This is a genomic window from Serratia sp. BIGb0163, from assembly GCF_024809935.1.
Taxonomy (GTDB): domain Bacteria; phylum Pseudomonadota; class Gammaproteobacteria; order Enterobacterales; family Enterobacteriaceae; genus Serratia; species Serratia quinivorans.
Map to the genome: position 1 here is coordinate 56,021 of NZ_JANUDZ010000011.1, position 56,810 is coordinate 112,830.

Below are 56,810 nucleotides of genomic sequence, written 5' to 3' on the forward strand. Positions count from 1 at the left end.
GTCTGCTGCTCCGGCGTCAGCGTATAAATCGCCGAGCGATACTGGGTACCGACGTCGCCGCCCTGACGCATGCCCTGCGCCGGATCGTGGTTCTCCCAGAATACCTGCAGCAACTGTTTGTAGCTGATGATTTTCGGATCGAATACCACTCGTACCACTTCCGTGTGGCCCGTTTGGCCGCTGCATACTTCGCGGTAGGTCGGGTTTGGCGTATAGCCACCGCTGTAGCCTGCTGCGGTGCTGTAAACCCCTTGCTGCTGCCAGAACAGGCGTTCCACTCCCCAGAAACACCCCATGGCGAAGATCGCTACTTCCAGGCCGTCCGGCACTTGGGTCATTGAGTGATCGGTGACCACGTTAAGCGTGGCAACCGGCATGGGAGTGGTGCGGCCAGGTAATGCGTTTACCTGGTCGACAGTTTGTGTTTTATCAAAAAATGGCACCACGGTTGACTCCTGTTGTCACAGTAAGAATTGGCCCAAGAGGCGGCAGTTAAGTTGTATCTAACCGCAACTTTGCCCACAATAAGCTACATATTGAGATTATGTATCAGATTAACGCAGTATCTAGAGCGCCAAAAGATAAGAATGCGCCAGTTCACTGCGGCAGTAAAACCGTAACATGCAGCGTCTGGAAAAATGCTGAAAAGGGCCGCCGTCCTGATAGCGCGGAGTAGGCCCTGGCCCCAGAGCGAGTGTTATTACAGGAAAGTAAAATAAATTAAGGAGAACACGTGCCACGATACCGTGCCCTGTGCTTTGTGTGTGCGCTGCTCGCCACGCCTGCGGCCTATTCGGCGAATGTGCGGCTGCAGGTTGAAGGACTTAGTGGGGAATTGGAAAAAAACGTCCGGGTGCGTTTGTCGTCTATCACGCCGGAGGAGGTCAGTACAGATGGCCGTTTTCGCGCACGTGTGGATGAAGCCGTCCGTCAGGGGCTGAGAGCACTTGGCTATTATCAGCCCACCATCGACTTTACGCTGGATGACCGGCCAGGGCTGGCTCGTCCGGTGCTGCACGCCAAGGTTAATCCGGGCGAGCCGGTGCGGATTGCCGGCGCCAATATCGTGCTGGAAGGCGGCGCGAAAACCGATGACGACTATCTGGCGTTAGTCAAAAAAGGCAAGCCGACGATAGGCGAGATCCTCAATCACGGCAAATACGACAGTTTTAAAGGTTCGCTGACCGGCCTGGCACTGCGTAAAGGCTATTTCGATGCCGATTTGACCAAGAGCCAGCTCGGCGTGGCCGAAGAGCTGCACAAGGCCTATTGGGACATCGACTTCAACAGCGGGCAGCGTTATCGCTTTGGCCAGGTGAAGTTTACCGGCTCGCAAATTCGTGAAGACTATCTGCAAAATCTGGTGCCCTTTCATCAGGGGGATTATTACAGTTCGGAAGACCTGGCCGAACTGAACCGCCGTTTATCCGCCACTAACTGGTTTAACTCGGTGGTGGTGTCCCCTGATTTCAAAGATGCCAAAGAGAACAAGATTTTGCCGTTAGATGCGTTGGTATCGCCGCGCACGCGTAACACCATCGAAACCGGGGTCGGTTATTCCACCGACGTCGGTCCCCGGATCAAAGGCACCTGGAAAAAACCCTGGCTTAACGACCGAGGTCACAGCCTGGAAACCAGCGCCAGCGTTTCGGCCCCGGAACAGCAGCTCGATTTGACCTATAAAATCCCGTTATTGAAGAATCCACTGGAGCAGTACTATCTGCTGCAGGGCGGTTTCAAGAACGTCGATCTCAACGATACCAAGTCCGTCACTTCAAAAGCGGTGGTTTCCCGCAACTGGGATCTTTCCAGCGGCTGGCAGCGGGCATTGAACCTGACCTGGCGTCTTGACCACTTTACTCAGGGTAACGTCACCAACACCACCATGCTGCTGTATCCCGGCGTTAGCGTTAACCGCACCCGTTCGCGCGGCGGCCTGATGCCCACCTGGGGTGACAGCCAGCGCTATTCTATCGATGTGTCCGACAGCACCTGGGGATCAGACGTAGACTTTGCGCTGATGCAGGCGCAGAACGTCTGGATCCGCACCCTGGCCGACAAGCACCGTTTTGTCGCGCGTGGGCAGGTGGGCTGGATTGAAACCAACGACTTTGAGAGAGTGCCGCCAGACCTGCGATTCTTCGCCGGTGGCGATCGCAGCATTCGTGGTTACAAGTACAAGGGCATTTCACCCCGCGACGACGACGGTAAGCTGACCGGTGCATCCAAAATGCTGACCGGTTCGCTGGAGTATCAATACAACGTGACCGGCAAATGGTGGGGCGCGGTGTTTGTCGATTCAGGCGAAGCGGTGAACGATATCAAGCAGAGCGACTTTAAGACCGGTGCCGGCTTCGGCGTGCGCTGGCAGTCACCGGTTGGCCCGGTGAAGCTGGATATCGCCGCCCCGGTTGGGGATAAAGACACCCACGGGGTGCAGTTCTATATTGGTTTGGGGCCTGAACTATGAGCCTGATAAAAAAGATTTGCCTGGGTTTCCTGATTGTCCTGCTATTGCTGATCGGCGGCGTTGCGTACCTGCTCGGGACCACCAGTGGTTTGCATTTGGTTATCAACAGTGCGGCACGCTGGGTGCCGGGGCTGGATATTGCCAGCGTCACCGGCGGCTGGCGTGACCTGACGCTGAAAGGCGTGAAATACCAGATGCCCGGCGTGACGGTAAATGCCGGGCAGTTCCATCTGTCGCTGGATCTGGCCTGTTTTAAAAACAGTTCGCTGTGCGTCAACGCCCTGACTGCGCAGGATGTGGACGTGGTGGTGAAAACCAAAGAAATGACGCCGTCCGCGCCGGTGGCAGAGACCAGCGAGCCGACCACCAACCTGAGCACGCCGTACCCCATCACTTTACGCATGCTGGCGCTGAACAACGTTAAGGTCAGCGTCGACGATACGGCCATTTCTCTTGGCGAGTTCCGTACTGGCGCACAGTGGCAGGAACGTGCTCTGACCCTGCTGCCAACCAAAATCAGCGGCTTGTTGATAGCTCTGCCGAAAACGCCGCAGAACCCACTGCCGGAGGCGGTGCAACCGGTGGTTGAGGTAGCGAAAAAGGTAGAGGAAAAAGCCAATCAGGGCGCGAAGCCGGCTCCTCAGCCGGAAGAGAAGCCGCTGGGCGAAACGCTGAAAGAACTGTTCGCCAAGCCACTGCTGCCGGATCTGCCGGACATTCGCCTGCCGCTGGATATCACCGTTAAGGAGATCAGCGGCGAACAGCTGCGGTTGACCGGTGATACCGACGTGCTGATCACCAGCCTGCTGCTGCAGGCCAGTACTCTGGATCAGCATATCCAGCTGGACAATTTCGACGTCAAATCCCCGCAGGGCACGCTGTCGGCCCAGGGGCAAGCTACGCTGACCGGCAGTTGGCCGGTGGAAATGGTGGCCAACAGCACGTTGAACATCGATCCATTGAAAGGCGAAAAGGTTAAGCTGAACATTGGCGGTGGGCTGCGTGAAGAACTCAAGGTAGCGCTCAACCTGTCCGGTCCGGTCGGCGCGCAGCTTGATCTGCAAACCCAACTGGCCGAAGCCGGTTTACCGCTGGCGCTGACGCTGCAAAGTAAACAGCTGAAATGGCCGTTGAGCGGCGAGGCGCAATACCAGATCAACGATTTCCGCCTGCGCTTTAACGGCAAGGCAACCGACTATGCGTTGTCGACCCGCGCCAATATCAAAGGCCAGGACTTGCCCCCGGCGGTACTGACGCTGGACGGTAAAGGTAACGTTGAACAGTTCAAACTGGATCGCCTGCGGTTGGCGGCCTTGCAGGGCAATACCGATCTGACCGCGCTGGTGGACTGGAGCAAGGCCATCAGCTGGAATTCACAGCTAACGCTGAGCGGCATCAATACCGCCAAACAGTGGCCGGAATGGCCGGCGAAGTTGGACGGCAAAATCACCACCCGCGGTAGTCTGCACGGCGGCAGTTGGCAATTGCAGGTGCCGGTGCTGCAGCTCGACGGTAACGTGAAGCAAAACAAGGTCACCGCGCGCGGTACGCTCAGCGGCAACGCTGCCGGCCAATGGAAAATTCCGGGTATCGATCTGACTCTGGGTCGTAACCAACTGAACGTCAAAGGCCAACTGGACGAGAAGAGCTGGAACCTGGATGCGAACATCGACGCGCCGCGCCTCGACGGCGCTTTGCCGGGACTGGGCGGTACGGCGAAAGGTTTGCTTAAGCTACGCGGCAACCTGCAGGCACCTCAGTTGCTGGCGGACCTGACCGCGTCTGGCCTGCAGTGGCAGGCGCTGCGTATCAACCGGGTCAAAATTGACGGTGACGTGCGTTCCAGCGACCAGATCCAGGGGCAACTGGCGGTGCGCGTCGAACAGCTCAAGCAAGATGCGTTGGACATCAACCTGCTGACTTTGGATGCCAAAGGCAGTGAGAAACAGCATCAGCTGCAACTGAAAATTGACGGCAAACCGGTCTCTGGCCAGTTGGCGCTGCAGGGCAGTTTCGATCGCGAGCAGCAACGCTGGCGCGGCAACCTGAACAATACGCGCTTCGATACTCCGGTGGGGGAATGGCGGTTAAGTCGCGCCATCGCACTCGATTATCTGAATACCGCACAGAAAATCAGTATCGGGCCACACTGCTGGCAGAACCCGAATGCCGAACTCTGCGTGCCGAAAACCATCGAGGCCGGGCAGAGCGGTCAGGCCAGCGTGGTGCTGAACCGCTTTGATCTGGCGATGATCAAGCCTTTCCTCGGCCCGGAGACGTCACTGAGCGGCGTGTTCAGCGGGCGGGCGGACGTCAGCTGGAAACCGGGCGGTGCGTTGCCGGAGGCGAAAGTCTCGCTGGTGGGCAACGGCGTGAAGGTGGTACAGCAGGTGCAGGGTAATGCGCTGCCGATCGCCTTTGACAAGCTGAATCTCAACGCCGGGCTGACCAATGGCCGTGCGCAGGCCGACTGGTTGATTAAGCTGACCAATAATGGTCAGTTTGACGGTAACGTACAGGTTGTCGATCCGCAGGTGCGCCGCAATATCAGCGGTAACGTCAACATTACCAATATTTCACTGGCGATGATTAACCCGGCGTTGATGCAGGGGGAAAAAGCCGCGGGCATGCTGAATGCCAACCTGCGTCTGGGCGGTAACGCGCAGAAACCTTTGGTGTATGGCCGTATGGCATTGGACAAGGTCGATATTGACGGTCACTGGATGCCGTTCGACATGACCGAAGGCCGGTTGGCGATGAACTTTGACGGCATGACCTCGACGCTGGAAGGCTTGGTCAGCACCACCCACGGTCAGCTTAATCTGTCCGGTGACGCTGACTGGCGTGATATCAACGCCTGGCGTGCACGCATTGCCGCCAAGGGCGATAAATTGCGGGTGACGGTGCCGCCGATGATCCGCATCGACGTGTCACCTGATCTGGTCTTTGAAGCCACGCCGCAGCTGTTCTCACTTAATGGTTCGGTAGATATTCCGTGGGCGCGTATTACGGTACAGGAACTGCCGGAAAGCGCGGTGGGCGTCTCTTCCGACGAAGTGATGCTGGATGAGCAGCTTAAACCGATACAGCCGAAAACGGCGGGGATCCCGATCAACAGCAACCTGATGATCCACGTTGGCAACGATGTGCGATTGGATGCCTTTGGTCTGAAAGCGCGGTTGAAGGGCGATCTGAAAGTGGTGCAGGATAAGAATGGCCTGGGCCTGAACGGTCAGATTGACATCCCTTCCGGTCGCTTCCATGCTTATGGTCAGGATTTGATCGTTCGCAAGGGCCAGTTGATGTTCTCGGGGCCGCCGGATCAGCCGTTGCTGAATCTTGAGGCGATCCGTAATCCGGACTCGACCGAAGATGACGTTACCGCTGGGGTACGCGTCACCGGGTTGGCGGATGCACCCAAGCTGGAAGTGTTCTCGGATCCGGCCAAATCCCAGCAGGAAGCGCTGTCTTATCTGTTGCGCGGTCAGGGATTGGGCAGTTCCGGAGCTGATGGCAACGCAATGACCTCAATGTTAATTGGGATGGGGGTTGCACAAAGTGGTCAACTTGTGGGTAAAATCGGCGAGGCATTTGGCGTAAGCAATTTGGCCCTGGATACTCAGGGGGTTGGCGACAGTTCCCAGGTTGTCGTCAGCGGTTATGTTCTCCCAGGCTTACAAGTAAAATATGGGGTGGGCATTTTCGACTCATTGGCCACACTGACGTTGCGTTACCGCCTGATGCCTAAATTGTATCTTGAAGCGGTGTCTGGTCTCGACCAGGCATTAGATTTGCTCTATCAGTTTGAGTTTTAGCGATGCGAATAATTGTCTACGGCAGTTTACGACGCAAACAGGGAAACAGCCATTGGATGACTAACGCCCAATGGTTAGGCGAGCATGAGCTCGAAGGCTATCAGATTTATAATCTGGGCCATTACCCGGCGGCGATCCCTGGAGAGGGCACGGTACATTGTGAGGTGTACCGCATCAACTCATCGATTTTGGCTGAGCTGGACGAACTGAAAAGCAACACCAAGGACTATAAGCGCGAGCTGATTCAGACGCCTTATGGAAGTGCGTGGATCTACCTGTATAAACACAGTGTGGACGGTTACCCGCGGATTAACAGCGGTGACTGGCTGAAGCGTCTCGACGAAAAGTAAAAAAAACACCGCTCACTGAGCGGTGTTTTTTTATCGGACGGCGGTCAGGAATTACTTCTTGGCAGCACGTTCGAAAGAGGCAATGATTTCAGCTTTGGCAGCGGCAGCGTCTGCCCAGCCTTCCACTTTCACCCATTTGCCCTTCTCCAGATCTTTGTAGTGCTCGAAGAAATGAGAGATCTGTGCTTTCAGCAGTTCCGGCAGGTCGTTCACATCTTTGATGTGATCGTACTCTTTGCTCAGTTTGCTGTGCGGAACGGCAACCAGTTTCGCATCTTCACCGGCTTCGTCGGTCATCTTCAGTACGCCCACCGGACGGCAGCGGATCACTGAACCAGGCTGCAGCGGGTATGGCGTTGGTACCAGCACGTCAACCGGATCACCGTCCAGAGACAGGGTGTGGTTGATGTAACCGTAGTTGCACGGATAGAACATCGCGGTGGACATGAAACGGTCAACAAACAGCGCGCCGGTGTCCTTGTCGATTTCATATTTGATCGGATCGGCATTGGCCGGGATTTCGATAACTACGTAGATGTCTTCTGGCAGGTCTTTGCCAGCAGGGACGTTAAGCAAGCTCATGTCGGTTTCCTTTAATCAAACCAGAAATGGAGTGGCGGCTATTATAGCGGACTCTTTTGCGATTTCCTGCCCTTTTCATCACCCAAGCCCCGGCAGACAGTCATCCACTGAATTTCCAGATTAATCCTCCAGCGACGTTAAGTTTTCCCCGAGGTTGCCGATAACTTCATCAAATAATAATGAGTCGGCGAAGTCTGGCTCCGCGTTTTACCTCCTCTACGTTAGAACTCACTATTTCTGAAGCCGGGAAGAACTCATGCTAAAAAAGATTACGGTCAAGGCCGGGCTGATTGCCTTGCTGAGCCTGATGACGCTGCTGTTGATTATGGTCAGCACCATCGGCGTCAACGCCATTAACGAAGGGTCGCGATCGTTGCACACCCTCAACCAGATTTTAGGGGAAGAACTGGGGTCGCTGGCCAGTAGCTCCAACCTGACGCTACGCGCCAGAACGGCCGCCTCCTTGGCGGTGCGCCAGCGTGAAATCGGCCAGATCGAGGTATCCGACGCCACTGTGGGGCGCATCTATGATTACCTTGCACAGTCGAAACAGGAAATGGCGCGCTTTGTCAGCGTCGGCACCGTCACCGAACGTGGGCGTGAACTGTCCAGTCGCTTGCAAAACAGTTACCGCGCCTATCTGGAACAGGGCGTCAGACCGATGGCCGACGCCATCAAGGCCGGCAAGGTTGATGACTATTACGACATCCAGGAAACCAAAATCTCTGCCCTGAGCATCGCTTTCGAAAAGGACCTCAGCGACTTCCGCAGTTTTGCCATGAAGATCGGCCAGCAGCGGGTGAATGAAGCGGAAAGCAATGCCAGCACCAAGATTACCCTGATCCTGATCGCCGGCCTGCTCAGCGTGTTGCTGGCGGTATTGGCCTGGTTCGCGCTGCGGGTGATCATTCTGCGCCCACTCGATGAGTCCATCGCCCAGTTGGAACATATCGCCGGCGGCGACCTGACGCACGACATCACCGGCGAAGGGGAAACCGAAATGGGTCGTCTGATCCGTGCGATGCAGCGGATGCAGCAGGCGCTGGTCAGTTCGGTCAGCAAGGTTCGTGATGCCAGCAGCCAAATTGACACCGGCTCACGCGAGCTGGCCGCCGGCAACCTGCATTTGGCGCAGCGCACCGAAGAGTCGGCCGCTTCGCTGGAGGAAACCGCTGCCAGCATGGAACAGCTGACCTCGACGGTGAAAATGAACGCCGAGAATTGCGAGCAGGCCAATCAACTGGCGCTCAGCGTCTCTGATATTGCCAATCAGGGCAGTGAGGTCGTCAGCCAGGTGATGGACAAGATGCAGGCCATTACCGATAGCTCGCGGCGTATCGCCGATATTATCAGCGTGATGGACGGTATTTCCTTCCAGACCAATATTCTGGCGCTGAATGCGGCGGTAGAAGCGGCACGCGCGGGTGAGCAAGGGCGCGGTTTTGCCGTGGTGGCGGGTGAAGTACGCAGCCTGGCTCAGCGCAGCGCACAATCGGCCAAGGAGATAAAAGGGTTGATCGAAGCTTCGCAAAATCGGGTACAGGAAGGCGAGCAGATGGCCGAGTCAGCGGCGAAAACCATGAATGGTATAACCGGTGAGGTAGGGCGTGTGACGGCGTTGATGCGGGAAATTTCTGCGGCAACGCGTGAGCAAAGCAGCGGTATTGAACAGGTTAATCTGGCGGTGGCGCAGATGGATCAGGTGGCGCAGCAAAATGCGGCATTGGTCGAGGAGTCAGCGGCGGCAACGCGCTCGCTGGAGGATCAGGCCCAGTTGTTGGCCCAGAGTATGGCGGCGTTCAAACTATAATGCAGGGGGGCGACAGGCGCCCCCCACATAGAACCGGTTATTCGTCCGGGTTCTCGGCGATAAAGCGCTCGGCGTCTTCCACCATGGATTTGGTGCCGACGAAGAACGGTGCACGCTGGTGCAGTTTCACCGGGGTAATGTCCAGAATACGGTTTTTACCGTCGCTGGCTTTACCGCCGGCCTGTTCCGCCAGGAACGCCATCGGGTTGCATTCATACAGCAGGCGCAGCTTGCCTTGCGGGTGGCTGGCGGTGCTTGGATAAATATAGATGCCGCCTTTGAGCAGGTTGCGGTGGAAGTCGGCAACCAGCGAACCGATGTAGCGTGAGGTATAAGGGCGCTGAGTGGCTTCATCCTGTTCCTGACAATATTTGATGTATTTCTTCACACCGCGCGGGAACTTGATGTAGTTACCTTCGTTGATGGAATACATATTGCCGGTAGCCGGGAAGCGAACTTTCTCATGGGAGAGGCAGAACACGCCCAGAGAAGGATCGTAGGTAAAGGCATGCACGCCATAACCGGTGGTGTACACCAGCATGGTGGATGAACCATAAACCACATAGCCGGCGGCGACCTGAGCGCTGCCTGGCTGCAGGAAGTCTTCTTCGGTCACGGGAATGCCGACCGGGGTAATGCGACGATAGATAGAGAAAATCGTACCGACCGAGACGTTGACATCGATGTTGGACGAACCGTCCAACGGATCCATCAGCACCACGTACTTGGCATTTTCAGCCCGCTCGCCGTCGAATATCACGATTTCATCTTCTTCTTCAGAAGCGATACCCGCAACTTCACCGCGCGCTTTCAATGCTGCTTTCAGCTTTTCGTTAGCGTACAGGTCCAGTTTCATCTGAACTTCACCCTGTACATTGGAAACGCCGCTGGTGCCGAGAATATCAACCAGACCCGCTTTGTTGATATCGCGGTGGATGATTTTGGCGCCCAGTTTAATTGCAGAAAGTAACGCTGTCAGCTCGCCGGTGGCGTGAGAGAAGTCGTGCTGTTTCTCGACGATAAATTCGCCTAACGTTTTCATGACACAATCCCTGAATCTACGGATGGGTAGCGGTTTGTTAACAAACCGCCAACGTATTCGCGAGCAGTGTAGCCCAAAGATGAACGCTATTCATAGGCAAATCCATTTCTTCTGGACGATTCTGAGCGTTAGAATGTGCCAACATTCGACGTACTCTATGAGAAAACTATGCGCATTCACATTCTTGGGATCTGTGGCACCTTTATGGGCGGGCTGGCGGTGCTGGCTCGTTCGCTAGGGCATGAGGTGACCGGCTCTGACGCTAATGTCTATCCGCCGATGAGCACGCTGTTGGAGAAAGAAGGGATCGCACTGATCCAGGGTTACGATCCGGCTCAGTTGGATCCTGCGCCGGATCTGGTGATCATCGGTAACGCCATGACGCGCGGTAATCCGTGTGTTGAAGCAGTACTGGAGCAGGGTATCCCTTACGTTTCCGGCCCACAGTGGCTGCATGATTATGTGCTGCGCGATCGCTGGGTACTGGCCGTTGCCGGGACACACGGCAAGACCACCACCGCCGGCATGGCAACCTGGATCCTGGAAGCCTGCGGCTACCAGCCGGGCTTTGTTATCGGTGGCGTGCCGGGCAACTTTGACGTTTCTGCTCGCCTGGGGGGCAGCCCGTTCTTTGTCATCGAAGCCGACGAATATGACTGTGCGTTCTTCGACAAGCGTTCCAAGTTTGTGCATTACAGCCCGCGCACGCTTATCCTGAACAATCTGGAGTTTGATCACGCCGACATCTTCGACGATCTGAAAGCGATCCAGAAACAGTTCCACCATCTGGTGCGTTTGGTGCCAGGCAAGGGCAAAATTATTTTGCCTGATAACGACAGCCACCTGAAACAGGTGATGGCGATGGGCTGCTGGAGCGAGCAGGAGCTGGTTGGGGAAGAAGGCGCATGGCGTGCACAGAAGCTGACGCCGGACGCCAGCCATTATGCGGTTTTCCTTAATGGTGAGCAGGTGGGCGAAGTTAAGTGGTCGCTGGTGGGTGAACACAACATGCATAACGGTTTGATGGCCATTGCCGCCACGCGCCATGTGGGTGTGTTGCCTGAAGATGCCTGCCGCGCGCTCGGCGATTTTATCAATGCCCGCCGTCGTCTGGAGCTGCGTGGTGAAGCCAATGGCGTCACGGTATATGACGACTTTGCCCATCATCCAACGGCAATTCTGGCGACCCTGGCTGCGTTGCGTAGCAAGGTGGGTGGCACTGCCCGCATTCTGGCGGTGCTTGAGCCGCGCTCCAACACCATGAAAATGGGCATCAGCAAGAACGATCTGGCCCCGTCGCTGGGTCGTGCCGATGAAGTCTTCCTGTTCCAGCCGCACCATATCCCCTGGCAGGTGGCGGAAGTGGCGGAAGCCTGCGTACAGCCGGCCCACTGGAGCGCCGATCTGGATACGCTGGTGGATATGATCGTGAAAACGGCTCAGCCGGGCGACCATATTCTGGTGATGAGTAACGGCGGCTTTGGGGGTATTCACGATCGGCTGCTGGAGGCTTTGGCCAACAAACCCGATCCGAAAGCCACCTATTGATTTTGATGACAAAGTTGTCTTTGAACCCGAGATACTCGGGCCTAGCGCACCGAGGGGCCATTATGGGACACATCCATGTGTCCCACCCTGCGGGCCGACTGGAAGTCGTTCCAATTTGCTCCCGGAAAATTGGTCGGCGGACAAGCCGCTACGACCCCATCGGCACGCTCTCCCTAATATCGGGCTTTGCCAGCGTCTAAGGGCCGATAGCGGCCCTTTTTTACGCCCAGAAAAAAGCCCTCGCGAGCGAGGGCAACGGGGTTCGTCGGATAGGACGACGAATTTCTTCAGAGAATCAAAGCTTACGACAGAACTCGGCAGTGGCAGTGACGAGGGTAATCAGTTCGGTAAGCCTGTCCTCTGAATTGTTATTTATAGATTTCGGCGGTCGCGTGCCAGTTGCCATTTTCGTAGGCTTCGATCACGCGGTAGGCTTTAGCACCTTGTTTGTCGGCCTTGTCAGACAGCGCCTGACGAATATCGGAAGGTGCGCCGGTAATGCCGCTGGCGGTAATGGTACCGACAGACTGAAGATTGGTCGCCTGGTCATTTGTGATTAACGTAGCGGCAGAAGCCCCGAAGGAAACAACTGACAGCAGGCTAAGTGCGACGAGGGTAGTTTTCATGCTCATGATATTAAGTCCTGTTGTGATAACCGCCTGGAAGGGCTTTTTCAGCGTTTTTATACTTGAAGGCCGTTATCGGGGTACTGGGTTCCAGAGTTTTATTGCCCGTTGCCGGGTAACGCCTTGTACTTATTTGTAAATTTCTGCGGTCGCGTGGAAGTTGCCTTCGTTGCGCGCTTCGATCACACGGTAAGCGGTTGCCCCTTTGGCATCGGCTTTTTCAGACAGTGCCTGACGGATGTCTGAAGGTGCACCGGCAACACCGCTGACGGTGATAGTGCCTGCAGACTGCATATTTGCAGCCTGATTTGCATCAACAGATTGTGCTGCAAATGCGCCGAAAGAAAGCATGGATAGAACGCTCATGGTTGCGATGGTAGCTTTAATTTTCATTTTCTCACCTTATCGTATTCTTTTATCAGTTCCTGTGAACTGTGATTTACGTCACGGAAATGAGTATACATCTAGTAACGCGAAAAATTAATAGTTAGCTAACAGTTTCTTGTGAAACTTTATTATGGTGTTGCTTATTTTTAATAACCATATGGAATAAAAAACGCTTATAAAACGATCTTTCAATGTTAAATTTATGTAATTTCAATAAGGTAAGTGCTTTTGACCAAAAGTGCGGAAGATCACAGCAGCTATCACTAGTTACGTACCAATGTCATTGAAATGTGCTGCAGCGCGACAGGAATCTGGTTTTAAACGTGGCAAGGAATGAAGGAAAGGTAAGGATAGGGTTAAAGAAGCGCTAACAAAACGCGACGGTTAGCCGCATTTTGTTAGCGCACTACATCATAACTCTTGTTCGAACAGCGACAGGATGGCTTCGTATAACTGACGAGCGGTAAAGCTGCTGGCCGGGGTTACGAAAATAGTGTCGTCACCGGCGATGGTGCCGAGAATACCTTCTGATTTACCCAGCGAGTCCAGCAGGCGGGCAATTAACTGCGCGGCGCCGGGGCTGGTGTGGATCACCACTACGGCGTCGTTATGATCGACGTCCAGCACCAGGTTCTTCAGCGGGCTGGTAGTGGTAGGCACGCCGAGCTCGGCTGGAAGGCAATACACCATTTCCATTTTGGCATTACGCGTACGCACCGCGCCGAACTTGGTCAGCATGCGCGATACTTTGGATTGGTTGATGTTTTCGAAGCCTTCTTCTTGCAGCGCCAAAACGATCTCGCCTTGAGAACTGAATTTTTCTTCTTTCAATAACGCTTTAAACGCTTTGATCAGATCTTCCTGCTTTGCGGGATTACGCATTTTGCACCGTGGAATGTTGACAGTAGAAGTGATTATTATGCATATAAATGAATTTTTATGCAATAAAATGGCGTCCGGAAAAAATAATAATGGCCGGACAATGGGGAAAGGGCGGCATTTTAACAAAATCCGTATCCCATGAATATGCCCTTTCCATGACCGAAGGATCCGTCCGTGGTGGTAAAGAAAATGTTATTAAAATGATGTTGTTCTGATGTTATGTAAGGGTGTAATGTAACCGCCGGTTAACTTGCTCGTGAATAACCTCGCAGTATTTTTGATTAGTGTGCGCTATGCCCTTAATGCATAAGCGATTTAATCTAAGATAAGCGCGACATCGGTCGATTTATTGCGCCAGTTCTCAAACAGACTGTTAAGAGATTGTTTTTAAAGGTGTAATAATTTAAGGTCCGTACCCAACATATTCACGGCGCTTTATATATTTAAGATAATAAAGGAGTATAGGATGAAAGTTGCAGTTCTCGGTGCTGCTGGCGGTATCGGCCAGGCCCTCGCCCTTCTACTCAAAACCCAGCTTCCTTCAGGTTCTGAACTCTCTCTCTACGACATTGCCCCCGTTACCCCAGGCGTTGCCGTCGACTTAAGCCACATCCCAACCGCAGTTAAAATCAAAGGCTTCAGTGGCGAAGACGCTACTCCAGCTCTGCACGGTGCAGACGTGGTACTGATCTCTGCCGGCGTTGCACGTAAACCAGGCATGGATCGTTCAGATCTGTTTAACGTGAACGCGGGCATTGTGCGTAATCTGATCCAGCAAGTGGCAACAACCTGCCCGAAAGCCTGCATCGGCATTATTACCAACCCGGTTAACACCACCGTGGCTATCGCAGCAGAAGTGCTGAAGAAAGCCGGCGTGTATGACAAAAACAAACTGTTTGGCGTGACCTCGCTGGACATTATCCGTTCCAACACCTTCGTGGCCGAGCTGAAAGGCAAGCAGCCGGAAGAGTTGAACGTACCGGTTATCGGTGGGCACTCTGGCGTGACTATCTTGCCGTTGTTGTCACAGATCCCGGGCGTAAGCTTCACTGACCAGGAAGTTGCCGATCTGACCAAGCGTATCCAGAATGCGGGTACTGAAGTGGTTGAAGCTAAAGCCGGCGGCGGGTCTGCAACTCTGTCAATGGGTCAGGCGGCGGCGCGTTTCGGCTTGTCTCTGGTTCGTGCGCTGCAGGGCGAAAAAGGCGTGGTGGAGTGTGCTTACGTGGAAGGCGATGGCAAATATGCCCGCTTCTTCGCACAGCCTCTGGTGCTGGGTAAGAACGGCGTTGAAGAACGCAAGGACATCGGTACTCTGAGCGCATTCGAGCAGAAAGCGCTGGACGATATGCTGGATGTTCTGCACAAAGATATCGAACTGGGCGAAAAGTTTATCAATAACTGATCATTCAGTGGTGCATGAGTATGCATAGGCCGCCGGACAGCGTACCGGCGGTTTTTTTATGCCTGTAGCTATGTGCGGATGCGGGCTTTTCGATCCAGCAGGTGATGGGTATGTGGGTCGAAATAGCGGCTTGGCCAAATCTCTGCAGGATGGATGTTAAGTGCTTCAGCAATTAACCATTCCCCTTTTGGCCAGGGGCGCGACAGCGCGTTTGCCAGTGTTGATGAGCTAAGTCCCGCCTTGCGCGAAACCGCCGCCAGTGTTGTCCCCTTCTTACGTAGAGCCGCAATGATATCCGCCGGATGCCAGTCCTTGTTCCTTGAGTTCATGTTTGCATTCCTTTTTTGATTAGCGAAAGTTCTGTTAGTGGTATAACTAACAGGTCAAGATTAATCGTTTGAACAACATGAAGCGCTTATACGGAAACTAGGATACCACTAAATTTCTTAAAAAATATCCCATAAATTTCCCAAAAAAAGATATTTGCCGACTTTGCCCAGAGAACATGGCTATGAAAAAAGAGTGGTTTGCCGCCAAGGAACTGACAGGCGTGGCAGGATTACCTTCCTCACCACAGGGAATAAATTTGATGGCACGTCGGGAAGGCTGGAACAGCCGTCGGCGCAAGGGCGTGCAGGGGAAAGCGCTGGAATACCATATTGACAGCCTGCCTGCGGGAACGCGCAATTTGCTGGTTTTGAAAGAAGAGCCTGCCAGCTATCAGGTTGAACGCAAAGATCCGCTAGTCGTGTGGATTGAGTACTACTATCACCTGACAGAGTGCGAACGTGAGAAGGTATTGGCGTTCTTGGTACGAGAAGGGATCGGTAGCTTGCTGGCACGTATTTCAGCAGATAAATGATCAGACCCGCAGTGCGGGTCTGTGGAAACAATAATATTCTTATAGTTTCTTAAAAATCGCGTTGGACCGCAAGATGCGCTAATCCTTCCAGCGCGGAGCGATGTGGCGATTCGGGTAGAACCTGCAAGGCGGCAATGGCCTTGTCAGCCTCTTCCTCAGCCCGTTGGCGGGTATACTCCAGTGAGCCGCATTGCTGCATGGCTTGCAACACCGGTTCCAGCAAATGACGGCCGTTACCCTGTTCAATCGCCCCGCGGATCATGGCTTTCTGCTCGCCTTCGCTGTTATGCATGGCGTGCAGTAGCGGCAATGTCGGCTTCCCTTCATTGAGATCGTCACCGGTATTTTTGCCCAGTGTACTGCCGTCGGCACTGTAATCGAGCAGATCGTCGATCAACTGGAAAGCGGTGCCGAGATAGCGACCGTAATCCTGCAGCGCTTTTTCTTCAGCAACGCTTGCGTCTGACAGGATCGCCGAAGATTGCGCCGCCGCTTCAAACAGACGTGCGGTTTTGCTGTAGATCACCCGCATGTAGCTTTCTTCGGTAATGTCAGGATCGTTGACGTTCATTAACTGCAGAACTTCACCTTCGGCAATCACGTTGACCGCCTCAGACATCAGTGCCAACACGCGCAGCGATTCCAGACTGGTCATCATCTGGAAAGCACGCGTATAGATGAAGTCGCCGACCAGGACGCTGGCGGCATTGCCGAAGGCGGCATTGGCGGTGGCCTTGCCGCGGCGCATATCTGATTCATCCACCACGTCATCATGCAGTAGAGTTGCGGTGTGAATGAATTCAATCAGCGCGGCAACGGTAATGTGTTTATCACCCTGATAATGCAAAGCCCGCGCCGCCAGAACGGCGATCATCGGGCGGATGCGTTTACCGCCACCACTGATAATGTAATAGCCAAGCTGATTGATGAGCGTGACATCGGAATTCAGCTGTTCGAGAATTGTTGCGTTCACGGCCGCCATATCTTGCGCGGTTAACTCGGTAATTTGCTCTAGGTTCATTGTATTTTTTTCAGCTGTGTTTCTCTTCACCGCGTTGAGATCGCTGCTCACATCGGTACATGGCGGTAACTGTCCCTCTGATTGTACTTGAAAAACGGCCCAGATAAACGCCATGAAAGAAACTGTGCTTTTTTTCTTCTTTTTTCTGCTTCTGGTCTTATTCTGCTCTTGTCATACGCTGGATTATTGCGTAGAATTCGCGCCCTATTGTGAATATTTATAGCGCGCTCTGTACTGAACAGTTGGGCACGCGGAAAGCGGAGTTTTATATGTACGCGGTTTTCCAAAGTGGTGGTAAACAACACCGAGTAAGCGAAGGTCAAACCATTCGCTTGGAAAAGCTGGACATCGCAACTGGTGAAGCAGTTGAGTTTGACCAGATTCTGATGATCGCTAATGGCGAAGATATCAAAATCGGCGTTCCTTACGTCGATGGCGGTAAGATCAAAGCTGAAGTCGTTGCTCACGGTCGTGGCGAGAAAATTAAGATCGTTAAGTTTCGTCGTCGTAAGCACCATCGTAAGCAGCAGGGCCACCGTCAGTGGTTCACTGACGTTAAAATCACCGGCATCAGCGCTTAAGTTAGGGGAGCAGATTAATGGCACACAAAAAGGCTGGCGGCTCGACTCGTAACGGTCGCGATTCAGAAGCTAAACGTCTGGGCGTAAAACGCTTTGGCGGCGAAGCAGTACTGGCAGGCAGCATCATCGTTCGTCAGCGCGGCACTAAATTCCACGCTGGTACCAACGTGGGTTGCGGCAAAGACCACACTCTGTTTGCTTTGAAAGACGGTAAAGTCAAATTCGAAGTTAAAGGCCCGAGCAATCGTAAATTTATCAGCATCGAAGCTGAATAATTTTTCGAGCCTTACTAAATAGATGTAAGCCCCGCAATTCGTTGCGGGGCTTTTTACATTTATGGGCTGCTTATGCATCGGCCCGTCAGCGCTGGCAAAGGTAAGATGGAAACAAAACAGCAGGTCGGAATTGGCATTTCTCTGGCGGTGACTACGGCAGTTTGCTGGGGTGCATTGCCGATTGCGATGAAAGAAGTGCTGGTAGTGATGGATCCGTTTACCATCGTTTGGTATCGATTTACCATGGCTGCACTTGGGTTGGGGCTTATTTTGGCCGTGCGCGGCAAGTTGCCGCCGGTGACCCTGTTCCGTCAACCGCGCTGGTTGTTGATTCTGGCCATCGCCACCGCAGGCCTGCTGGGGAATTTTATTTTCTTCAGCTCTTCGCTGCAGTATCTCAGCCCGACAGCATCACAGGTGATCGGCCAGTTATCGCCGGTCGGCATGATGTTTGCCAGCGTGCTGATTTTAAAAGAGCGGATGCGCATCACTCAGGTGATTGGCGCGCTGATGCTGATCTGCGGGTTGCTGTTGTTTTTCAACGTCAGCCTGATTGAGATTTTCACCCGCCTGACAGATTACACCCTTGGGGTGCTGCTGGGTGTGTGTGCGGCAATGGTCTGGGTCACTTATGGCGTTGCGCAGAAAGTGTTGCTGCGTCGATTAGCCTCGCCGCAAATTCTGGTAATGTTGTACACTTTATGTGCAGTGGCGTTATTTCCTCTGGCCAGGCCGGAGGGGATTTTCCAGCTCAGCGGCTGGCAATTAGCCTGTTTGCTGTTCTGTGGTGCCAACACGTTGATTGGTTATGGTGCGCTGGCTGAAGCAATGGCGCGCTGGCAGGCGGCACAGGTGAGTGCGTTAGTTACGCTGACACCGCTGTTTACCCTGCTTTTTTCAGATTTATTGGCGCTGGCCTGGCCACACGTATTCGCCGCCCCGACCTTAAATGTCGTCGGCTATGTCGGTGCTTTCGTAGTGGTAGCGGGCGCCATGTTTTCCGCAATTGGTCACCGTTGGTGGCCGCGACGGGCAGAACCCCGCCTGGTTGCTCCTTTGAAGCAGCCCGGTGAATGATTTACGGAGACGGTAAATGAAGTTTGTAGATGAAGCAGCGATCTTGGTCGTTGCAGGTGACGGTGGTAATGGTTGCGTCAGCTTCCGTCGCGAAAAATATATCCCGAACGGCGGGCCTGATGGCGGTGACGGCGGCGATGGCGGCGACGTCTATCTGTTGGCGGACGAAAACCTCAACACGCTGATCGACTACCGCTTTGAGAAATCTTTCCGCGCCGAACGTGGCCAGAATGGTCAGAGCCGTGACTGTACCGGTAAGCGTGGCAAAGATATTACCATCAAGGTTCCGGTCGGTACTCGCGTGCAGGATCAGGGCACCGGCGAAATCCTCGGCGACATGACCCGTCACGAGCAGCGTCTGATGGTGGCGAAGGGCGGTTGGCACGGTTTGGGCAACACCCGTTTTAAATCATCCGTTAACCGTGCTCCGCGCCAGAAAACGCTGGGCACCGCCGGTGAAGCTCGTGACATCCTGCTGGAGCTGCTGCTGCTGGCGGATGTGGGTATGCTGGGCCTGCCGAACGCCGGCAAGTCGACCTTTATCCGTGCAGTCTCTGCTGCAAAGCCAAAAGTTGCCGACTATCCGTTTACCACTCTGGTGCCAAGCCTGGGTGTGGTACGTATGGATCACGAGCAAAGCTTCGTGGTTGCCGATATTCCGGGGCTGATCGAAGGTGCCTCCGACGGCGCTGGCCTGGGTATTCGCTTCCTGAAGCATCTGGAGCGCTGCCGCGTGCTGTTGCACCTGGTGGATATCGCCCCGATCGATGAATCTGATCCGGTAGAAAACGCCAAAGTCATCATCAACGAGTTGAATCAGTACAGCGAGAATCTGTCGCAGAAGCCACGCTGGCTGGTTTTCAACAAGATTGATGTGATTGGTGAAGAAGAAGCTGCCGAACGTGCCAAGGCGATTGCAGAGGGCATGGGCTGGGAAGGTAAGTACTACATGATCTCCGCCGTCAATCGTGAAGGCGTCAATGCGCTGTGCTGGGATGTGATGAAGTTTATCAATACCCAACCGAAAGCCATGGCCATCGAAGAAAGCGCGCCGGAGAAAGTCGAGTTCATGTGGGATGATTATCACCGTGAACAGATCGCTGAAGTGGAAGCTGAAGCGGATGACGACTGGGATGACGACTGGGATGAAGAGGACGACGAAGGCGTCGAAATCATTTACCAGAAGTAATCTTGTGAAGAGAGGGGCTCAGTTAACACTGGGCCCTTTTTTTATTTCAGGACGTTTTCCGGGAGCCAGCATCGTGCATCGAGCCCGCTGGTATCCTGACGGTTTTGCAACGTTAAACGCCCCTGATGCAGCTGCACAATACGAGTTACGATATTCAATCCCAACCCACTGCCGCCATAGCGTTGATCCATGCGGCGGAAGGCCTGCGTGAGTTCACCCGCTATTTTCTCTTTGACGCCCGGACCTTCATCGATCACCTGTAGCCGGTAACCGCGTTCCTGCGCAGAAAGTTGTACCTGGATCCTGCTACCCTCAGGGCTATAACGATGGGCATTCTCCACCAGGTTACGCAGCAGCAGACGTAACAGTACCGGGTCACCATGTACCGGGGCGGTGGTCGGAAGCTGCCATTGCAAACTTTGCCCGCGTTGTGTGGCCAACTCCTCGAGTTCTTCCCGCAGCGGTTGGATCACATCGCTCACCCAATCGAAGCGTTGATAATGGCCACTGGCAAAATCTTGCCCGGCGCGTGCAAGCATCAGCAATTGTTCGACGGTGTGCATCAGTTGGTCAATGCGCTTAATCAGTGGCCCACTTTGCGGGACTCCCTGTTTTTCCATTAACTCCAGATGCAGGCGGATGCCCGCCAGAGGCGTGCGTAGCTCATGGGCGGCGTCGGCAGTAAACAGCCGTTCCTGCTGGATGGTGTTATCCAGCCGCGAGAACAATTGGTTGAGCGTAGTGGTGACCGACATTATTTCGAGGCTGTCGCTGTTGAGCGGCAGCGGCGTCAGGTTATCGGCAGAACGCTTTTCCAGCCGTTGTTGCAACTGATTGAGCGGGCGGATAATCCAGCTGATAGCCCAAAATGAGGCGAGCAAAGTCACGACCATCATGATCAGTGAAGGGGCGAGCAGTGAGGCTATTGCTTCGGCGATTTCCGTATCGACACGCTCGGTGCGAACCTTGGCCGACAGGGTTTCATCCACCAGGAAGCTGATTTGCTCCTGGCTTTCATGCCACAACCAAAAGGCACTGATAAGCTGGGTGACCAAAAGGATCAGCGCCAGCATCAACAACAGACGACGGCGCATGCTGATCATGATGAGGATTCCAGACGATAGCCGATACCGCGAACGGTGCGGATGCGATCTTTACCCAATTTGCGGCGCAGATTATGGATATGTACTTCCAGCGTGTTGGAGCCCAAATCGTCCTGCCAGGTATAGAGATCCTGCTGCAGCAGTTCACGATTGACCGTTTGCCCGGCGCGCATCATCAGACGTGACAGGATGGCGAACTCTTTCGGGGTGACTTCCACCGGCTGTTGCTGAACATAAACCTGCTGACTGGAGAGATTGAGTTGGAGGTCATCGAGCTGCATGAGGTTGTCACTGTGACCCTGATAGCGACGGATCAGCGCCCGCACGCGCGCCTGCAGTTCAACCAACGCGAAGGGTTTCACCAGATAATCGTCGGCGCCGGCATCCAGCCCATCAACACGGTCTTCAAGCGCATCGCGAGCGGTCAGGATCAGCACCGGCAGCTCGACTTGCTGACGGCGCCACTGCCGAAGCAGGCTGGCGCCGTCCATGTCAGGCAGGCCCAGATCGAGGATAATCATGCTGTACTGACTGGTAAGGAGCAGAGCATTGGCCTCCGCGGCCGTAGCCGCGCAGTCGCAGGCATAGCCCTCGCCAGCTAATGCCAGGGCCAGGCCTTGCTGCAGCAGCTCATCGTCTTCAACAATCAGCAGTTTCATCGTAACCCTCAGTTATTCTGATAAATATCCCGGTACAGACGGCTTTCGAAACGCACCAGTGGAGCGCGGCGCTGTTTTTGATCTTCCGGCGGCACGGCATAGCCCGACAGATACTGTACGAATGCAAAACGCTGGCCGCTGGCGGTGGTGATAAACCCGGCCAGGTTGTACACGCCTTGCAATGCCCCGGTTTTAGCGGAAACCTTCCCGTCGACACCGGCTTCATGCAGGCCGCCACGGTAACGTAAGGTGCCGTCATAGCCAGACAGCGGCAGCATTGAAATAAAGTTCAGCTCACTGTCATGCTGCGCGATGTACTGCAACGCCTGCATCATGGTTGCCGGGGCCAGCAGGTTATGGCGTGACAGGCCTGAGCCGTCCACCACGATGCTGTTGCCCAAATCGACACCGGCTTTCTGACGAAGTACCTGACGCACGGCATCGGCACCGGCACGCCAGGTGCCCGGCACGCCAAAACGTTCATGGCCGATAGTGCGGAATACGGTATCGGCAATCATGTTGTCCGATTTCTTCAGCATGATCTTCAGCAACTCGTGCAGAGGTGCCGATTGAGCCTGTGCGATCACCGTTCCCTTCAGGCCAGGTTGGGTCTGACGCTTCAGGTGGCCGTCGATCTGAATGCCGGCCTGCGTCAGCTCATCTTTCAAAATAGCCCCGGCATAGCTGGCACCATCCTGAATGGCGAAGGCCAGCGGCAGCGGATCGCTGCGTTGGGTCAGACAGCCGGTCAGGGTAAAGCGATTCAACTCGCCCGGCACCACGTCCAGCTCACAATATTGGGCATCTGCGGAGCCTTTCGCCAGCGTACGTACCTGGCTGAACATATTGACCGGGTAATACGAGGCCACGCGAATAAAGGCCATATCGCCCGGATTCGGCGCGCTGTACAACGACACAGAGAAACAGTTGCGATCGACTATCGCCGCTGCTGGCGGTGCGCTGAAGCACTGGGTCAGGTCGTTCCACGGCCAGCCGGGGGCTTTGTCATGGCTGGCGAATACCGAAGTATCGACCAGCACATCGCCGGTGATCTGGCGGACACCCTGCTTTTTCAGGATCGCCACCATGTTACGCAGGCTTTGGCGCTTAAAGGTCGGATCGCCGCTGAAGCGGGCAATCAGGTTGCCGCGCAGCACGCCGTCACTGATATCACCCTGGCTTTCCAGCGTGGTGGTGAAGCGATAGTCGGGGCCGAGCTGCAATAATGCAGCCAGCGCGGTCAGCACTTTCTGGGTACTGGCCGGCAACGCCATTTGCTGAGAGTGATAATCGATGGTCGGTGCGTCTGCGCCGATCTTCTGAACTACCAGGGCAAGGTTGGCCCCATCAGGCAAATATTGTGTGTAATCTTCAACCGGGGCCGCATTCGCATTTAGAACAAATGCGCAAGCCAATGCACTGACAATTCGTGAAAAACGCATAATCTCGGGATAACAGCTGGATAACGTGCCGTCATACTACGGTGCATTCAGGGAAAAAGTAAACGATGACCCTCAAGGAACTCTAAGCTAAAATGCGTATCAAAATGCAAAATCGATCCTGACTTGGGCAACTGTTCCGAGTCAGGCTTCTTTTGTTTGTCGCCTGGAGGCGGGGGGCATGTAGCCACCGTTTTTTCATTCGAACACGTCAGGATGACGGTTATTTGAACAGGAAGGATTTAGAGGTATTTAGCTTATGAAACAGATTCCGATGACCTTGTTTGGCGCTGAAAAACTGCGCGAAGAACTCGAATATTTAAAAGGCGTGCGCCGTCCGAAAATCATTGCGGATATCGCTGACGCCCGTGAACACGGCGATTTGAAAGAAAACGCAGAGTATCACGCCGCTCGTGAGCAGCAGGGTTTCTGCGAAGGGCGTATCCAGGAAATTGAAGCCAAGTTGTCCAACGCGCAGGTGATCGATATCACCAAGATGCCCAACAATGGACGCGTGATTTTTGGCTCCACCGTATCGGTGATGAACCTCGATAGCGAAGAAGAAGTGACCTACCGCATCGTTGGCGACGATGAGGCCGATTTCAAGAAAAATCTGATTTCGGTCAATTCACCGATGGCGCGTGGTTTGATCGGTAAAGAAGTGGATGACGTGGTAGTGATAAAAACCCCGGGTGGCGATGTCGATTATGAGATCTTGAAGGTTGATTATCTCTGATCGCTCTGCATTCGTTCAGAAAATCGCCAGGGTTTTGTAAAGAAAGGAAAAAGGCCGCACGCGGCCTTTTATCTGAATCAGGTGCATGGCACCTTTTCGTTAACCCAATGCTTATTAACGCGGTAGACTGATCTTGCGCTCTTTAGAAGGGCGGTAAAGAATAAGCGTACTGCCGATGACTTGCACGTTGCAGGCACCCGTTTCACGCACGATAGCGTCGGCGATCAGGGTTTTGGTTTCGCGATCTTCAGCAGCGATTTTTACCTTGATCAGCTCATGATGCTCCAGAGCCTGTTCAATTTCAGCCAGCACCCCTTCGGTGAGACCGTTATTACCCAGCATGACAACCGGTTTTAACGGATGCGCCAGGCCTTTCAGGTGCTGTTTTTGTTTATTATTCAGATTCATTGTCTTTTTTGCTTAAGTTGGGATTGAAAACGGTACATTCTACCGCCATCTCATGTATATCACCAAATCGGTCTTCACCGGTGTGAGTCTACGTGAGCTGCGAACCTGACATTAAGACTCTTTTTATGATAGTTGGAAAACGAGATGGCTAATAAAAAGCGTTCTGCTAGCTCCAGTCGCTGGTTACAAGAACACTTTAGCGATAAATATGTTCAACAGGCGCAGAAAAAAGGGCTGCGTTCGCGCGCCTGGTTTAAACTTGATGAAATACAGCAGAGTGACAAACTGTTTAAACCCGGCATGACCGTAGTGGACTTAGGTGCGGCACCGGGTGGTTGGTCGCAATATGTCGTGACCCAGATCGGCGGTTCCGGCCGCATCATCGCCTGTGATATTTTGCCAATGGATCCAATCGTTGGCGTCGATTTCCTTCAGGGCGATTTTCGTGATGAACTGGTGCTCAAGGCTCTGTTGGAACGTGTAGGTGAAAGCAAGGTTCAGGTGGTTATGTCTGACATGGCCCCGAATATGAGTGGCACTCCGGCCGTCGATATTCCAAGATCGATGTACCTGGTGGAATTAGCACTGGGAATGTGTCGTGATGTCCTCGCACCAGGCGGAAGTTTCCTGGTGAAGGTGTTCCAGGGAGATGGTTTTGACGAGTACCTACGGGAAATTCGCTCCCTGTTTACGAAGGTTAAGATTCGTAAGCCAGACGCTTCCCGCGCACGTTCGCGCGAAGTGTACATTGTAGCGACAGGGCGCAAGCTGTAGTACCCTAACGCTGTTTGTTAACACAGTTGTAATATGAGGTTAATCCCTTGAGTGACATGGCGAAAAACCTAATTCTCTGGTTAGTCATCGCGGTAGTGTTGATGTCTGTATTCCAGAGCTTTGGGCCCAGCGAGTCGAATGGCCGTAGGGTGGATTACTCTACCTTCATGTCCGAGCTGACCCAGGACCAGGTTCGCGAAGCGCGAATCAACGGACGTGAAATTAACGTTACCAAGAAAGACAGTAACAAATACACGACCTACATCCCTGTCAACGATCCGAAATTGCTGGATACGTTGTTAACCAAGAATGTGAAAGTTGTTGGTGAGCCACCTGAAGAGCCGAGTTTGCTGGCTTCTATCTTTATTTCGTGGTTCCCAATGCTGTTGCTGATCGGGGTTTGGATCTTCTTCATGCGGCAGATGCAGGGCGGCGGCGGCAAGGGCGCGATGTCCTTCGGCAAGAGCAAGGCCCGCATGCTGACGGAAGACCAGATCAAAACCACTTTTGCCGACGTTGCTGGTTGCGACGAAGCAAAAGAAGAAGTGAGCGAACTGGTGGAATACCTGCGTGAGCCGAGCCGTTTCCAGAAGTTGGGCGGTAAGATCCCTAAAGGCGTGCTGATGGTTGGCCCTCCAGGGACCGGTAAAACGCTGTTGGCGAAAGCTATCGCCGGCGAGGCAAAAGTGCCGTTCTTCACCATTTCCGGTTCCGACTTCGTGGAAATGTTCGTGGGTGTTGGTGCATCTCGTGTGCGTGACATGTTCGAACAGGCCAAGAAAGCGGCACCGTGCATCATCTTTATCGATGAAATCGACGCCGTCGGTCGCCAGCGTGGCGCCGGTCTGGGTGGCGGTCACGATGAACGTGAGCAAACGCTGAACCAGATGCTGGTTGAAATGGACGGCTTTGAAGGCAACGAAGGCATTATCGTCATCGCTGCGACCAACCGTCCTGACGTACTTGACCCGGCATTGCTGCGTCCAGGTCGTTTCGACCGTCAGGTTGTTGTTGGTCTGCCAGACGTACGTGGTCGTGAACAGATCCTGAAAGTGCACTCCCGTCGCGTACCTTTGGCACCGGATGTTGATGCTTCAGTACTGGCACGTGGTACTCCGGGCTTCTCCGGGGCTGACCTGGCTAACCTGGTCAACGAAGCGGCACTGTTTGCTGCCCGTGGCAACAAACGCGTTGTGTCGATGGTTGAGTTCGAAAAAGCCAAAGACAAGATCATGATGGGTGCGGAACGTCGCTCCATGGTGATGACCGAAGCGCAGAAAGAGTCGACCGCGTATCACGAAGCAGGCCACGCCATTATCGGCCGTCTGGTTCCTGAGCACGATCCGGTACACAAGGTAACCATTATTCCTCGTGGCCGCGCGTTGGGGGTTACCTTCTTCCTGCCGGAAGGCGATGCTATCAGCGCCAGCCGTCAGAAACTGGAGAGTCAAATCTCTACTCTGTACGGTGGTCGTCTGGCTGAAGAGATCATCTACGGGCCAGAGAAAGTCTCTACCGGTGCGTCGAACGACATTAAAGTGGCGACCTCGATTGCCCGCAATATGGTGACCCAATGGGGCTTCTCCGAGAAGCTGGGGCCATTGCTGTATGCGGAAGAAGAGGGCGAAGTGTTCCTGGGCCGTTCCGTGGCCAAGGCGAAACACATGTCGGACGAAACCGCGCGCATCATCGACCAGGAAGTTAAATCCCTGATCGAACGCAACTACATCCGTGCGCGTGCGTTGTTGATGGAAAACATGGACATCCTGCATTCAATGAAGGATGCACTGATGAAGTATGAAACCATCGATGCGCCTCAGATCGACGATCTGATGAACCGCAAAGACGTGCGTCCGCCAGCGGGTTGGGACGATGCGAGCAAAGGCAGCAACTCCGACAATGGCGGCACACCAAAAGCCCCTACGCCGGTAGATGAGCCACGCACGCCAAATCCAGGCAATACCATGTCTGAACAGCTAGACAAGTAACTTTGGCTGTGTAATAACATCGAACCCCGGCATGCCGGGGTTTTTTATTGTCCGGCGGGCAGTGAACCAGGCAACAGTAAGGTGGATTAGTAATGCAGTTAACCGTGCGAGACACGACTTTCGATCTCTCCCATCCGCGGGTGATGGGGATCCTCAACGTAACCCCGGATTCTTTTTCTGACGGCGGCCAACACAACCAGCTAAATCAGGCGTTGTTGCATGCCCATGCCCTGATTTCGGCCGGTGCGACCATGATTGATGTGGGGGGCGAGTCGACCAGACCTGGAGCGGCAGAGGTTAGTGAAGAGGAAGAGATCGCACGCGTAGTGCCCGTGGTGGAAGCCATTGCCCGGCGTTTTGAAGTCTTTATTTCGGTGGATACCTCGAAAGCCGGGGTGATCCGCGAGTCGGCTCAGGCCGGGGCGCATCTGATCAACGACGTTCGCTCGCTACAGGAGCCGGGCGCGCTGGCTGCCGCCGCGGAAAGCGGGCTACCGGTGTGTCTGATGCATATGCAGGGTGAACCGCGCACCATGCAGCAGGCGCCGCACTATGATGACCTTATTGGCGATGTTAACGCCTTTTTCCAGCGACATATTGAACGCTGTAATGCCGCCGGGATTAAAAATCAGAAATTGCTGCTCGACCCAGGATTCGGTTTCGGTAAGAATTTAGCGCACAATTATCAGCTTCTGGCCAGATTGTCAGAGTTTCATCACTTCGGCCTGCCGTTGTTGGTGGGGATGTCGCGTAAGTCGATGATTGGACAACTGCTGAACGTGCCCCCCGATCAGCGGGTCATCGGCAGCGTGGCCTGTGCGGTGATCGCCGCCATGCAGGGCGCACAGATTGTCAGAGTGCATGACGTTAAAGAAACCGTCGAGGCGATGCGTGTCGTCGAGGCAACACTTTCAGCTAAGGGATGATAGAGACATGAGTGAGCGCAAATATTTTGGTACCGACGGCATTCGTGGCAAGGTCGGCGATACTCCTATTACCCCGGAATTCGTTCTGAAGCTGGGCTGGGCGGCGGGTAAGGTACTGGCACGTCACGGATCTCGCAAAATTATTATCGGCAAAGATACCCGCATCTCCGGCTATATGCTGGAGTCGGCGTTGGAAGCCGGGCTTGCCGCTGCGGGGCTGTCAGCCTCGTTTACCGGCCCAATGCCGACGCCAGCGGTGGCGTATTTAACGCGTACCTTCCGTGCTGAAGCCGGTATTGTTATTTCGGCATCACATAACCCGTTTTACGACAACGGCATCAAGTTTTTCTCGATTGATGGGGCCAAGCTGCCGGACGATGTTGAAGAAGCCATTGAAGCCGAAATGGAAAAACCGCTGACCTGCGTGGAATCCTCCGAATTGGGCAAGGCCAGCCGGATCATCGACGCGGCCGGCCGCTATATCGAATTCTGCAAAGGCACCTTCCCGAGCGAATTGAGCCTGAAGGGCCTGAAAATCGTGGTGGACTGCGCCAACGGTGCGACCTATCACATTGCGCCAAGCGTACTGCGTGAGCTGGGCGCCACGGTGATTGCCATCGGCGTTGAGCCGGACGGCATGAATATCAATGAAAAGTGCGGCGCGACTGATGTTCGTCAACTTCAGGAACGTGTACTGAAGGAAAAAGCCCATGTCGGCCTGGCATTTGACGGTGACGGCGACCGTGTGATGATGGTTGATCACCTTGGCAACAAGGTCGATGGCGACCAAATCCTGTATATCATCGCTCGTGAAGGGCTGCGTCAGGGCCAGTTGCGCGGTGGTGCGGTTGGCACGCTGATGAGCAACATGGGTCTGGAATTGGCGCTCAAGCAGTTGGGCATCCCATTTGCACGTGCGAAAGTCGGCGACCGCTACGTGCTGGAGAAGCTGCAGGAGCTGGGATGGCGTATCGGTGCGGAAAACTCCGGCCACGTGATCCTGTTGGACAAGACCACCACGGGTGACGGCATCGTTGCCGGTCTGCAGGTGCTGACTGCGATTGTTCGTAACAGTATGAGTCTGCACGACCTGTGCAGCGGCATGAAATTGTTGCCGCAAATTCTGGTCAACGTGCGCTTTGCCGGCGAGCATAACCCGCTGGAATCCGAAGAGGTGCGTAAAATCACCGAGCAGGTTGAAGTGGAATTGGCCGGTCGCGGCCGCGTTCTGCTGCGCAAGTCCGGTACCGAACCGCTGATCCGTGTGATGGTGGAAGGTGAGGATGAGCAGCAGGTGACTGCGCTGGCACATCGCATCGCCGATGCGGTGAAGTCTGCTGGTTAATGGGTCGCTGATGAGTTCGGGGGCGGCAGTTGCCCCCTAAAATCACAGCCTGCGAATTTTATTGGTGTTTTTTTCCGCAAACGCGCCGGTGGCTGCAAATTGCCCTTGCGTGGTTTGGCACCTTTGGTTAGTATTCACACCCGCTTCAGTGGGCAGTTTGATATAACGCCTGCGACTTCTTGTTAGAAAAGAAGCCTATGGGGTGTGAAGCATTTGGCACGCGGTGAAGCCGCAAGGATACGGGTACAACTATGTACGAAGCTCTTCTGGTAATTTTCCTGCTGATCTCAATCGGGCTGGTAGCTCTGATTATGCTGCAGCAAGGTAAAGGCGCTGATATGGGAGCCTCATTCGGAGCAGGTGCATCTGGCACATTGTTCGGTTCGAGTGGTTCCGGCAACTTCATGACCCGCATGACGGCTGTGCTGGCGACGTTGTTCTTCGTCATCAGTCTGATCCTTGGCAATCTGAGCACCAACCAGACCAAGAAGGGCAGCGAGTGGGAAAATTTGGGTCAGCCAGTGAAATCTGAGCAGACTACCGCGCCGGCAGCACCAACCAAACCGAGCAGCGATATCCCGCAGTAAGCGCCAAGCAGTAACAGAGTTTGAAAACGGTTGTTGTTACCTCGATATAAATAACAGCCGTTAGCAGTAAGAATCAGTACCGAGGTGGTGGAATTGGTAGACACGCTACCTTGAGGTGGTAGTGCCCTAACGGGCTTGTGGGTTCGAGTCCCATCCTCGGTACCAAATCCCAGAGATAACTTGCTATTTTGCGATTATCGGCGTAATATTTGCCACGTTTTCGGACGCGGGGTGGAGCAGCCTGGTAGCTCGTCGGGCTCATAACCCGAAGGTCGTCGGTTCAAATCCGGCCCCCGCAACCACTTTCCTTTAAGTGTTTATTTTCAAATACACTTTTCGATTGAATTCCGCTTTTCTCGATCAACATTTGAAAATGACACTTGCTAGAAAGTTGCACCGAAGCCGCTTAGCGGCAAACAGGGTCCAGTTGCATAAAGCCCCGAATTTTCGGGGTTTTTTGTTATTTGGCAACAGAATCACTGGGCTATTAGGCCCTTTTTTTATGTCTTGGGGGTGGGCTTGTCCACATTAGAGCAAAAATTAACAGAGATGCTTTCGGCACCGGTAGAAGCGTTGGGCTTTGAACTTGTAGGCATCGAATTTATTCGTGCGCGCCAATCGACGCTCCGTATCTATATTGATAGTGAAAACGGCATCAATGTTGACGATTGTGCTGATGTCAGCCACCAGGTCAGCGCTGTATTGGACGTTGAAGAGCCAATCACAGTCGCTTACAACTTGGAAGTCTCCTCTCCTGGCCTTGATCGCCCGATGTTCACCGCCGAGCACTATACTCGTTTCCTCGGTGACGAAGTCAGCCTGGTCTTGCGCATGGCCGTACAGAACCGTCGCAAATGGCAGGGCATTATCAAGTCTGTCGATGGCGAGATGATCACGGTTGCTGTGGAAGGGAAAGATGAAGTGTTCGCGCTGAGCAATATCCAGAAAGCGAACCTGGTACCCCACTTTTAAAGTTTGGATGAGGCAACTAGGATGAATAAAGAGATTCTGGCTGTTGTTGAAGCTGTTTCCAATGAAAAATCCCTTCCGCGTGAGAAGATTTTCGAAGCGCTGGAAACCGCATTAGCCACCGCCACCAAGAAAAAATACGAGCAGGAAATCGAAGTTCGCGTCAGCATTGACCGCAAAACTGGCGATTTCGACACCTTCCGCCGTTGGGTCGCTGTAGATGAAGTGACTCAGCCAACGCGTGAAATCACGCTGGAAGCTGCACAGTATGAAGAGCCAGGCATCGAGCTGGGCGGTTACATCGAAGATCAGATTGAATCTGTGACCTTCGACCGTATCACCACTCAAACCGCGAAACAGGTTATCGTACAGAAAGTACGTGAAGCCGAGCGCGCGATGGTGGTTGACGCCTTCCGCCAGCACGAAGGTGAAATCGTCACCGGCGTGGTGAAGAAAGTTAACCGTGACAGCATTGCGCTGGATCTGGGTAGCAACGCTGAAGCGGTCATTGGCCGTGAAGATATGCTGCCACGCGAAAACTTCCGTCCGGGTGACCGTATCCGCGGTATCCTGTACGCCGTTCGTCCAGAAGCTCGTGGCGCGCAGCTGTTTGTCAGCCGCTCCAGCGCCGAGATGCTGAAAGAACTGTTCCGCATCGAAGTACCGGAAATCGGCGAAGAAGTGATCGAAATTAAAGCGGCAGCCCGCGATCCTGGCTCCCGTGCAAAAATTGCAGTGAAAACCAACGACAAACGCATCGACCCGGTCGGCGCTTGCGTAGGTATGCGCGGTGCGCGCGTTCAGGCCGTTTCGAGCGAGCTCGGCGGCGAACGTATCGACATCATCCTGTGGGATGATAACCCTGCGCAGTTCGTCATCAACGCCATGGCGCCGGCAGACGTTGCCTCAATCGTGGTTGATGAAGATAATTGCACTATGGATATCGCCGTTGAAGCCAGCAATCTGGCACAGGCGATCGGCCGTAATGGCCAAAACGTGCGTTTGGCATCCCAGTTGTTAAAACAGCATCGTGACGATGACCGTTGGGAACTGAACGTGATGACGGCGGACGATCTGCAGGCCAAGCACCAGGCCGAAGCTCATGCCGCCATTGATACCTTCACCAAACATCTTGATATTGACGAAGATTTCGCCACCGTACTGGTTGAAGAAGGCTTCTCTACTCTGGAAGAGTTGGCTTACGTGCCAATCAAAGAGCTGCTGGAAATCGACGGTCTGGATGAAGATATGGTTGAAGCGTTGCGCGATCGCGCCAAAGCTGCATTGACCACGCTGGCCCTGGCACAAGAAGAAAGCCTGGGCGACCAAAAACCTGCTGACGATTTGCTCAACCTGCCGGGTCTTGAGCGCAGCATGGCCTTTAAACTGGCCGCGCGTGGGGTTTGTACGCTGGAAGATCTTGCCGAGCAGGGTGTTGACGATCTGGCTGATATTGAAGGGCTTAGCGATGAGCAAGCCGGCGAGCTGATTATGGCCGCACGTAATATCTGTTGGTTTGGCGACAACGCGTAATAAACTGTAGCAGGAAGGAACAGCATGACGACAGATGTAACCGTAAAATCGCTGGCAGCAGAGATTCAGACTCCAGTTGATCGCCTGGTACAGCAGTTTGCTGATGCAGGGATTAACAAGTCTGAGACAGACTCTGTAACCCAACATGAGAAAGAAGCCTTACTGGCGCACCTGAACCGTGAACACGGTAGTGCGCCGGGTAAGCTCACGTTGCAGCGCAAAACGCGCAGCACCTTGAATATTCCGAGCACCGGCGGTAAAAGTAAATCGGTGCAAATCGAGGTCCGCAAGAAACGCACTTATGTAAATCGCGATACGCCAGAAGCCCAACAGGCTGAAGCGGCAGAGCAGGCACAGCGTGAAGCGGAAGAGCAGGCACAGCGCGCAGCAGAAGAGCTGGCGAAACGCGAAGCAGAAGCAAAGCGCGCAGCCGAAGAGCAAGCCAAACGTGAGGCCGCGGAGATTGCTAAGCGTAATTCAGCGGAAAAAGAAAAAGTGACGAATCAACATACCGACGAAATGACCAAGCCAGCTCAGGCAGAAAAAGCACGCCGTGAAGCCGAAGCCGCAGAACTGAAACGTAAAGCGGAAGAGGAAGTACGACGCAAGGTTGAAGAAGACGCCAAACGCGTAGCGGAAGAAGCGCGCCGCATGGCCGAAGAGAAAGGCGAAGAATGGGCTGCTGCCGAGAAAGCCAGTGCAGCGGTTGAAACTGCCGATTATCATGTAACCACTTCCCAGCACGCCCGTGCTGCCGAAGATGAAAACGACGCTAAAGTTGAAGGCGAACGCCGCACCCGCACTCGTGGCGGTAAAGCGACCAAGCAGAAAAAAGGCAACAAACTTTCCGAGTCTAAAGCAGACCGTGAAGAAGCGCGCGCCGTGACCCGTGGTGGTAAAGGCAAGCGTAAGCCAAGTACTCTGCAGCAGGGCTTCAACAAGCCGGCTCAGGTGGTTAACCGTGACGTTGTGATCGGCGAAACCATCACCGTAGCCGAACTGGCTAACAAGATGGCGGTTAAAGGCTCTCAGGTCATCAAAGCGATGATGAAACTGGGCGCAATGGCCACCATCAACCAGGTCATCGACCAGGAAACCGCACAGCTGGTTGCCGAAGAGATGGGCCACAAAGTTATCCTGCGTCGTGAGAACGAGCTGGAAGAAGCGCTGATGAGCGACCGTGATACCGGTGCTGCTGCTGAGCCACGTGCGCCAGTTGTGACCATCATGGGCCACGTTGACCACGGTAAAACTTCTCTGCTGGACTACATCCGCTCCACCAAGGTGGCAGCAGGCGAGGCCGGTGGTATTACCCAGCATATCGGTGCTTACCACGTAGAAACCGACAACGGCATGATCACCTTCCTGGATACTCCAGGCCACGCAGCCTTTACTTCAATGCGTGCTCGTGGTGCTCAGGCGACAGACATCGTTGTTCTGGTGGTTGCTGCCGACGACGGCGTGATGCCGCAAACCATCGAAGCTATCCAGCATGCGAAAGCAGCGCAGGTGCCTTTGGTTGTTGCAGTGAACAAAATTGACAAGCCGGAAGCCGATCCGGACCGCGTTAAGCAGGAACTGTCTCAGTACGGCGTTATGCCGGAAGAGTGGGGCGGCGAAGCGCAGTTCGTTCACGTATCTGCGAAAGCCGGTACCGGTATCGACGAGCTGTTGAACGCCATCCTGTTGCAGTCCGAAGTTCTCGAACTGAAAGCGGTACGCAGCGGCATGGCCAGCGGTGTGGTTATCGAATCCTTCCTGGATAAAGGTCGTGGTCCGGTTGCTACCGTGTTGGTACAGGAAGGTACGCTGAACAAGGGCGATATCGTTCTGTGTGGCTTCGAATACGGCCGCGTGCGTGCGATGCGTGACGAACTGGGTCGCGAAGTGACCTCTGCTGGTCCTTCTATTCCGGTTGAGATCCTGGGTCTGTCCAGCGTTCCAGCCGCGGGTGATGAAGCGACTGTGGTGCGTGACGAGAAGAAAGCGCGTGAAGTTGCGCTGTACCGTCAAGGCAAGTTCCGCGAAGTTAAACTGGCGCGTCAGCAGAAATCCAAACTGGAAAACATGTTTGCGAACATGACCGACGGTGAAGTTTCTGAACTGAACATCGTACTGAAATCCGACGTACAGGGTTCTTGTGAAGCGATTTGCGAATCACTGCTGAAACTCTCTACCGACGAAGTGAAAGTGAAGATTGTTGGCTCTGGCGTAGGTGGTATCACCGAAACCGACGCCACGCTGGCAGCGGCTTCCAACGCCATCATCCTGGGCTTCAACGTTCGTGCCGACGCTTCAGCGCGCCGCGTGATTGAAGCAGAAAGCCTGGATCTGCGTTACTACTCCGTGATCTATAACCTGATCGACGAAGTGAAGCAGGCGATGAGCGGTATGTTGGCGCCTGAGTACAAGCAGCAGATTATCGGCCTGGCCGCAGTTCGTGACGTGTTCAAATCACCTAAATTCGGCGCCATTGCAGGTTGTATGGTTACCGAAGGGAACATCAAGCGTCACAACCCAATCCGCGTTCTGCGCGACAACGTGGTTATCTATGAAGGCGAGCTGGAATCCCTGCGCCGCTTCAAAGATGACGTCAACGAAGTCCGTAACGGCATGGAATGTGGTATCGGCGTTAAGAACTACAACGACGTGCGCGTCGGCGACATGATCGAAGTATTCGAAATCATCGAGATCCAACGCACCATCGCTTAACGCTAGCACATCTGCTTAAGTCTGTTCTGGGGGGCCTTGTGCCCCCCGATTTGTCTGGAGAATCCATAATGGCAAAAGAATTCAGCCGCGGTCAGCGCGTGGCACAAGAGATGCAAAAAGAGATTGCTATCATTCTGCAGCGTGAAGTCAAAGATCCGCGTGTCGGCATGGCTACCGTTTCTGGTGTAGAAGTTTCTCGTGATTTGGCGTATGCCAAAGTTTACGTCACCTTCCTGAACGTATTGACCGAAAACGCCGATCCGAATCTGGTGCCTAACGGCATCAAAGCTCTGGAAGACGCTTCCGGCTACATCCGCACGCTGCTGGGTAAAGCCATGCGCCTGCGCGTAGTACCTGAGCTGACCTTCGCTTACGACAACTCCCTGGTTGAAGGCATGCGCATGTCCAACCTGGTGACCAACGTAGTGAAGAATGACGCCGAACGCCGTTCTGCATCAGGCGATGACGAGGAGGCTTAATGAGTCGCCCTCGTCGCCGCGGCCGTGATATCCACGGTGTCCTGTTGCTGGACAAACCGCAGGGCCTGTCATCCAACGACGCCCTGCAAAAAGTAAAGCGCCTCTATAACGCCAATCGCGCGGGTCATACCGGCGCGCTCGACCCGCTGGCGACCGGCATGCTGCCAATTTGCCTCGGTGAGGCGACCAAGTTTTCACAGTTCCTGCTCGACTCCGACAAACGCTATCGCGTGATTGCCCGACTGGGTCAGCGTACCGATACCTCGGATGCCGACGGCCAAATTGTGCAGGAGCGGCCGGTGAGTTTCACCCAGGCGCAGCTCGATGCGGCGCTGGACAGCTTCCGTGGCGATATCAAGCAGGTACCTTCGATGTACTCGGCGCTGAAATACCAGGGCAAGAAACTCTATGAGTATGCTCGCCAGGGTATCGAAGTGCCGCGTGAAGCACGCAGCATTACCGTTTATGAACTGCAGTTTATTCGCTGGGAAGGGGATGAACTGGAGCTGGAAATTCACTGCTCAAAAGGCACTTACATCCGCACCATCACCGATGACCTCGGCGAGCTGCTGGGATGTGGCGCGCACGTGATCTACCTGCGTCGTCTGCAGGTGGCGACCTACCCGACCGAGCGCATGGTCACGCTGGAGCAGTTGAGCGAATTGCTGGAGCAGGCTCATCGGCAGGAAATCGCCCCGGCCGAGCTGCTCGATCCGTTGTTGATGCCGATGGACAGCCCGGTGGAGAACTACCCGGAAGTGAATTTGCTGCCAGTGGTAGCGGGTTACGTTAAGCAAGGGCAACCGGTTCAGGTTGCCGGTGCTCCGGCCTCGGGCATGGTCCGTATCACCGAAGGTGAAGAGCGTAAATTTATCGGCGTCGGTGATATTGCCGATGATGGTCGTGTGGCGCCGCGCCGCCTGGTAGTTGAATATTTCGACTAAGGGTAGAAAACGCACTGCCTTGCGATCGCACTGCGCTAAGGGTAGAATGGCGCAGCTTATGCATTGGGTTGCTGAATTAGAGATCGGCGCCTGTATTTATTATCTATAATCTGGAGTAAGACAATGTCTCTAAGTGTTGAAGCTAAAGCTAAAATCGTAGCTGATTTCGGTCGTGGTACTAACGACAGCGGTTCTTCCGAAGTTCAGGTTGCCCTGTTGACTGCGCAGATCAACCATCTGCAAGGCCACTTCTCAGAGCACAAAAAAGATCACCACAGCCGTCGTGGTCTGCTGCGTATGGTTTCTCAGCGTCGTAAGCTGCTGGACTACCTGAAGCGTAAAGATGTAGCACGTTACACCAGCCTGATCGAGCGTCTGGGTCTGCGTCGCTAATCAAGCGAGTTTCAGTGGAAAGGGGCCTATTTTGGCCCCTTTCTTCTAGGAAGCATAAGCAAATCAGGTTAATGTATTACTGATGTTTCCAAACAGGATCTTCCGTTACAGAGGTTCGCGCGGCTAATGAGAGGCTTTGTCTCAGGCTTGAGATAAGGATTGTCATTAGTCGCGAGGATGTAGTGAGAAGGCAAACCGAGTCACTGGCGTGTCGAGTCGACAATACGATTGCGCGCCTAATCTAAGGATATAATTTTGCTGACACCGATCATTCGCAAATTCCAGTATGGCCAGCATACCCTCACTATTGAGACCGGTATGATGGCTCGTCAGGCCACTGCCGCCGTTATGGTAAGCATGGATGACACCGCAGTATTCGTTACCGTAGTTGGCCAGAAAAAAGCCAAACCAGGCCAGAGCTTCTTCCCACTGACGGTTAACTATCAGGAGCGTACCTACGCTGCTGGTCGTATCCCGGGTAGCTTCTTCCGTCGTGAAGGCCGTCCGAGCGAAGGTGAAACCCTGACTTCCCGTCTGATTGACCGTCCGATCCGTCCACTGTTCCCGGACAGCTTCCTGAACGAAGTTCAGGTGATCGCGACCGTTGTTTCCCTTAACCCGCAGGTTAACCCGGACATCGTTGCGATGATCGGTGCCTCTGCCGCCCTGAGCCTGTCCGGTATTCCGTTCAATGGCCCAATCGGTTCTGCGCGCGTGGGTTACATCAACAATCAATACGTATTGAACCCAACCAGCGACGAGCTGAAAGAAAGCAGCCTGGATCTGGTGGTTGCCGGTACCGCTGGTGCAGTACTGATGGTTGAATCCGAAGCTGACGTTCTGAGCGAAGATCAGATGCTGGGCGCGGTGGTGTTTGGCCACGAGCAACAGCAAATCGTTATCGAAAACATTAATTCCCTGGTTGCCGAAGCCGGCAAAGCCAAGTGGGACTGGCAGGCACCTGCAGTCAACGAAGCGCTGCACGCGCGCGTTGCAGAACTGGCAGAAGGCCGCCTGGGCGACGCTTATCACATCACCGAAAAACAAGAGCGTTACGCTCAGGTTGATGCGATCAAGAGCAGCGTTGTTGAAACCCTGCTGGCACAGGACGAAACCCTGGACGTGTCTGAAATTCAGGACATCCTGGGTAGCGTTGAGAAAAACGTCGTTCGTAGCCGTGTGCTGCGTGGCGAGCCGCGTATCGACGGCCGTGAAAAAGACATGATCCGTGGTCTGGACGTGCGCACCGGCGTTCTGCCGCGTACCCACGGTTCCGCACTGTTCACCCGTGGTGAGACTCAGGCACTGGTTACCGCAACGCTGGGCACCGCCCGTGACGCGCAGAACCTGGATGAGCTGATGGGCGAAAAGACCGACAGCTTCCTGTTCCACTACAACTTCCCTCCGTACTCCGTTGGTGAGACCGGGATGGTAGGTTCACCAAAACGTCGTGAAATTGGTCACGGCCGCCTGGCGAAACGTGGCGTATTGGCTATGATGCCTAAACCAGAAGATTTCCCGTACACGGTGCGTGTGGTTTCTGAAATCACCGAATCCAACGGTTCTTCTTCAATGGCTTCCGTCTGCGGTGCTTCTCTGGCACTGATGGATGCGGGTGTGCCAATCAAGGCAGCCGTTGCCGGTATCGCAATGGGCCTGGTGAAAGAACAAGACAACTTTGTTGTTCTGTCCGACATTCTGGGTGACGAAGATCACCTGGGCGACATGGACTTCAAAGTAGCCGGTAGCCGTGACGGTATTACCGCGCTGCAGATGGACATTAAAATTGAAGGCATCACCCGCGAAATCATGCAGGTTGCTCTGAACCAGGCCAAGGGCGCGCGTCTGCACATCCTGGGCGTGATGGAACAGGCTATCAGCACCCCGCGTGGCGATATCTCTCAGTTTGCACCACGTATTCACACTATCCGCATCAACCCGGACAAGATCAAAGACGTGATTGGTAAAGGCGGTTCTGTCATCCGTGCGCTGACTGAAGAGACCGGCACTACCATTGAAATCGAAGATGATGGTACAGTTAAAATCGCTGCTACCGACGGTGAGAAAGCGAAATTCGCTATCCGCCGCATCGAAGAGATCACTGCCGAGATCGAAGTGGGCCGTATTTACCAGGGTAAAGTTACCCGTATCGTTGATTTCGGCGCATTCGTGGCGATCGGCGGCGGTAAAGAAGGTCTGGTGCACATCTCTCAAATCGCTGACAAGCGCGTTGAGAAAGTGACCGACTATCTGCAGATGGGTCAGGAAGTACCGGTTAAGGTACTGGAAGTTGACCGTCAGGGCCGTGTGCGTCTGAGCATCAAAGAAGCGACCGCACCAGAAGCAGGTTCACCTGCGCCTGAAGCAGAATAACTGTATAGATAGATTTACAGCTCCCGGCCATGGGGTTGGGAGCTGTTCATATAACGCGGGCAGGATGCCTGCGTATTTGCAAACGGATGAAAGGATGTTCATCCAATGTTTGTCTTCGGGAGTGGGAAATGAAGCCTTTCTTGCGCTGGTGTTACGTTGCGACAGCACTCATGCTGGCAGGATGCAGCAACCATGATTGGCGTAAAGACGAAGTTTTGGCGATCCCGTTGCAGCCAACTCTGCAGCAGGAAGTGATCCTGGCGCGCATGGAACAAATACTTGCCAGCCGGGCACTGACGGACGATGAGCGTGCGCAGCTTTTATATGAGCGCGGTGTACTGTATGATAGCCTCGGGCTACGTGCACTGGCGCGCAATGATTTCTCGCAAGCGCTGGCGATACGTCCTGATATGCCAGAAGTTTTCAACTACCTGGGCATTTACTTAACGCAGGCAGGCAATTTTGATGCTGCCTATGAAGCGTTTGATTCTGTACTAGAGCTTGATCCAACTTACAATTACGCGCGTTTAAACCGGGGCATCGCTCTTTATTATGGCGGCCGCTTCCCGTTGGCGCAGGATGATCTGCAGGCGTTTTATCAAGACGACCCAAACGATCCCTTCCGTTCGTTGTGGCTGTATCTTGTGGAAAGAGAAATCGATCCCAAGAAGGCTGACGTAGCGCTCCAGCAGCGTTATGACAAGGCGAACCGAGGGCAATGGGGATGGAATATTGTCGAATTCTACCTGGGCAACATCAGTGAAAAAACGCTGATGGAAAGGCTCAAGGCAGATGCAACGGATAACACTTCGCTCGCTGAGCATCTCAGTGAAACTGACTTCTATTTAGGTAAGCATTACCTAAGTCTGGGGGACAAGGACACCGCTTCGGCGCTGTTCAAACTGACGGTTGCTAACAACGTTCATAATTTCGTTGAGCACCGCTATGCATTGTTGGAATTGGCGCTGTTGGGCCAAGAACAAGACGACCTATCGGAATCGGACCAGCAATAGCTGACGAACAACTATCAGCCTGATATACATTGGTTTTTTGCCAAAGTTATCGTCTTAACGGGCGAGGGCTTTTTTGTTCGTTTTATAATCTAATTTGAGCCGGTTCACACTTTTCAATGAAAATGACTGAAAATTTTCTCGACGAGTTATGTAGACTGGCTGCCATTATTAATGAGGCACGTGTACATGACTACTGAGCTTGAAACCTCTTTTGCTGACCTGGGGCTGTCTGCTCCGATCATTTCTGCCCTGACCGATCTGGGCTACGAAAAACCTTCACCGATCCAGGCTGAGTGTATTCCTCACCTGTTGAACGGCCGTGATGTGCTGGGCATGGCACAGACCGGTAGCGGCAAAACTGCGGCGTTTTCGCTGCCACTGCTGCACAACCTTGACGCTTCCCTGAAAGCACCTCAGATCCTGGTGCTGGCACCGACCCGCGAACTGGCGGTTCAGGTTGCTGAAGCGATGACCGATTTCTCCAAACACATGCATGGCGTTAACGTCGTGGCCCTGTACGGCGGCCAGCGTTATGACGTGCAGCTGCGCGCTCTGCGTCAGGGCCCGCAAATCGTAGTAGGGACTCCAGGCCGTCTGCTGGACCACCTGAAGCGTGGCACCCTGAACCTCTCTAACCTGAGCGGTCTGGTGCTGGATGAAGCCGACGAAATGCTGCGTATGGGCTTTATCGAAGACGTAGAAACCATCATGGCAGAGATCCCGGCTGAACATCAGACCGCACTGTTCTCTGCAACCATGCCGGAAGCTATCCGTCGCATTACCCGCCGCTTTATGAAAGAGCCGCAGGAAGTGCGCATTCAATCGAGCGTGACTACCCGTCCAGACATCAGCCAGAGCTACTGGACTGTGCAGGGCATGCGTAAAAACGAAGCCCTGGTACGTTTCCTGGAAGCTGAAGACTTTGATGCGGCGATTATCTTCGTTCGTACCAAAAACGCGACCCTGGAAGTGGCCGAAGCGCTGGAGCGCAGTGGTTACAGCAGCGCGGCACTGAACGGTGACATGAACCAGGCCCTGCGTGAGCAGACCCTGGAGCGTCTGAAAGATGGTCGTCTGGATATCCTGATCGCGACCGACGTTGCTGCCCGTGGCCTGGACGTTGAGCGTATCAGCCTGGTTGTGAACTACGACATCCCTATGGATTCCGAGTCTTACGTTCACCGTATCGGCCGTACTGGCCGTGCTGGTCGTGCCGGCCGTGCGCTGCTGTTCGTAGAAAACCGCGAACGCCGCCTGCTGCGTAACATTGAACGCACCATGAAGCTGACCATTCCAGAAGTTGAACTGCCAAATGTAGAACTGCTGGGTGAGCGTCGTCTGGCCAAGTTCGCAGCTAAAGTACAGCAACAGCTGGAAAGCAGCGATCTGGACATGTACCGTGGCCTGCTGGCTAAACTGCAGCCGGGCGAAGAAGAACTGGAAATGGAAACGCTGGCCGCAGCACTGCTGAAAATGGCACAGGGCGAACGTCCTCTGATCCTGCCACCGGATCCTGTCTTCAAACCACGTCAGCGTCGTGAGTTCAACGACCGTGACGACCGCGGTAGCGACCGTCGTCGTGACGCACGTCCAGACAGCCGTGACGGTGGCGCTGAGCGTCCACGTCGTGAACGTCGTGACGTTGGCGAAATGCAGCTGTACCGCATTGAAGTGGGCCGTGATGATGGCGTTGAAGTTCGTCATATCGTTGGCGCGATCGCTAACGAAGGCGACATCAGCAGCCGTTACATTGGTAACATCAAGCTGTTTGCCGGCCACTCTACTATTGAGCTGCCAAAAGGCATGCCGGGCGAGATCCTGTCTCACTTCACCCGTACCCGCATCCTGAACAAGCCGATGAACATGCAACTGCTGGGCGATGCACAGCCGCATGAACGTCGTGAGCGTCCTGCACCTGCCGGTAACGGTGAGCGTCGTGGCGGGGCTCGTCCATTCAACGGCGAACGTCGTGAAGGGGCAAACCCAGGCCGTCGTTCTTTCGGTGATCGTCGTGAAGGCGGTGCTGCTGCACCTGCCGGCAACGGTGGCGAGCGTCGTGGCGGTAACTTCAACCGTGACGGTCAACGCGCACCACGTCGTGATGACGCCGCTCCGGCTGCACCACGTCGTCGCTTCGGTGATGCATAACATCTAATTTGACCGTTCGCGGTTAATTGGATTAAAAACCAGCCTTTGGGCTGGTTTTTTTATGCCTGAAATTCGCCGTTAAGTGAGGGAAAATGGCGTATCATTTATAAGGTTTTTTCTTATGGATACTACGCACGGGAGATGCCATGAGTTGGCAGCAGTTCAAGTCTCAATATTTGGTGCGCTTTTGGGCACCTTTACCCGCGGTGATTGCCGCCGGGATCCTCTCTACCTACTATTTCGGTTTGACCGGGGCCTTCTGGGCGGTGACCGGTGAATTCACCCGCTGGGGCGGCCATATATTGCAGCTGTTCGGGTTGCACCCTGAGCAGTGGGGCTACTTCAAGGTTATCGGGCTTGAGGGGACGCCGTTGCAACGCATCGACGGCAGGATGATCATCGGCATGTTTGCCGGCTGTATCGCCGCCGCGCTGTGGGCTAACAACATCAAGCTACGCCAGCCGCAGAATCGCATTCGCATTGTGCAGGCGCTGCTGGGCGGTATCATCGCCGGTTTCGGCGCACGTCTGGCGATGGGCTGCAACCTGGCGGCCTTCTTTACCGGCATTCCGCAGTTCTCGCTGCACGCCTGGTTCTTTGCGCTGGCGACCGCAGCCGGCTCTTATTTTGGTGCCAAATTTACCCTGTTGCCGATGTTCCGCATCCCGATCAAATTACAGAAGGTGAAGGCCGCCGCGCCGCTGACTCAAAAACCGGAGCAGGCGCGTCGTCGCTTTCGTTTGGGGATGGTGGTGTTCTGTCTGGCGATCGCCTGGTCGCTATGGACGCTGTTTGATGCACCGAAGCTGGGTATCGCCATGTTGTTTGGCATCGGTTTTGGCCTGCTGATTGAACGGGCGCAAATTTGTTTCACCTCGGCGTTCCGCGATCTGTGGATTAGCGGACGTACCCATATGGCGAAGGCGATCATTCTCGGTATGGCCGCCAGTGCCATCGGCATTTTCAGCTACGTCCAACTGGGCGTGGCGCCTAAAATCATGTGGGCCGGCCCCAATGCGGTGCTGGGCGGATTGTTATTTGGTTTTGGCATAGTGTTGGCAGGTGGTTGCGAAACCGGCTGGATGTACCGTGCGGTAGAAGGTCAGGTGCATTACTGGTGGGTTGGGCTGGGCAATATCATTGGTGCCACGCTGCTGGCCTATTACTGGGATGATTTGGCCCCGACGCTGGCCACTGACTACGACAAGGTTAACCTGCTGGAGACCTTCGGCCCGATCGGCGGCCTGCTGGTGACCTACCTGCTGCTGGCATTGGCGTTTGGCGCCATGCTGTGGTGGGAAAAACGATTTTTCCGCGCCAGGCCCGACGCGCAGGTGGTTAATTTAAGGAGTGTGTCATGAAGCAAACGGCGATAGTGCCGGATTACCGGTTGGATATGCTGGGTGAGCCTTGTCCTTACCCGGCGGTAGCGACGCTGGAAGCGATGCCGCAGTTGAAGCCAGGGGAAATCCTGGAGGTGATCAGCGATTGCCCGCAGTCAATCAACAACATCCCGCTTGATGCGCGCAACCATGGCTACAAGGTTCTGGATATCCAGCAGGATGGCCCCACCATCCGCTACCTGATCCAGCGCTGATAAAATGAGGGCGCCGTAAAGGCGCCCAAATAGTTTAACCCTTCACCAAATCGCCTTTCACCCCGGCGACAATTTCAAACGAATGTAAGCGCGCCTGATGGTCAAAGATCTGGCCGTTAACCATGATTTCATCCGCGCCGGTTTCGCTGAGCAGCGTCTGCAGCCCATTACGCACGGTAGCTTCATTGCCGATGACTGACATGCGCAGCGCCTGATCGACGCCGTATTGTTCTCCGGCGGTCCACAGCGCGTGGATATTGTCCACCGGTGCCGGCAGTGGGCCCGGCGAGCCGCGGCGCAGATTGATAAACTGCTGCTGCATTGAGGTAAACAGGAAACGTGCATCGGCATCGCTGTCGGCGGCCACCACGTTGACGCATACCATGGCGTGTGGCCGTTGGCATTGCTCGGAAGGCTTGAAGTTGTCGCGGTACAGGTTAAATGCCTGGAACAGCATCTCTGGCGCAAAGTGGGAAGCGAAGGCAAACGGCAGGCCAAGCTGTGCCGCCAACTGGGCGCTGTACAGGCTGGAGCCCAACAGCCAGATCGGCACGTGTAACCCCTGGCCGGGTACTGCCTGCACCGGCTGGCCCGCTTGTACCTCACCAAAGTAATGTTGCAGTTCCTGCACGTCGCGCGGGAAGTTATCCACTTCACCGGACAGATGACGACGCAACGCCATCATGGTGCGTTGGTCGGTGCCGGGCGCGCGGCCCAGACCCAGATCGATACGTCCAGGGTACAGCGACTCCAGCGTACCGAACTGCTCGGCAATGACCAGCGGCGCATGGTTGGGCAGCATCACGCCACCGGAGCCGAGGCGGATACTCTGGGTACCGGCGGCCAGATAGCCCAGCAAAACCGAGGTTGCCGCACTGCCAATGCCGGTCATATTGTGATGTTCTGCCAACCAATAGCGTTGATAGCCCCATTTTTCGGCATGTTGTGCTAAATCTAAAGAGGCGTGAAAGGCATCACGAGGTTTGGCCCCTTGCGGAATGGGGGATAAATCCAGTACCGAAACCGGCACCGTAGTTTTTTCAGTCATGATATCGTCCATCAAAGAGTTGATCGCTTAAAGGGCGATTGCAGAGGTCTGCAAACTACAAAGCAAAATGTGCTTTTAGTGTTAAAAGCATAATCCAATTTATAGTTATAAAAGAGGATATATGTGCTTGCTATATCCTTATGATAAAAATGGTTTTTGGGAGTTGATATAAAATATGGACGTGATGATTCCACCCGCCGCTTATCGCTCAGGGAGCTGAGAGAATGAAAAAAAAGACGTTGTTTACCTTATTGTTGATGGTGGTGGCGATCGCCATGGCGATCTTGTTCCGGGCACATAATCAGGATTTGTTATTGCAGGGGGAAGTGGACGCGCCAGAGGTGATCGTGGCCTCCAAGGCCAAAGGACGGGTGGTTGAACGCCTGGTTGAGCGTGGTGACGACGTGAAAGCCCAACAGGTGATGATCCAGCTCGATAGCCCGGAACTGATGGCCCAGCTGCGTTCCGCCCAGGCGTCGCGCGATGAAGCCAAAGCGCAGCTCGACCAATCTCTGCACGGCACGCGTGAAGAAAGCATCCGTAATCTGCGTGCCAACCTGGCGCAGGCCGAGGCGCAATACCGCAACGCGCAGAATGACTACAACCGTAACCTGAGCGTTTCCGGCAAAGGTTATATTTCGAAGTCCGAGCTGGACAGCTCACGCCGGGCGCGTGACACCGCATTCCAACAGGTGCAGGCGGCCAAGGCCAACCTGGACGAAGGCACGAATGGCGACCGTATCGAACTGCGGCAACAGTACGCCGCAGCGCTGCGGGCAGCAGAAGAAAACCTGCTGCAAGTGAAGGCTCAGACTGACGACCTGCGGGTTTTAGCCCCGGTGGCCGGTGAAGTCGGGCCGATCCCGGCGGAGGTCGGGGAATTATTGAATGCCGGCAGCCCGTTGCTGACGCTGATCCGCGTTCCGGATGCCTACTTCGTCTTTAACCTGCGTGAAGACATTCTGGCTCATGTGCGTAAGGGCGATAAGGTGCAGATGCGGGTACCGGCGCTGAAGGACAAAATGATCGAAGCGGAGGTGCGTTATATTGCGCCGCTGGGCGATTACGCCACCAAACGCGCCACTCGTGCTACCGGTGACTTCGACCTGAAAACCTTTGAAGTGCGGCTGTATCCGTCACAGCCGGTGGAAGGCCTGCGTCCAGGGATGAGCAGCTTATGGCTATGGAAAGAGTAAGGGCCGGTTGGCGCTGCTTCAGTCACGCGTTTGACAACGAGTGCCGCGTCGCCTTCCGCAGCCCGGTAATACACTGGCTGAGCTGGATTTTCCCGCTGATGCTGTTTGGTCTGGTCAGCAGCAACTTTTCGGAAGGGACCTTGCTGGATCTGCCGGTGTCAGTGGTGGATAACGATCACAGCTCGTTGTCCAAGTCGCTGACGCGTCGGTTGGATGCCGGCTCTCATGCTCACGTAGAGCTATATGACGGCGGGCTGAATGAATCGCTGTATCGTTTGCGTAGCGCGCAGGATTACGCGTTGCTGTACGTCCCGCCGGACTTTGAAGCTAATGCGCTGGCGGGCAAGCAGCCGAGCGTGGTGATGTATTACAACGCATTGTTCTATGGTGCCGGGCTGTATTCTACTCAGGATTTCAGCGGGCTGATGACCGAAATCAATGCCAACTACCGCAGCATTATCGCCGCCGAGATGGGCAAGACGCTGCCGCCGTTGGCGGACGTGACGCTGTCGTACGGCAGTCTATTCAACGCCAGCGGCAGTTATATTTATTACCAGCAGTTTGCCGCGACTATCCATTTGCTGCAGCTGTTTGTGGTGACCTGCATGATCTACGTGTTGGCGCGCAGCAAATCGCTGTTGAAGGCCCGGCCATTCAGCCTGGCACTGCTGGGTAAATTGGCGCCGTACACCCTGTGTTTCACCAGTCTGCTGATGGTTGAAATTGCCGCGCTGGTGGGTATTTTTGACGCCCGCGTCAGCGGCAATCCGCTGTTTATGCTGATGATTGCCTTCTTTTACGTGATGGCGGCGCAGAGCATCGGCCTGCTGCTGTTTACCTTTACCAGCAGCATTATCACCGCCTACAGCCTGATTGCCATCCTGGTCAGTATTGCGCTGACCTTCTCGGGTATGGCGGTACCGGAACTTTCGATGCCGCTGCCGGCGCGAATCATCTCCAATATTGAACCCTTAACTCACGCGCTGTACGCGATGTTTGACGTGTTCCTGCGGCAGGTTCCGGCCAGTGCCATCTTCAGCGTTTGTGCATTACTGTCCGTCTACCCGTTGGTGACGGCATTCCTGGTGCGTAACCGGCTGTTGCCGCGGCTGCTGAAGGAAGGGGGCGCGGGATGAAAATCTACTGGCAAACCTTTGTCCGGGTGCTGCTTGGCATGCTGGAGAGGCCGATGTGGTTGATGCTGATCCTGTCGCTGTGCGTCATGAGCATGGTCTATGCCAACCGGACGGTGTGGGATCTGCCGGTCGGCGTGATTGATCAGGACCACAGCACTGCCAGCCGCCAATTGATCCGCCAACTGGACGCGACCTCGAAGATTGCCATCGTGACTTACGACAGCCTCGAGCAGGCAAAAAGTGACCTCGGCTGGCGTAAACTGTTCGCGGTGATCATCATGCCGGTGGATCTGGAGAAGAAGATCCTGAGCGGCCAAAATATCGTGGTACCGGTCTATGGCGATGCTACCAACCGGCTGGCCAACGGCCAGATCCAGCAGGACGTGGTTGCGGCCTATCAGCAACTGCTGAACCAGTACAACAACGGCTTACTGCTGCGCAGCGGTTTCAGCGAACGCCAGGCGCAGGTGATCCTGACGCCCATACGGGGGCAAACGCTGGACGTGTTCAACCCGGGCATCAGCTTTGCGGCGATCATCTTCCCTGGCCTGCTGGTGATGCTGTTACAGCACTCGTTATTGATTGCCTGCGTTCGCGTCAGCATTGCCATGAAGAGCATCCCCGGCGGCAAGCCCCCGTTGGCGGCCCATTTGGGCGGGCTGACGGCGCTGCTACCGATCTGGCTCTTCCTGTCTATCGTGCTGTTTGTACTGTGGCCGTGGGTATTGGGCTATCGTCAGACGGCGAGTATTGCAGAAATTTTGTTGCTGACCTTCCCGTTCCTGTTGGCGGTACTGGGGCTGGGCAAGCTGGTCACCGAATGCCTGCGCAGCGTAGAAATGATCTACCTGACGCTGGCGTTTATCACCACGCCGATATTCTACCTCTCCGGTACCATCTGGCCGTTGCAGGCGATGCCGGCCTGGGTGCGGGCGATTTCCTACTGTATCCCCTCCACCTGGGCCACCAAGGCCATTGCCGGGGTTAACCAAATGGGCCTGTCGCTCAATGAAGTCTGGGGCGACGTGGTGATGTTGCTGGTATTGGGGATTATTTACACCCTGCTGGGTGTCGGGGTGGGGTTCATGCGTAACAGCGTGGCGCTGCGCAGCCTGCTCCGCAAACGGGCAAGTTAATTCCGGGGGCCTGAAGCCATGTTTCCTTGACCCTTAACAAGGTGTGCAGGCCCGCGCTCTCGCATAATCACGCCCGTGGATCCTCTTACTGGTGTGATTATATGGCTTACCAACTGAACCTGAACTGGCCCGAGTTTTTAGAGAAATACTGGCAGAAAAAACCTGTGGTTTTGAAAAATGCCTTCCCGAACTTTGTTGACCCTATCACGCCAGACGAACTGGCGGGGCTGGCGATGGAGCCGGAAGTTGACAGCCGTCTGGTCAGCCAGACAGGAGGGCAATGGCAGGCCAGCCACGGTCCGTTTGAACATTTCGATAACCTCGGTGAAACCGGCTGGTCCTTGCTGGCGCAGGCCGTTAACCATTGGCATGCGCCCTCAGCCGAGCTGGTGCGCCCGTTTCGCGTTTTGCCGGACTGGCGTCTGGATGACCTGATGATCTCCTTCTCGGTGCCGGGCGGCGGTGTGGGGCCACACATCGACAACTATGATGTGTTCATCATTCAGGGGATGGGCAGCCGTCGCTGGCGCGTAGGCGATGCCTTACCGATGCGTCAGTTCTGCCCGCATCCGGCGCTGCTGCACGTTGATCCGTTCGAGCCGATCATTGATGAAGATCTGGAGCCGGGAGACATCCTGTACATCCCGCCAGGTTTCCCGCATGACGGCTTCACCCACGAAACTGCGCTCAACTATTCAGTGGGTTTCCGTGGGCCAAACGACCGCGACCTGATCAGCAGCTTTGCCGACTACGCACTGGAAAACGATCTGGGTGGCGTGCACTACAGCGATCCTGATTTAACCCTGCGTGAACATCCGGGGCGGGTAGAGGAATATGAGCTTGAGCGCCTGCGCACAATGATGGTCGAAATGATCAGCAAGCCGGAAGACTTTAAGCAGTGGTTTGGCCGCTTTGCCACCACGCCGCGTCATGAGCTGGATATCGCCATGGCGGAGCCGCCGTATGAGGCGCAAGAGGTGCTGAGTGCGCTGATGGACGGTGAAACCCTGACCCGTTTGAGCGGCTTGCGTGTGCTGCACATCGGCGACAGCTTCTTTATCAACAGCGAGCGTCTGGACACCGTGGACGCACGCGCGGCCGATGCGCTGTGTCGTTATACCGAACTGGGCCGGCAGGAACTGGGCGATGCGCTGCAAAACCCGGCGTTTGTGGCTGAGCTGACGGAGCTGATGAACCAGGGCTACTGGTTCTTCAAAGAGTAGTTGCCGCTGCCTGCTTAATGGCCGGGTGGCATTACGCTTACCCGGCTTGCAAACATTCCGTTGCCTGCCTGTGGCAGGCCGTCTGATTAGGGCACCAACTCCAGTCCGGCAACCCGCCGCCAGTAACCGTTGCAATCGGCCCGATCGGTGAGGGTTAACGGCTGTGTGCCTTGCTCATTGGCGCGGAAGCGCTCGACCAGCGCCAGTGTCTCTGTGCCCTGTGGCGAAAGACGCACAATGTCCACCAACCCCTGCATACTGGTCAACTCGTTGCCCAGGTTGTAGCAGTACCCGCTCATGGTCTGGATGCCGTTCAGCACAAACACCTGCTGCTGTTCTTGCGAACGCATCACTCGTCCCTGCGGGTATTTGATGCAGCAGGTTTCGCATTCATCCTTGGCACGGTCTTCCGAACGTGCGGTGAAGCAGCGCGCCGAATAGGCCAGCGGCAGGTGACCGTAGCTCAAGACTTCCACCTCAAACTGCTGGCGGAAACCCAGCTCGTCGCACTGTTCCAGCAGTTTGGTCAGCCAGTCGCGGGAAAGCTCGACCGGCATGCACCAACGCATCATGCCCTGGCGGTGCAGCAGGCGCAGGGTGTAGGCGTTGTAGCAATTCAGCGCATGACCGGCAACAAATGGCAGGCTGCGCTCGGCCGCCATGTTCACGGTGCCCAGATCGTTGGCTTCAATCAGGAATTCCCCGTTTTCCACATAGCGCTTCAGTTCGTTCAGTTCGGACGGTGCCTGCAGCAGTGCCAGGGTTGAGAGCACCACCTGTTTGCCGCTGCGGGCAATTTCTTGCGCCAGCGCCAGCCAGTCGCCGACCTTCATCTCGCGCCGCTTGGTGCAGACGCTTTCACCGAGGTAAATAATCTCCGCGCTGCTGCTTACCGCCTGCCGATAGAATTCTTCGAGCTCGGTTTTCGGCCAATAATACTGCACCGGGCCTAATGCGTATTTCATGTTTCCTCCTGCTACTGCCATTTACGGTGATAAGCACCGAGCGTGGTTTGAGTGCCTTCTGACATCGCACCCAGGGCTTCCATCCACCCGGCGTCGGCCTGATAGGCGGCCGGGTCGGCACGGCAGCGGTCGATGGCCTGGCGCCAGACGCGGGCCACCTGGCTCACGTAGGCCGGGCTGCGTTGACGACCTTCAATCTTCACCGACGCGATATTGGCAGCCAGCAGTTCCGGCAGCAGTTCCAGCGTATTGAGGCTGGTGGGTTCTTCCAGCGCGTGATAGCGCACGTCATCGACCAGATAGCGGCCCTTGCACAGCGTTGGGTAGCCGGCATTTTCATCGTCGCGATAACGGTCGATCAGCACGCCATTCAGGCGTGACTCCATGCCCTGCGCCGTTTGCTGCCAGCGCACGTAGCGCGCCGGTGAGCAGGCCCCGACGGTATTGGGAGACTCGCCGGTCAGATAAGAGGAAAGGTAGCAGCGCCCCTCGGCCATGATGCACAGGCTGCCGAAGGCGAAGACCTCCAGCGGCACCGGGCTGGTACGTGCCAACTGCTTGACCTGATGCATCGACAACACGCGCGGTAGCACTACCCGGCTGACATCAAAATGGCGCTGATAGAAACGGATCGCTTCTTCGTTGGTGGCGGACGCCTGCACCGAGACGTGGCGCTCCAACTGCGGGTAACGTTCGGCGGCGTATTCCAGCATCGCCAAATCGGCCAGGATCAGCACATCGGCGCCCAACTGCGCCGCCATATCTACCGCGCGCTGCCAGCGGACATAGCCGTCAGGGTGGGCGAAGGTATTGATGGCGATATGCAGTTTGCGGTTATGACGATGCACATACTCGACCGCTTCCTGCAGCTTTTTCTCGGTAAAGTTGAGGCCGGCAAAGTGGCGGGCGTTGGTATCATCTTTCAGGCCGATATACACGGCGTCGGCACCGTTATCTACCGCAGCCTTCAGGGCCGGCAGATTACCGGCGGGACAAAGCAGCTCCATAGATTTATCCTGACTCCAAGGGTTGCCGGTGACTCTTTCACCGGCAAACGCTAATCGGGAGGCAATTTTAGTGAAAGCGTACTTAACAGGTTTTGATTTGAGGCAGCTTCTGGCGTATTGATAAAGCTGGCGGTGAAATGCACTATTTGTTGATATAGAGCGCGGCAGCCGTGTATCGCTGTGGCAAAATAGCGTATCTGTGTTGAAAGGAGTGAACGACAGTGTTGGAACAATTAAGAGCGCGCATTGTGCGCCAGGGGCCGTCGTTGCTGCGTGTACCGCTAAAATTCACGCCGTTTGCCTTGCAGCGTCAGCTTCTGGAACAGGTACTGGGCTGGCAATTTCGTCAGGCGCTGGCAGATGGCGATCTGGAATTTCTCGAATCGCGCTGGTTGAAGATCGAAATTCGCGATCTGGCGCTACACTGGTTTATGACGGTAGAAAACGACAAACTGGTTGTCAGCCAACACGCCGAAGCTGATGTCAGCTTCAGCGGCGACGCCAACGATCTGATTCTGATCGCAGCGCGTAAGCAAGATCCCGATACGCTGTTCTTTCAGCGTCGGCTGCAGATTGAAGGGGACACCGAATTGGGCCTGTATGTAAAAAATCTGATGGACGCCATCGAGCTGGAAGCCATGCCTGCGCCGTTGCGCATTGGCCTGCTGCAACTGGCCGAATTTGTGGAAGCAGGGCTGCAGGAGGGCACGGTGCAAACTTCCCGTGTGCCGGCAACATGTTAATCCGCGTGGAAATTCCGGTAGATGCGGCAGGCATTGATGCCCTGCTGCGTCGCGCCTTTGGGCGAGATGATGAAGCCGATCTGGTGCAGCAACTGCGCGAAGACGGCCTGCTGACGCTGGGCATTGTCGCCACCGACGACGAAGGCGGCGTGGTGGGTTATGCCGCGTTCAGCCCGGTGGACGTGGCCGGTGAGGATCGCCAATGGGTCGGTCTGGCACCGCTGGCGGTGGACGAAAGTCTGCGTCGTCAGGGGCTGGGCGAAAAGCTGATATACGAAGGGCTGGATGCGTTGAACGAGTTCAGCTATGCCGCGGTAGTGGTGCTGGGTGAACCGGCTTACTACGGGCGCTTTGGCTTTAAGCCGGCCGCTGCCTATGGTCTGCAGTGCCGCTGGCCAGAGACCGAGGCCGCGTTCCAGGTTTACCCACTGGCGGAAGATGCCTTGCTTGACGTTAGCGGGGCGGTGGAATACTCCGCGCCGTTTAACCGGCTTTAACCGCAACGTCCGGCAGTAAATAATCCAACGAAAGAGGCGGGTGACTCACCAGCCTCTCTTTTTGCATTTTGCTCAGTTGCTTGACCCGATATTCCAGTCTCAGCGCTTTTGAGCGATCCCCCGCCTGACAGTGAAACGCCAGCACCAGTTGGCCTTTACCCCGTAGCGCCTTGGCCCCTTTGCCCGCCTGATGCTGCGCCAGCCGCCGCGTTACGTCGGTAGTAATGCCGGTATACAGCATACCGCTGGGCATGCGCAGCATGTAGAGATGCCAGGTTGGGAGTATTTCCGTCATGAATAAGCAGCAACGTTGGTGGCCAGGGATGGAATATGATGGCATGTTCCCCGTCGTAATCCCATCCCCGGCCGCCTATGGCTTATCACCGTTAGCCTTTTTTCCCCGCCATTTCGAAACGCGGTGAAACCATACCGTACAGAGTCCAGCCGAGGAAGGTGGCGATGGCGCCCCACATCATCGCTTCCTCACCGGAACTGTAGAGGGCATAGAAACTGTACAGTGCGCCAATGCCGGCAATGATGTTGGCAATTCGCGCTTTTTTCTCCGGTACTTTCGCCACTTTCTGAATAATGATCAGCGCCGCCATCGACAGAATGTAAGGGATGATATTGGTCACCACCGCCAGATTCACCAGCACATTGAACTGTTTATTCAGCGACGGGCTGATGGTCATCAAAGACAGCACGCTCTGGATCATGACTATGGTCAGCATGCCTTTGACCGGTGCGTCGGCCTTGCTGAGTTTGGAGAAAATTTTCGGGAAGAAGCCGCTGTCGGCAGAGGATTTGAACACCTGGGCGATGGTGAACTGCCAGCCCAGCAGTGAGCCGACGCAGGACATGATCATCAGGGCCATAATGATCTTGCCGACCGTTGGGTTGAACATGTGGGAAAACGCCAGCCCAAATGGCGCGGTTGAGTTGGCCAGGTCCATATTCGGCACGATACCGGCGATGACGTTGGTTGAAACGATATAGATGACTGCCGCGCTGAGGGTACCGCCGAGTACGGCGATCGGCACGTTACGCTCCGGGTTTTCCACCACGTCGGTATTGGCGCAGGCGGACTCCAGGCCCAGAAATGCCCACAGCGTCATGGAGATAGAAGCGCCAATGGCTTCAAAGGTCGGTACCGAGTGCGGGTTCCAGGCGGCAATATAGGCGCTGCCGCTGAACCAGTGCCAGCCGATGATCGAGATCCCCACCACCGGGATAATCACGCCCCAGACGGTGATGCCGCTGATTTTCCCGGTCAGGCGTGCCCCGCCGAAGTTGGCGACGGTAGCCAGCCATAGTACGCCAATGGTGGCGATACAGATTCCCAGCGGCGACAGGTTGGCACCAAACAGCTCGGTGCCGTAACCAACGGCGGAAATGGCGATGGCGATATTGGCGATCAGCAACGACACCCCGTAGGTGTAGTTCGCCATGAAATTGCCCGATTTACCGAAAGCGTATTCAGCATACCCGCCCATGCCGCCGGATTTGCGGCTGAACATGCCGCATTTGGCGAAGGCGTAGGCCAGCGCCATCGAGCCCACGGCGGTAACCAGCCAGGAAACGATAGAAATAGTACCCACTTCGGCCAGCTTGGTGGGCAGCATAATTATGCCGGAGCCCATCATGTTTACCGCAGTAAGGATCGTTAGCTGTACGACCCCCATTTTATTATTGGACTTACTCATGATCATTCTCTCTTTTATAATGCGATCCGGGCGGTGAATAAAATTCACCGCCTTGTAAGGTGATTAATTTTTCATTACGTAACCGTAAGCACGGTTCCAGCCATCTTCATCCTGCTGGATATACACACCCTGTAATTCCGGTGCGAAGCCGGGCAATAAATTGATGCCTTCTTCCAATGCCAGGAAATAACGCTGTGCAGCCCCGCCCCAAACTTCCCCTGGGACGACGCACAATACGCCTGGGGGATAAGGCAAGGCACCTTCGGCGGCAATTCTGCCTTCGGCTTTCGCCAGAGAAACCAATTCCACATTACCGCGGACAAATTCGGTGTTGGCGTCTTGTGGATTCATTGCCACACGAGGGAAATAACTCTTCCTGAACATTTCTTTCTGCAGTTCTTTAACGTCGTAGCTGACATAAAGGTCGTGCATTTCCTGGCAGAGTTGGCGCAGGGTATAATTTTCATAGCGCTGCTGATTGTTTTTATAAACCGCAGGCAAGACTTCACTAATTAACGAATCTTGCTCAATATGTTTTTCAAAGCGGGCAATCAGCGCCACCAAATGCTGCATCTTGGCGATGTCTTCGGCCGGAGTCAGCAGGAACAGGATCGAATTAAGGTCGCATTTCTCCGGTACTATGCCGTTTTCGCGCAGATAGTTAGCCAGAATGGTCGCCGGAATACCGAAATCGCTGTAGTTACCGCTTGCCGTATCAATGCCCGGCGTGGTGAGCAGCAGTTTGCACGGGTCGACAAAATACTGCGATTGGGCATAGCCTTCAAAGGCATGCCATTTTTCCCCGGGAATGAAGTTGAAGAAACGCAAATCGTTGGACATCGTCTCGGTATCATAAGACTGCCAGGCTTTACCGTCGATTTGGTCCGGCACAAAAGGTTTGATTAAGCTGCAGGTCTCCAGCAGCATCTTGCGCGCCTCAATGCCGACGCGAACGCATTCTTTCCACAGGCGTCGGCCGCTTTTGCCCTCATGCATTTTGGCGTTAACGTCCAGTGCGGCGAACAGCGGGTAAAACGGGCTGGTGGAAGCGTGCAGCATAAAGGCATTGTTAAAGCGTTTGTGGTTGCAATAGCGATCTTGTCCCTTGATGTGCTTGTCTTTCTTGTGGATTTGCGAGGTCTGCGAGAAGCCGGCCTGCTGCTTGTGGACGGACTGAGTCACAATGATCCCCGGGTCGTTTTCGTTTAGCTCGAGCAGTAAAGGTGAGCAGTCTTTCATCATTGGAATGAATTGCTCATAGCCGACCCAGGCCGAGTCGAACAGGATGTAATCGCACAGATGACCAATTTTATCGACCACCTGACGGGCGTTATAAATGGTGCCGTCATAGGTGCCCAACTGAATGATCGCCAGGCGGAAAGGTCTGGCTTCATTGGCGCGCTCCGGCGCGACCTCGCGGATCTGCTGACGTAAGTAGCGTTCTTCAAAGCAGTGCGCGTCAATGCCGCCGATAAAGCCAAACGGGTTGCGGGCGGTTTCCAGATACACCGGTGTTGCCCCCGCCTGGATCAGCGCGCCATGATGATTGGATTTATGGTTATTACGGTCGAACAGCACCAGGTCACCGCGCGTCAGCAGGGCGTTGGTTGCCACCTTGTTTGAGGCGGAGGTGCCGTTAAGAACGAAATAGGTTTTATCGGCGTTAAACACTTTGGCGGCATGCTGCTGCGCCGCGCAGGGTGCGCCTTCATGGATCAACAAATCACCCAGTTTGACGTCCGCGTTGCACATATCGGAACGGAAAAGGGTCTCGCCAAAGAAGTCAAAGAACTGACGCCCGGCCGGATGTTTACGGAAGAATTCGCCCCCCTGATGCCCAGGGCAAGCAAAGGTGGCGTTACCCATTTCGACATACTGGGTCAGCGTATTAAAGAAAGGTGGCAGCAGTTCGCTTTCGTATTTTACGGCCGCAGCTTCCAGTTGCTTGCCATAGAACTGGGTGTTCTTGCCACAGAGTTCAAATACGCCATGCAGGGCAGGCAGTATGGCGTTGTCCAGCTCTTCTTCGCAGCAAACCGCCACGAATAACGGGATATTCAGGCCGATCTCTTCGAGGTGAGCCACCATGCCTTGCGTGACGTCTTCCA

General features: G+C 54.8%; 54 protein-coding genes and 2 tRNA genes (2 of these 56 running past the window's edge). 38 read left to right on the forward strand and 18 right to left on the reverse strand.

Annotated elements, in window-relative coordinates:
* A protein-coding gene (gene msrA / locus M2406_RS24880; RefSeq protein WP_405050637.1) for a peptide-methionine (S)-S-oxide reductase MsrA crosses the window boundary here: on the reverse strand, positions 1-446 show its 5' portion. It extends 196 nt beyond the left edge of the window; the window shows 446 of its 642 coding nt (coding positions 1-446); its start codon is at positions 444-446; its stop codon lies off the left edge, out of view.
* Between the two features lie 287 nt (positions 447-733).
* Here msrA and M2406_RS24885 point away from each other — a divergent pair, with 287 nt between their 5' ends.
* Genes M2406_RS24885 through M2406_RS24895 form a run of 3 tightly spaced genes read left to right on the forward strand, consistent with a single transcriptional unit; the run spans position 734 to position 6,635 of the window.
* A complete protein-coding gene (locus tag M2406_RS24885; RefSeq protein WP_012004920.1) occupies positions 734-2,470 on the forward strand; it encodes an autotransporter assembly complex family protein in 1,737 nt (578 codons plus the stop codon).
* The gene (locus M2406_RS24890; protein ID WP_259191787.1) at positions 2,467-6,285 is read left to right on the forward strand and encodes a translocation/assembly module TamB domain-containing protein; all 3,819 of its coding nucleotides are present in this window, start codon (positions 2,467-2,469) and stop codon (positions 6,283-6,285) included. The genes M2406_RS24885 and M2406_RS24890 overlap by 4 nt, the downstream gene beginning before the upstream one ends.
* 2 nt (positions 6,286-6,287) lie before the next feature.
* On the forward strand, positions 6,288-6,635 hold the full coding sequence (locus M2406_RS24895) for a gamma-glutamylcyclotransferase (RefSeq protein ID WP_006317485.1): 348 nt from the start codon (positions 6,288-6,290) through the stop codon (positions 6,633-6,635).
* 51 nt (positions 6,636-6,686) lie between these two features.
* Here M2406_RS24895 and ppa read toward each other — a convergent pair whose 3' ends face one another.
* Positions 6,687-7,217, reverse strand: a complete 531-nt coding sequence (gene ppa, locus M2406_RS24900; RefSeq protein ID WP_012004923.1) for an inorganic diphosphatase — start codon at positions 7,215-7,217, stop codon at positions 6,687-6,689.
* Positions 7,218-7,473: 256 nt separating this feature from the next.
* Between ppa and M2406_RS24905 the strand changes: the two genes are divergently transcribed.
* Positions 7,474-9,027 (forward strand): methyl-accepting chemotaxis protein, encoded by a 1,554-nt coding sequence (locus tag M2406_RS24905; protein ID WP_012004924.1) that lies wholly within the window; start codon positions 7,474-7,476, stop codon positions 9,025-9,027.
* 37 nt (positions 9,028-9,064) lie between these two features.
* On the opposite strand, the gene fbp is transcribed toward M2406_RS24905, so the two are convergent.
* On the reverse strand, positions 9,065-10,069 hold the full coding sequence (gene fbp / locus M2406_RS24910) for a class 1 fructose-bisphosphatase (protein ID WP_012004925.1): 1,005 nt from the start codon (positions 10,067-10,069) through the stop codon (positions 9,065-9,067).
* A gap of 168 nt (positions 10,070-10,237) precedes the next feature.
* Here fbp and mpl point away from each other — a divergent pair, with 168 nt between their 5' ends.
* Positions 10,238-11,617 (forward strand): UDP-N-acetylmuramate:L-alanyl-gamma-D-glutamyl-meso-diaminopimelate ligase, encoded by a 1,380-nt coding sequence (gene mpl / locus M2406_RS24915; RefSeq protein ID WP_012004926.1) that lies wholly within the window; start codon positions 10,238-10,240, stop codon positions 11,615-11,617.
* Between the two features lie 368 nt (positions 11,618-11,985).
* Here the strand turns inward: mpl and yhcN (M2406_RS24920) are convergent, their stop codons facing one another.
* From yhcN (M2406_RS24920) to argR, 3 genes are all read right to left on the reverse strand, one after another.
* A complete protein-coding gene (gene yhcN, locus M2406_RS24920) occupies positions 11,986-12,249 on the reverse strand; it encodes a peroxide/acid stress response protein YhcN (protein ID WP_012004927.1) in 264 nt (87 codons plus the stop codon).
* Positions 12,250-12,372: 123 nt separating this feature from the next.
* Positions 12,373-12,636: a peroxide/acid stress response protein YhcN gene (gene yhcN, locus M2406_RS24925; RefSeq protein WP_012004928.1), complete on the reverse strand. Its 264-nt coding sequence runs from the start codon at positions 12,634-12,636 to the stop codon at positions 12,373-12,375.
* A gap of 405 nt (positions 12,637-13,041) precedes the next feature.
* On the reverse strand, positions 13,042-13,512 hold the full coding sequence (gene argR, locus M2406_RS24930; RefSeq protein ID WP_004952803.1) for a transcriptional regulator ArgR: 471 nt from the start codon (positions 13,510-13,512) through the stop codon (positions 13,042-13,044).
* Positions 13,513-13,601: 89 nt separating this feature from the next.
* Between argR and M2406_RS24935 the strand changes: the two genes are divergently transcribed.
* Both M2406_RS24935 and mdh read left to right on the forward strand, forming a co-directional pair.
* Positions 13,602-13,727 (forward strand): hypothetical protein, encoded by a 126-nt coding sequence (locus M2406_RS24935; RefSeq protein ID WP_259191791.1) that lies wholly within the window; start codon positions 13,602-13,604, stop codon positions 13,725-13,727.
* A 251-nt stretch (positions 13,728-13,978) separates the two neighbouring features.
* Positions 13,979-14,917: a malate dehydrogenase gene (gene mdh, locus M2406_RS24940; protein WP_012004929.1), complete on the forward strand. Its 939-nt coding sequence runs from the start codon at positions 13,979-13,981 to the stop codon at positions 14,915-14,917.
* 68 nt (positions 14,918-14,985) lie between these two features.
* Here mdh and M2406_RS24945 read toward each other — a convergent pair whose 3' ends face one another.
* Entirely contained in the window at positions 14,986-15,246 is a 261-nt protein-coding gene (locus M2406_RS24945) for a helix-turn-helix transcriptional regulator (RefSeq protein ID WP_012004930.1), read from the reverse strand.
* A gap of 182 nt (positions 15,247-15,428) precedes the next feature.
* On the opposite strand from M2406_RS24945, the gene M2406_RS24950 reads away from it, so the two are divergent.
* Positions 15,429-15,779: a DNA-binding protein gene (locus tag M2406_RS24950; protein WP_026142164.1), complete on the forward strand. Its 351-nt coding sequence runs from the start codon at positions 15,429-15,431 to the stop codon at positions 15,777-15,779.
* Between the two features lie 49 nt (positions 15,780-15,828).
* On the opposite strand, the gene ispB is transcribed toward M2406_RS24950, so the two are convergent.
* Complete coding sequence (gene ispB, locus M2406_RS24955; RefSeq protein ID WP_012004932.1) at positions 15,829-16,800, reverse strand: octaprenyl diphosphate synthase; 972 nt, start codon at positions 16,798-16,800, stop codon at positions 15,829-15,831.
* A 269-nt stretch (positions 16,801-17,069) separates the two neighbouring features.
* Between ispB and rplU the strand changes: the two genes are divergently transcribed.
* The 4 genes from rplU (at position 17,070) to cgtA (ending at position 19,922) form a co-directional block, all read left to right on the forward strand.
* Positions 17,070-17,381 carry a 50S ribosomal protein L21 gene (rplU, locus tag M2406_RS24960; RefSeq protein WP_012004933.1) on the forward strand — a complete coding sequence of 104 codons (312 nt, stop codon included), beginning with the start codon at positions 17,070-17,072 and terminating at the stop codon, positions 17,379-17,381.
* A 17-nt stretch (positions 17,382-17,398) separates the two neighbouring features.
* The gene (rpmA, locus tag M2406_RS24965; protein ID WP_004933559.1) at positions 17,399-17,656 is read left to right on the forward strand and encodes a 50S ribosomal protein L27; all 258 of its coding nucleotides are present in this window, start codon (positions 17,399-17,401) and stop codon (positions 17,654-17,656) included.
* Between the two features lie 105 nt (positions 17,657-17,761).
* Positions 17,762-18,733 (forward strand): DMT family transporter, encoded by a 972-nt coding sequence (locus M2406_RS24970; RefSeq protein ID WP_017891378.1) that lies wholly within the window; start codon positions 17,762-17,764, stop codon positions 18,731-18,733.
* Between the two features lie 16 nt (positions 18,734-18,749).
* The gene (cgtA, locus tag M2406_RS24975) at positions 18,750-19,922 is read left to right on the forward strand and encodes an Obg family GTPase CgtA (RefSeq protein ID WP_012004935.1); all 1,173 of its coding nucleotides are present in this window, start codon (positions 18,750-18,752) and stop codon (positions 19,920-19,922) included.
* A gap of 41 nt (positions 19,923-19,963) precedes the next feature.
* On the opposite strand, the gene pmrB is transcribed toward cgtA, so the two are convergent.
* From pmrB to dacB, 3 genes are read right to left on the reverse strand one after another with little or no spacing between them, the layout of a single operon-like run.
* Positions 19,964-21,025 carry a two-component system sensor histidine kinase PmrB gene (gene pmrB / locus M2406_RS24980; protein WP_259191793.1) on the reverse strand — a complete coding sequence of 354 codons (1,062 nt, stop codon included), beginning with the start codon at positions 21,023-21,025 and terminating at the stop codon, positions 19,964-19,966.
* Positions 21,022-21,684, reverse strand: coding sequence for a two-component system response regulator PmrA (gene pmrA / locus M2406_RS24985; protein ID WP_012004937.1), 663 nt, complete (start codon positions 21,682-21,684; stop codon positions 21,022-21,024). Before pmrA ends, pmrB begins: the two co-directional genes overlap by 4 nt.
* 8 nt (positions 21,685-21,692) lie before the next feature.
* The gene (gene dacB, locus M2406_RS24990) at positions 21,693-23,126 is read right to left on the reverse strand and encodes a serine-type D-Ala-D-Ala carboxypeptidase (RefSeq protein ID WP_012004938.1); all 1,434 of its coding nucleotides are present in this window, start codon (positions 23,124-23,126) and stop codon (positions 21,693-21,695) included.
* A 256-nt stretch (positions 23,127-23,382) separates the two neighbouring features.
* Here dacB and greA point away from each other — a divergent pair, with 256 nt between their 5' ends.
* On the forward strand, positions 23,383-23,859 hold the full coding sequence (greA, locus tag M2406_RS24995; RefSeq protein WP_012004939.1) for a transcription elongation factor GreA: 477 nt from the start codon (positions 23,383-23,385) through the stop codon (positions 23,857-23,859).
* Positions 23,860-23,973: 114 nt separating this feature from the next.
* On the opposite strand, the gene yhbY is transcribed toward greA, so the two are convergent.
* Positions 23,974-24,267 carry a ribosome assembly RNA-binding protein YhbY gene (yhbY, locus tag M2406_RS25000; protein ID WP_004933536.1) on the reverse strand — a complete coding sequence of 98 codons (294 nt, stop codon included), beginning with the start codon at positions 24,265-24,267 and terminating at the stop codon, positions 23,974-23,976.
* A 144-nt stretch (positions 24,268-24,411) separates the two neighbouring features.
* Here yhbY and rlmE point away from each other — a divergent pair, with 144 nt between their 5' ends.
* The 19 genes from rlmE (at position 24,412) to yedF (ending at position 44,048) form a co-directional block, all read left to right on the forward strand.
* Entirely contained in the window at positions 24,412-25,041 is a 630-nt protein-coding gene (rlmE, locus tag M2406_RS25005) for a 23S rRNA (uridine(2552)-2'-O)-methyltransferase RlmE (protein WP_012004940.1), read from the forward strand.
* Positions 25,042-25,097: 56 nt separating this feature from the next.
* The gene (ftsH, locus tag M2406_RS25010; protein WP_012004941.1) at positions 25,098-27,029 is read left to right on the forward strand and encodes an ATP-dependent zinc metalloprotease FtsH; all 1,932 of its coding nucleotides are present in this window, start codon (positions 25,098-25,100) and stop codon (positions 27,027-27,029) included.
* Between the two features lie 92 nt (positions 27,030-27,121).
* Positions 27,122-27,955, forward strand: a complete 834-nt coding sequence (gene folP, locus M2406_RS25015) for a dihydropteroate synthase (RefSeq protein WP_115183392.1) — start codon at positions 27,122-27,124, stop codon at positions 27,953-27,955.
* A gap of 7 nt (positions 27,956-27,962) precedes the next feature.
* Positions 27,963-29,300, forward strand: a complete 1,338-nt coding sequence (gene glmM, locus M2406_RS25020; RefSeq protein ID WP_112364406.1) for a phosphoglucosamine mutase — start codon at positions 27,963-27,965, stop codon at positions 29,298-29,300.
* A 251-nt stretch (positions 29,301-29,551) separates the two neighbouring features.
* Positions 29,552-29,887, forward strand: coding sequence for a preprotein translocase subunit SecG (gene secG / locus M2406_RS25025; protein ID WP_012004944.1), 336 nt, complete (start codon positions 29,552-29,554; stop codon positions 29,885-29,887).
* Positions 29,888-29,965: 78 nt separating this feature from the next.
* Positions 29,966-30,052 (forward strand) — tRNA-Leu (locus M2406_RS25030).
* A 60-nt stretch (positions 30,053-30,112) separates the two neighbouring features.
* Positions 30,113-30,189: transfer RNA gene (locus tag M2406_RS25035), tRNA-Met, on the forward strand.
* Positions 30,190-30,406: 217 nt separating this feature from the next.
* Entirely contained in the window at positions 30,407-30,859 is a 453-nt protein-coding gene (gene rimP, locus M2406_RS25040) for a ribosome maturation factor RimP (RefSeq protein WP_012004945.1), read from the forward strand.
* 21 nt (positions 30,860-30,880) lie between these two features.
* Positions 30,881-32,389, forward strand: a complete 1,509-nt coding sequence (nusA, locus tag M2406_RS25045) for a transcription termination factor NusA (protein ID WP_012004946.1) — start codon at positions 30,881-30,883, stop codon at positions 32,387-32,389.
* Between the two features lie 24 nt (positions 32,390-32,413).
* Entirely contained in the window at positions 32,414-35,101 is a 2,688-nt protein-coding gene (infB, locus tag M2406_RS25050) for a translation initiation factor IF-2 (RefSeq protein WP_012004947.1), read from the forward strand.
* A gap of 68 nt (positions 35,102-35,169) precedes the next feature.
* Positions 35,170-35,580, forward strand: a complete 411-nt coding sequence (rbfA, locus tag M2406_RS25055; protein WP_012004948.1) for a 30S ribosome-binding factor RbfA — start codon at positions 35,170-35,172, stop codon at positions 35,578-35,580.
* On the forward strand, positions 35,580-36,524 hold the full coding sequence (gene truB / locus M2406_RS25060) for a tRNA pseudouridine(55) synthase TruB (protein ID WP_259191799.1): 945 nt from the start codon (positions 35,580-35,582) through the stop codon (positions 36,522-36,524). The genes rbfA and truB overlap by 1 nt, the downstream gene beginning before the upstream one ends.
* Positions 36,525-36,647: 123 nt before the next feature.
* Positions 36,648-36,917: a 30S ribosomal protein S15 gene (gene rpsO, locus M2406_RS25065; protein ID WP_012004950.1), complete on the forward strand. Its 270-nt coding sequence runs from the start codon at positions 36,648-36,650 to the stop codon at positions 36,915-36,917.
* Between the two features lie 255 nt (positions 36,918-37,172).
* The gene (gene pnp / locus M2406_RS25070; RefSeq protein ID WP_012004951.1) at positions 37,173-39,290 is read left to right on the forward strand and encodes a polyribonucleotide nucleotidyltransferase; all 2,118 of its coding nucleotides are present in this window, start codon (positions 37,173-37,175) and stop codon (positions 39,288-39,290) included.
* Between the two features lie 128 nt (positions 39,291-39,418).
* On the forward strand, positions 39,419-40,303 hold the full coding sequence (nlpI, locus tag M2406_RS25075) for a lipoprotein NlpI (protein ID WP_012004952.1): 885 nt from the start codon (positions 39,419-39,421) through the stop codon (positions 40,301-40,303).
* A 122-nt stretch (positions 40,304-40,425) separates the two neighbouring features.
* The gene (gene yrbN, locus M2406_RS26570; protein WP_223499600.1) at positions 40,426-40,500 is read left to right on the forward strand and encodes a protein YrbN; all 75 of its coding nucleotides are present in this window, start codon (positions 40,426-40,428) and stop codon (positions 40,498-40,500) included.
* Positions 40,490-42,451 carry a DEAD/DEAH family ATP-dependent RNA helicase gene (locus M2406_RS25080; protein WP_012004953.1) on the forward strand — a complete coding sequence of 654 codons (1,962 nt, stop codon included), beginning with the start codon at positions 40,490-40,492 and terminating at the stop codon, positions 42,449-42,451. Before yrbN ends, M2406_RS25080 begins: the two co-directional genes overlap by 11 nt.
* 146 nt (positions 42,452-42,597) lie before the next feature.
* A complete protein-coding gene (yedE, locus tag M2406_RS25085) occupies positions 42,598-43,812 on the forward strand; it encodes a selenium metabolism membrane protein YedE/FdhT (RefSeq protein WP_012004954.1) in 1,215 nt (404 codons plus the stop codon).
* A complete protein-coding gene (gene yedF, locus M2406_RS25090; RefSeq protein ID WP_012004955.1) occupies positions 43,809-44,048 on the forward strand; it encodes a sulfurtransferase-like selenium metabolism protein YedF in 240 nt (79 codons plus the stop codon). The genes yedE and yedF overlap by 4 nt, the downstream gene beginning before the upstream one ends.
* 34 nt (positions 44,049-44,082) lie before the next feature.
* Here yedF and M2406_RS25095 read toward each other — a convergent pair whose 3' ends face one another.
* Positions 44,083-45,096, reverse strand: coding sequence for a luciferase-like monooxygenase (locus M2406_RS25095; RefSeq protein ID WP_172491137.1), 1,014 nt, complete (start codon positions 45,094-45,096; stop codon positions 44,083-44,085).
* Between the two features lie 224 nt (positions 45,097-45,320).
* Here M2406_RS25095 and M2406_RS25100 point away from each other — a divergent pair, with 224 nt between their 5' ends.
* The 4 genes from M2406_RS25100 to M2406_RS25115 all read left to right on the forward strand — a co-directional run bounded on the left by M2406_RS25100 (position 45,321) and on the right by M2406_RS25115 (position 49,787).
* Positions 45,321-46,292 (forward strand): HlyD family secretion protein, encoded by a 972-nt coding sequence (locus M2406_RS25100; RefSeq protein ID WP_017891385.1) that lies wholly within the window; start codon positions 45,321-45,323, stop codon positions 46,290-46,292.
* The gene (locus M2406_RS25105) at positions 46,274-47,428 is read left to right on the forward strand and encodes an ABC transporter permease (protein ID WP_017891386.1); all 1,155 of its coding nucleotides are present in this window, start codon (positions 46,274-46,276) and stop codon (positions 47,426-47,428) included. Before M2406_RS25100 ends, M2406_RS25105 begins: the two co-directional genes overlap by 19 nt.
* Positions 47,425-48,564, forward strand: a complete 1,140-nt coding sequence (locus M2406_RS25110; protein WP_012004959.1) for an ABC transporter permease — start codon at positions 47,425-47,427, stop codon at positions 48,562-48,564. Before M2406_RS25105 ends, M2406_RS25110 begins: the two co-directional genes overlap by 4 nt.
* A 101-nt stretch (positions 48,565-48,665) precedes the next feature.
* Positions 48,666-49,787 (forward strand): cupin domain-containing protein, encoded by a 1,122-nt coding sequence (locus M2406_RS25115; RefSeq protein WP_112363010.1) that lies wholly within the window; start codon positions 48,666-48,668, stop codon positions 49,785-49,787.
* Between the two features lie 86 nt (positions 49,788-49,873).
* Here the strand turns inward: M2406_RS25115 and M2406_RS25120 are convergent, their stop codons facing one another.
* Entirely contained in the window at positions 49,874-50,752 is an 879-nt protein-coding gene (locus M2406_RS25120; protein ID WP_259191805.1) for a U32 family peptidase, read from the reverse strand.
* 11 nt (positions 50,753-50,763) lie between these two features.
* Positions 50,764-51,759, reverse strand: a complete 996-nt coding sequence (locus M2406_RS25125; protein WP_259191806.1) for a peptidase U32 family protein — start codon at positions 51,757-51,759, stop codon at positions 50,764-50,766.
* 221 nt (positions 51,760-51,980) lie between these two features.
* On the opposite strand from M2406_RS25125, the gene M2406_RS25130 reads away from it, so the two are divergent.
* Both M2406_RS25130 and M2406_RS25135 read left to right on the forward strand, forming a co-directional pair.
* Entirely contained in the window at positions 51,981-52,502 is a 522-nt protein-coding gene (locus M2406_RS25130; protein WP_012004963.1) for an SCP2 domain-containing protein, read from the forward strand.
* Positions 52,496-52,999: a GNAT family N-acetyltransferase gene (locus tag M2406_RS25135; protein ID WP_259191809.1), complete on the forward strand. Its 504-nt coding sequence runs from the start codon at positions 52,496-52,498 to the stop codon at positions 52,997-52,999. The genes M2406_RS25130 and M2406_RS25135 overlap by 7 nt, the downstream gene beginning before the upstream one ends.
* Here the strand turns inward: M2406_RS25135 and M2406_RS25140 are convergent.
* The 3 genes from M2406_RS25140 to speF all read right to left on the reverse strand — a co-directional run.
* Positions 52,986-53,294 (reverse strand): GIY-YIG nuclease family protein, encoded by a 309-nt coding sequence (locus M2406_RS25140; RefSeq protein ID WP_259191811.1) that lies wholly within the window; start codon positions 53,292-53,294, stop codon positions 52,986-52,988. The two genes, M2406_RS25135 and M2406_RS25140, sit on opposite strands and share 14 nt — an antisense overlap.
* A 91-nt stretch (positions 53,295-53,385) precedes the next feature.
* A complete protein-coding gene (gene potE / locus M2406_RS25145) occupies positions 53,386-54,702 on the reverse strand; it encodes a putrescine-ornithine antiporter (protein WP_017891391.1) in 1,317 nt (438 codons plus the stop codon).
* 63 nt (positions 54,703-54,765) lie between these two features.
* A protein-coding gene (speF, locus tag M2406_RS25150; protein WP_017891392.1) for an ornithine decarboxylase SpeF crosses the window boundary here: on the reverse strand, positions 54,766-56,810 show its 3' portion. The gene runs 118 nt beyond the window's last position; only the last 2,045 of its 2,163 coding nucleotides appear in the window; its start codon lies off the right edge, out of view; the stop codon is at positions 54,766-54,768.

What these genes read in the sequence shown, in the direction of transcription:
- M2406_RS24890 (WP_259191787.1), top strand. Translation starts at nt 2,467, where the DNA reads ATGAGCCTGATAAAAAAGATTTGCCTGGGTTTCCTGATTGTCCTGCTA.
- M2406_RS24895 (WP_006317485.1), top strand. Translation starts at nt 6,288, where the DNA reads ATGCGAATAATTGTCTACGGCAGTTTACGACGCAAACAGGGAAACAGC.
- ppa (WP_012004923.1), bottom strand. Translation starts at nt 7,217, where the DNA reads ATGAGCTTGCTTAACGTCCCTGCTGGCAAAGACCTGCCAGAAGACATC.
- M2406_RS24905 (WP_012004924.1), top strand. Translation starts at nt 7,474, where the DNA reads ATGCTAAAAAAGATTACGGTCAAGGCCGGGCTGATTGCCTTGCTGAGC.
- fbp (WP_012004925.1), bottom strand. Translation starts at nt 10,069, where the DNA reads ATGAAAACGTTAGGCGAATTTATCGTCGAGAAACAGCACGACTTCTCT.
- mpl (WP_012004926.1), top strand. Translation starts at nt 10,238, where the DNA reads ATGCGCATTCACATTCTTGGGATCTGTGGCACCTTTATGGGCGGGCTG.
- yhcN (WP_012004927.1), bottom strand. Translation starts at nt 12,249, where the DNA reads ATGAGCATGAAAACTACCCTCGTCGCACTTAGCCTGCTGTCAGTTGTT.
- yhcN (WP_012004928.1), bottom strand. Translation starts at nt 12,636, where the DNA reads ATGAAAATTAAAGCTACCATCGCAACCATGAGCGTTCTATCCATGCTT.
- argR (WP_004952803.1), bottom strand. Translation starts at nt 13,512, where the DNA reads ATGCGTAATCCCGCAAAGCAGGAAGATCTGATCAAAGCGTTTAAAGCG.
- M2406_RS24935 (WP_259191791.1), top strand. Translation starts at nt 13,602, where the DNA reads ATGGCCGGACAATGGGGAAAGGGCGGCATTTTAACAAAATCCGTATCC.
- mdh (WP_012004929.1), top strand. Translation starts at nt 13,979, where the DNA reads ATGAAAGTTGCAGTTCTCGGTGCTGCTGGCGGTATCGGCCAGGCCCTC.
- M2406_RS24945 (WP_012004930.1), bottom strand. Translation starts at nt 15,246, where the DNA reads ATGAACTCAAGGAACAAGGACTGGCATCCGGCGGATATCATTGCGGCT.
- M2406_RS24950 (WP_026142164.1), top strand. Translation starts at nt 15,429, where the DNA reads ATGAAAAAAGAGTGGTTTGCCGCCAAGGAACTGACAGGCGTGGCAGGA.
- ispB (WP_012004932.1), bottom strand. Translation starts at nt 16,800, where the DNA reads ATGAACCTAGAGCAAATTACCGAGTTAACCGCGCAAGATATGGCGGCC.
- rplU (WP_012004933.1), top strand. Translation starts at nt 17,070, where the DNA reads ATGTACGCGGTTTTCCAAAGTGGTGGTAAACAACACCGAGTAAGCGAA.
- rpmA (WP_004933559.1), top strand. Translation starts at nt 17,399, where the DNA reads ATGGCACACAAAAAGGCTGGCGGCTCGACTCGTAACGGTCGCGATTCA.
- M2406_RS24970 (WP_017891378.1), top strand. Translation starts at nt 17,762, where the DNA reads ATGGAAACAAAACAGCAGGTCGGAATTGGCATTTCTCTGGCGGTGACT.
- cgtA (WP_012004935.1), top strand. Translation starts at nt 18,750, where the DNA reads ATGAAGTTTGTAGATGAAGCAGCGATCTTGGTCGTTGCAGGTGACGGT.
- pmrB (WP_259191793.1), bottom strand. Translation starts at nt 21,025, where the DNA reads ATGATCAGCATGCGCCGTCGTCTGTTGTTGATGCTGGCGCTGATCCTT.
- pmrA (WP_012004937.1), bottom strand. Translation starts at nt 21,684, where the DNA reads ATGAAACTGCTGATTGTTGAAGACGATGAGCTGCTGCAGCAAGGCCTG.
- dacB (WP_012004938.1), bottom strand. Translation starts at nt 23,126, where the DNA reads ATGCGTTTTTCACGAATTGTCAGTGCATTGGCTTGCGCATTTGTTCTA.
- greA (WP_012004939.1), top strand. Translation starts at nt 23,383, where the DNA reads ATGAAACAGATTCCGATGACCTTGTTTGGCGCTGAAAAACTGCGCGAA.
- yhbY (WP_004933536.1), bottom strand. Translation starts at nt 24,267, where the DNA reads ATGAATCTGAATAATAAACAAAAACAGCACCTGAAAGGCCTGGCGCAT.
- rlmE (WP_012004940.1), top strand. Translation starts at nt 24,412, where the DNA reads ATGGCTAATAAAAAGCGTTCTGCTAGCTCCAGTCGCTGGTTACAAGAA.
- ftsH (WP_012004941.1), top strand. Translation starts at nt 25,098, where the DNA reads ATGGCGAAAAACCTAATTCTCTGGTTAGTCATCGCGGTAGTGTTGATG.
- folP (WP_115183392.1), top strand. Translation starts at nt 27,122, where the DNA reads ATGCAGTTAACCGTGCGAGACACGACTTTCGATCTCTCCCATCCGCGG.
- glmM (WP_112364406.1), top strand. Translation starts at nt 27,963, where the DNA reads ATGAGTGAGCGCAAATATTTTGGTACCGACGGCATTCGTGGCAAGGTC.
- secG (WP_012004944.1), top strand. Translation starts at nt 29,552, where the DNA reads ATGTACGAAGCTCTTCTGGTAATTTTCCTGCTGATCTCAATCGGGCTG.
- nusA (WP_012004946.1), top strand. Translation starts at nt 30,881, where the DNA reads ATGAATAAAGAGATTCTGGCTGTTGTTGAAGCTGTTTCCAATGAAAAA.
- infB (WP_012004947.1), top strand. Translation starts at nt 32,414, where the DNA reads ATGACGACAGATGTAACCGTAAAATCGCTGGCAGCAGAGATTCAGACT.
- rbfA (WP_012004948.1), top strand. Translation starts at nt 35,170, where the DNA reads ATGGCAAAAGAATTCAGCCGCGGTCAGCGCGTGGCACAAGAGATGCAA.
- truB (WP_259191799.1), top strand. Translation starts at nt 35,580, where the DNA reads ATGAGTCGCCCTCGTCGCCGCGGCCGTGATATCCACGGTGTCCTGTTG.
- rpsO (WP_012004950.1), top strand. Translation starts at nt 36,648, where the DNA reads ATGTCTCTAAGTGTTGAAGCTAAAGCTAAAATCGTAGCTGATTTCGGT.
- nlpI (WP_012004952.1), top strand. Translation starts at nt 39,419, where the DNA reads ATGAAGCCTTTCTTGCGCTGGTGTTACGTTGCGACAGCACTCATGCTG.
- M2406_RS25080 (WP_012004953.1), top strand. Translation starts at nt 40,490, where the DNA reads ATGACTACTGAGCTTGAAACCTCTTTTGCTGACCTGGGGCTGTCTGCT.
- yedE (WP_012004954.1), top strand. Translation starts at nt 42,598, where the DNA reads ATGAGTTGGCAGCAGTTCAAGTCTCAATATTTGGTGCGCTTTTGGGCA.
- yedF (WP_012004955.1), top strand. Translation starts at nt 43,809, where the DNA reads ATGAAGCAAACGGCGATAGTGCCGGATTACCGGTTGGATATGCTGGGT.
- M2406_RS25095 (WP_172491137.1), bottom strand. Translation starts at nt 45,096, where the DNA reads ATGACTGAAAAAACTACGGTGCCGGTTTCGGTACTGGATTTATCCCCC.
- M2406_RS25100 (WP_017891385.1), top strand. Translation starts at nt 45,321, where the DNA reads ATGAAAAAAAAGACGTTGTTTACCTTATTGTTGATGGTGGTGGCGATC.
- M2406_RS25105 (WP_017891386.1), top strand. Translation starts at nt 46,274, where the DNA reads ATGGCTATGGAAAGAGTAAGGGCCGGTTGGCGCTGCTTCAGTCACGCG.
- M2406_RS25110 (WP_012004959.1), top strand. Translation starts at nt 47,425, where the DNA reads ATGAAAATCTACTGGCAAACCTTTGTCCGGGTGCTGCTTGGCATGCTG.
- M2406_RS25115 (WP_112363010.1), top strand. Translation starts at nt 48,666, where the DNA reads ATGGCTTACCAACTGAACCTGAACTGGCCCGAGTTTTTAGAGAAATAC.
- M2406_RS25120 (WP_259191805.1), bottom strand. Translation starts at nt 50,752, where the DNA reads ATGAAATACGCATTAGGCCCGGTGCAGTATTATTGGCCGAAAACCGAG.
- M2406_RS25125 (WP_259191806.1), bottom strand. Translation starts at nt 51,759, where the DNA reads ATGGAGCTGCTTTGTCCCGCCGGTAATCTGCCGGCCCTGAAGGCTGCG.
- M2406_RS25135 (WP_259191809.1), top strand. Translation starts at nt 52,496, where the DNA reads ATGTTAATCCGCGTGGAAATTCCGGTAGATGCGGCAGGCATTGATGCC.
- M2406_RS25140 (WP_259191811.1), bottom strand. Translation starts at nt 53,294, where the DNA reads ATGACGGAAATACTCCCAACCTGGCATCTCTACATGCTGCGCATGCCC.
- potE (WP_017891391.1), bottom strand. Translation starts at nt 54,702, where the DNA reads ATGAGTAAGTCCAATAATAAAATGGGGGTCGTACAGCTAACGATCCTT.